Origin of the sequence: Aurantiacibacter xanthus, from assembly GCF_003584015.1 — a bacterium.
GTDB classification, from domain to species: domain Bacteria; phylum Pseudomonadota; class Alphaproteobacteria; order Sphingomonadales; family Sphingomonadaceae; genus Alteraurantiacibacter; species Alteraurantiacibacter xanthus.
Map to the genome: position 1 here is coordinate 1 of NZ_QXFM01000057.1, position 54966 is coordinate 54966.

58 protein-coding genes (1 of these 58 only partly in view) are annotated in these 54966 nt (G+C 65.7%); 25 read left to right on the top strand and 33 right to left on the bottom strand.

What is annotated here, in order from left to right:
- Positions 1 to 116: 116 nt before the first annotated feature.
- Positions 117 to 410 (bottom strand): YggT family protein, encoded by a 294-nt coding sequence (locus tag D2V17_RS05380; RefSeq protein WP_119592069.1) that lies wholly within the window; start codon positions 408 to 410, stop codon positions 117 to 119.
- Between the two features lie 101 nt (positions 411 to 511).
- Positions 512 to 1411 carry an acetylglutamate kinase gene (gene argB, locus D2V17_RS05385; RefSeq protein WP_119592070.1) on the bottom strand — a complete coding sequence of 300 codons (900 nt, stop codon included), beginning with the start codon at positions 1409 to 1411 and terminating at the stop codon, positions 512 to 514.
- A gap of 92 nt (positions 1412 to 1503) precedes the next feature.
- On the opposite strand from argB, the gene D2V17_RS05390 reads away from it, so the two are divergent.
- On the top strand, positions 1504 to 2055 hold the full coding sequence (locus D2V17_RS05390) for a thermonuclease family protein (protein ID WP_245978554.1): 552 nt from the start codon (positions 1504 to 1506) through the stop codon (positions 2053 to 2055).
- 7 nt (positions 2056 to 2062) lie between these two features.
- Here the strand turns inward: D2V17_RS05390 and D2V17_RS05395 are convergent, their stop codons facing one another.
- From D2V17_RS05395 to D2V17_RS05405, 4 genes are all read right to left on the bottom strand, one after another.
- Entirely contained in the window at positions 2063 to 2299 is a 237-nt protein-coding gene (locus tag D2V17_RS05395) for a hypothetical protein (RefSeq protein ID WP_119592071.1), read from the bottom strand.
- Between the two features lie 100 nt (positions 2300 to 2399).
- Positions 2400 to 2546, bottom strand: coding sequence for a hypothetical protein (locus D2V17_RS21235; RefSeq protein ID WP_191229084.1), 147 nt, complete (start codon positions 2544 to 2546; stop codon positions 2400 to 2402).
- A 202-nt stretch (positions 2547 to 2748) separates the two neighbouring features.
- Positions 2749 to 2997 carry a hypothetical protein gene (locus D2V17_RS05400; RefSeq protein ID WP_119592072.1) on the bottom strand — a complete coding sequence of 83 codons (249 nt, stop codon included), beginning with the start codon at positions 2995 to 2997 and terminating at the stop codon, positions 2749 to 2751.
- A 93-nt stretch (positions 2998 to 3090) separates the two neighbouring features.
- Positions 3091 to 3345: a YjhX family toxin gene (locus D2V17_RS05405; protein ID WP_119592073.1), complete on the bottom strand. Its 255-nt coding sequence runs from the start codon at positions 3343 to 3345 to the stop codon at positions 3091 to 3093.
- 254 nt (positions 3346 to 3599) lie between these two features.
- Here D2V17_RS05405 and D2V17_RS05410 point away from each other — a divergent pair, with 254 nt between their 5' ends.
- On the top strand, positions 3600 to 3959 hold the full coding sequence (locus D2V17_RS05410) for an endonuclease domain-containing protein (protein ID WP_119592074.1): 360 nt from the start codon (positions 3600 to 3602) through the stop codon (positions 3957 to 3959).
- A gap of 154 nt (positions 3960 to 4113) precedes the next feature.
- On the opposite strand, the gene D2V17_RS05415 is transcribed toward D2V17_RS05410, so the two are convergent.
- The 3 genes from D2V17_RS05415 to D2V17_RS05425 form a co-directional block, all read right to left on the bottom strand.
- On the bottom strand, positions 4114 to 5178 hold the full coding sequence (locus D2V17_RS05415; protein WP_119592075.1) for a ribonucleotide-diphosphate reductase subunit beta: 1065 nt from the start codon (positions 5176 to 5178) through the stop codon (positions 4114 to 4116).
- A gap of 132 nt (positions 5179 to 5310) precedes the next feature.
- A complete protein-coding gene (locus tag D2V17_RS05420; RefSeq protein WP_119592076.1) occupies positions 5311 to 5610 on the bottom strand; it encodes a hypothetical protein in 300 nt (99 codons plus the stop codon).
- 260 nt (positions 5611 to 5870) lie between these two features.
- Positions 5871 to 7910 carry a ribonucleoside-diphosphate reductase subunit alpha gene (locus D2V17_RS05425; RefSeq protein ID WP_119592077.1) on the bottom strand — a complete coding sequence of 680 codons (2040 nt, stop codon included), beginning with the start codon at positions 7908 to 7910 and terminating at the stop codon, positions 5871 to 5873.
- Between the two features lie 492 nt (positions 7911 to 8402).
- Between D2V17_RS05425 and D2V17_RS05430 the strand changes: the two genes are divergently transcribed.
- Positions 8403 to 8681 carry a hypothetical protein gene (locus D2V17_RS05430; RefSeq protein WP_119592078.1) on the top strand — a complete coding sequence of 93 codons (279 nt, stop codon included), beginning with the start codon at positions 8403 to 8405 and terminating at the stop codon, positions 8679 to 8681.
- Between the two features lie 8 nt (positions 8682 to 8689).
- Here the strand turns inward: D2V17_RS05430 and nadB are convergent, their stop codons facing one another.
- From nadB to D2V17_RS05445, 3 genes are all read right to left on the bottom strand, one after another.
- Positions 8690 to 10270 (bottom strand): L-aspartate oxidase, encoded by a 1581-nt coding sequence (nadB, locus tag D2V17_RS05435; protein WP_119592079.1) that lies wholly within the window; start codon positions 10268 to 10270, stop codon positions 8690 to 8692.
- Positions 10271 to 10357: 87 nt separating this feature from the next.
- Complete coding sequence (locus tag D2V17_RS05440) at positions 10358 to 12217, bottom strand: GGDEF domain-containing protein (protein WP_119592080.1); 1860 nt, start codon at positions 12215 to 12217, stop codon at positions 10358 to 10360.
- 145 nt (positions 12218 to 12362) lie between these two features.
- Positions 12363 to 13298 carry an ABC transporter ATP-binding protein gene (locus D2V17_RS05445; protein WP_119592081.1) on the bottom strand — a complete coding sequence of 312 codons (936 nt, stop codon included), beginning with the start codon at positions 13296 to 13298 and terminating at the stop codon, positions 12363 to 12365.
- Positions 13299 to 13390: 92 nt separating this feature from the next.
- Here D2V17_RS05445 and D2V17_RS05450 point away from each other — a divergent pair, with 92 nt between their 5' ends.
- Together D2V17_RS05450 and D2V17_RS05455 are read left to right on the top strand one after the other, a co-directional pair.
- Entirely contained in the window at positions 13391 to 13618 is a 228-nt protein-coding gene (locus D2V17_RS05450; RefSeq protein WP_119592082.1) for a zinc-finger domain-containing protein, read from the top strand.
- A gap of 118 nt (positions 13619 to 13736) precedes the next feature.
- Positions 13737 to 14135 carry a hypothetical protein gene (locus D2V17_RS05455; protein ID WP_119592083.1) on the top strand — a complete coding sequence of 133 codons (399 nt, stop codon included), beginning with the start codon at positions 13737 to 13739 and terminating at the stop codon, positions 14133 to 14135.
- A 79-nt stretch (positions 14136 to 14214) separates the two neighbouring features.
- On the opposite strand, the gene D2V17_RS05460 is transcribed toward D2V17_RS05455, so the two are convergent.
- From D2V17_RS05460 to D2V17_RS05495, 8 genes are all read right to left on the bottom strand, one after another.
- Positions 14215 to 15150: a formylglycine-generating enzyme family protein gene (locus tag D2V17_RS05460; RefSeq protein WP_425453620.1), complete on the bottom strand. Its 936-nt coding sequence runs from the start codon at positions 15148 to 15150 to the stop codon at positions 14215 to 14217.
- A gap of 48 nt (positions 15151 to 15198) precedes the next feature.
- The gene (gene pdxR, locus D2V17_RS05465) at positions 15199 to 16671 is read right to left on the bottom strand and encodes a MocR-like pyridoxine biosynthesis transcription factor PdxR (RefSeq protein WP_119592085.1); all 1473 of its coding nucleotides are present in this window, start codon (positions 16669 to 16671) and stop codon (positions 15199 to 15201) included.
- Positions 16668 to 17276 (bottom strand): FMN-dependent NADH-azoreductase, encoded by a 609-nt coding sequence (locus tag D2V17_RS05470; protein WP_119592086.1) that lies wholly within the window; start codon positions 17274 to 17276, stop codon positions 16668 to 16670. Before D2V17_RS05470 ends, pdxR begins: the two co-directional genes overlap by 4 nt.
- Positions 17273 to 17749, bottom strand: coding sequence for a GNAT family N-acetyltransferase (locus D2V17_RS05475; protein WP_119592087.1), 477 nt, complete (start codon positions 17747 to 17749; stop codon positions 17273 to 17275). The genes D2V17_RS05470 and D2V17_RS05475 overlap by 4 nt, the downstream gene beginning before the upstream one ends.
- A 111-nt stretch (positions 17750 to 17860) precedes the next feature.
- Complete coding sequence (gene hmpA, locus D2V17_RS05480; protein WP_119592088.1) at positions 17861 to 19075, bottom strand: NO-inducible flavohemoprotein; 1215 nt, start codon at positions 19073 to 19075, stop codon at positions 17861 to 17863.
- Between the two features lie 113 nt (positions 19076 to 19188).
- Positions 19189 to 19464, bottom strand: a complete 276-nt coding sequence (locus D2V17_RS05485; RefSeq protein ID WP_119592089.1) for a TehB family protein — start codon at positions 19462 to 19464, stop codon at positions 19189 to 19191.
- Between the two features lies 1 nt (position 19465).
- Positions 19466 to 20152, bottom strand: coding sequence for an alternative oxidase (locus tag D2V17_RS05490; RefSeq protein ID WP_119592090.1), 687 nt, complete (start codon positions 20150 to 20152; stop codon positions 19466 to 19468).
- Positions 20149 to 20601 carry a group III truncated hemoglobin gene (locus D2V17_RS05495; RefSeq protein ID WP_245978555.1) on the bottom strand — a complete coding sequence of 151 codons (453 nt, stop codon included), beginning with the start codon at positions 20599 to 20601 and terminating at the stop codon, positions 20149 to 20151. The genes D2V17_RS05490 and D2V17_RS05495 overlap by 4 nt, the downstream gene beginning before the upstream one ends.
- Before the next feature lie 71 nt (positions 20602 to 20672).
- Between D2V17_RS05495 and D2V17_RS05500 the strand changes: the two genes are divergently transcribed.
- Both D2V17_RS05500 and D2V17_RS05505 read left to right on the top strand, forming a co-directional pair.
- The gene (locus tag D2V17_RS05500) at positions 20673 to 21125 is read left to right on the top strand and encodes an RrF2 family transcriptional regulator (RefSeq protein ID WP_119592091.1); all 453 of its coding nucleotides are present in this window, start codon (positions 20673 to 20675) and stop codon (positions 21123 to 21125) included.
- A 99-nt stretch (positions 21126 to 21224) separates the two neighbouring features.
- Complete coding sequence (locus D2V17_RS05505; RefSeq protein ID WP_119592092.1) at positions 21225 to 21686, top strand: carboxymuconolactone decarboxylase family protein; 462 nt, start codon at positions 21225 to 21227, stop codon at positions 21684 to 21686.
- Positions 21687 to 21756: 70 nt separating this feature from the next.
- Here the strand turns inward: D2V17_RS05505 and D2V17_RS05510 are convergent, their stop codons facing one another.
- Positions 21757 to 22488: an endonuclease III domain-containing protein gene (locus tag D2V17_RS05510; RefSeq protein ID WP_119592093.1), complete on the bottom strand. Its 732-nt coding sequence runs from the start codon at positions 22486 to 22488 to the stop codon at positions 21757 to 21759.
- A 25-nt stretch (positions 22489 to 22513) separates the two neighbouring features.
- A complete protein-coding gene (gene guaA, locus D2V17_RS05515; RefSeq protein WP_119592141.1) occupies positions 22514 to 24088 on the bottom strand; it encodes a glutamine-hydrolyzing GMP synthase in 1575 nt (524 codons plus the stop codon).
- A gap of 189 nt (positions 24089 to 24277) precedes the next feature.
- On the opposite strand from guaA, the gene D2V17_RS05520 reads away from it, so the two are divergent.
- Both D2V17_RS05520 and D2V17_RS21520 read left to right on the top strand, forming a co-directional pair.
- A complete protein-coding gene (locus D2V17_RS05520) occupies positions 24278 to 24580 on the top strand; it encodes a UrcA family protein (protein ID WP_119592094.1) in 303 nt (100 codons plus the stop codon).
- 67 nt (positions 24581 to 24647) lie between these two features.
- On the top strand, positions 24648 to 24965 hold the full coding sequence (locus D2V17_RS21520) for a hypothetical protein (RefSeq protein WP_147367243.1): 318 nt from the start codon (positions 24648 to 24650) through the stop codon (positions 24963 to 24965).
- Between the two features lie 101 nt (positions 24966 to 25066).
- Here D2V17_RS21520 and D2V17_RS05525 read toward each other — a convergent pair whose 3' ends face one another.
- Positions 25067 to 25765, bottom strand: a complete 699-nt coding sequence (locus tag D2V17_RS05525; protein ID WP_119592095.1) for a ZIP family metal transporter — start codon at positions 25763 to 25765, stop codon at positions 25067 to 25069.
- 109 nt (positions 25766 to 25874) lie between these two features.
- On the opposite strand from D2V17_RS05525, the gene gyrB reads away from it, so the two are divergent.
- Positions 25875 to 28397: a DNA topoisomerase (ATP-hydrolyzing) subunit B gene (gyrB, locus tag D2V17_RS05530; RefSeq protein ID WP_119592142.1), complete on the top strand. Its 2523-nt coding sequence runs from the start codon at positions 25875 to 25877 to the stop codon at positions 28395 to 28397.
- A gap of 40 nt (positions 28398 to 28437) precedes the next feature.
- Here gyrB and D2V17_RS05535 read toward each other — a convergent pair whose 3' ends face one another.
- The 3 genes from D2V17_RS05535 to D2V17_RS05545 form a co-directional block, all read right to left on the bottom strand.
- A complete protein-coding gene (locus D2V17_RS05535) occupies positions 28438 to 29103 on the bottom strand; it encodes a TetR/AcrR family transcriptional regulator (RefSeq protein ID WP_119592096.1) in 666 nt (221 codons plus the stop codon).
- A 90-nt stretch (positions 29104 to 29193) separates the two neighbouring features.
- Positions 29194 to 29712, bottom strand: a complete 519-nt coding sequence (locus tag D2V17_RS05540; protein WP_119592097.1) for a hypothetical protein — start codon at positions 29710 to 29712, stop codon at positions 29194 to 29196.
- A gap of 86 nt (positions 29713 to 29798) precedes the next feature.
- Positions 29799 to 30848 (bottom strand): alpha/beta hydrolase, encoded by a 1050-nt coding sequence (locus D2V17_RS05545; RefSeq protein WP_119592098.1) that lies wholly within the window; start codon positions 30846 to 30848, stop codon positions 29799 to 29801.
- 157 nt (positions 30849 to 31005) lie between these two features.
- Here D2V17_RS05545 and D2V17_RS05550 point away from each other — a divergent pair, with 157 nt between their 5' ends.
- Positions 31006 to 32538: a sensor histidine kinase gene (locus tag D2V17_RS05550; RefSeq protein ID WP_119592099.1), complete on the top strand. Its 1533-nt coding sequence runs from the start codon at positions 31006 to 31008 to the stop codon at positions 32536 to 32538.
- A 21-nt stretch (positions 32539 to 32559) separates the two neighbouring features.
- Here D2V17_RS05550 and D2V17_RS05555 read toward each other — a convergent pair whose 3' ends face one another.
- Positions 32560 to 33624: a class I SAM-dependent methyltransferase gene (locus tag D2V17_RS05555; protein WP_245978556.1), complete on the bottom strand. Its 1065-nt coding sequence runs from the start codon at positions 33622 to 33624 to the stop codon at positions 32560 to 32562.
- Positions 33621 to 34517: a prolipoprotein diacylglyceryl transferase gene (gene lgt, locus D2V17_RS05560; RefSeq protein WP_119592100.1), complete on the bottom strand. Its 897-nt coding sequence runs from the start codon at positions 34515 to 34517 to the stop codon at positions 33621 to 33623. Before lgt ends, D2V17_RS05555 begins: the two co-directional genes overlap by 4 nt.
- 130 nt (positions 34518 to 34647) lie before the next feature.
- Here lgt and D2V17_RS05565 point away from each other — a divergent pair, with 130 nt between their 5' ends.
- Both D2V17_RS05565 and D2V17_RS05570 read left to right on the top strand, forming a co-directional pair.
- Entirely contained in the window at positions 34648 to 37425 is a 2778-nt protein-coding gene (locus tag D2V17_RS05565) for a [protein-PII] uridylyltransferase (RefSeq protein ID WP_119592101.1), read from the top strand.
- Between the two features lie 339 nt (positions 37426 to 37764).
- A complete protein-coding gene (locus D2V17_RS05570) occupies positions 37765 to 38373 on the top strand; it encodes a response regulator transcription factor (protein WP_220474067.1) in 609 nt (202 codons plus the stop codon).
- Positions 38374 to 38380: 7 nt separating this feature from the next.
- Here the strand turns inward: D2V17_RS05570 and D2V17_RS05575 are convergent, their stop codons facing one another.
- Entirely contained in the window at positions 38381 to 39049 is a 669-nt protein-coding gene (locus D2V17_RS05575) for a YggS family pyridoxal phosphate-dependent enzyme (RefSeq protein WP_119592103.1), read from the bottom strand.
- Positions 39050 to 39069: 20 nt separating this feature from the next.
- On the opposite strand from D2V17_RS05575, the gene D2V17_RS05580 reads away from it, so the two are divergent.
- The 4 genes from D2V17_RS05580 (at position 39070) to rimK (ending at position 43467) form a co-directional block, all read left to right on the top strand.
- Positions 39070 to 39612: a thiamine phosphate synthase gene (locus tag D2V17_RS05580; protein ID WP_119592104.1), complete on the top strand. Its 543-nt coding sequence runs from the start codon at positions 39070 to 39072 to the stop codon at positions 39610 to 39612.
- Between the two features lie 68 nt (positions 39613 to 39680).
- Positions 39681 to 42053 (top strand): DNA translocase FtsK, encoded by a 2373-nt coding sequence (locus D2V17_RS05585; RefSeq protein WP_119592105.1) that lies wholly within the window; start codon positions 39681 to 39683, stop codon positions 42051 to 42053.
- A gap of 11 nt (positions 42054 to 42064) precedes the next feature.
- On the top strand, positions 42065 to 42559 hold the full coding sequence (locus D2V17_RS05590) for an ATP-dependent zinc protease family protein (protein ID WP_119592106.1): 495 nt from the start codon (positions 42065 to 42067) through the stop codon (positions 42557 to 42559).
- On the top strand, positions 42556 to 43467 hold the full coding sequence (gene rimK / locus D2V17_RS05595; protein WP_119592107.1) for a 30S ribosomal protein S6--L-glutamate ligase: 912 nt from the start codon (positions 42556 to 42558) through the stop codon (positions 43465 to 43467). Before D2V17_RS05590 ends, rimK begins: the two co-directional genes overlap by 4 nt.
- Positions 43468 to 43608: 141 nt before the next feature.
- Here rimK and D2V17_RS05600 read toward each other — a convergent pair whose 3' ends face one another.
- Complete coding sequence (locus D2V17_RS05600; RefSeq protein ID WP_119592108.1) at positions 43609 to 45183, bottom strand: DUF6351 family protein; 1575 nt, start codon at positions 45181 to 45183, stop codon at positions 43609 to 43611.
- Between the two features lie 118 nt (positions 45184 to 45301).
- Between D2V17_RS05600 and D2V17_RS05605 the strand changes: the two genes are divergently transcribed.
- The 5 genes from D2V17_RS05605 to D2V17_RS05620 all read left to right on the top strand — a co-directional run bounded on the left by D2V17_RS05605 (position 45302) and on the right by D2V17_RS05620 (position 49816).
- The gene (locus D2V17_RS05605; protein ID WP_119592109.1) at positions 45302 to 46543 is read left to right on the top strand and encodes an SGNH/GDSL hydrolase family protein; all 1242 of its coding nucleotides are present in this window, start codon (positions 45302 to 45304) and stop codon (positions 46541 to 46543) included.
- 7 nt (positions 46544 to 46550) lie between these two features.
- Entirely contained in the window at positions 46551 to 46871 is a 321-nt protein-coding gene (locus tag D2V17_RS05610) for a DUF2946 family protein (RefSeq protein ID WP_119592110.1), read from the top strand.
- A 42-nt stretch (positions 46872 to 46913) separates the two neighbouring features.
- Positions 46914 to 47327 carry a hypothetical protein gene (locus D2V17_RS21895; protein WP_281270546.1) on the top strand — a complete coding sequence of 138 codons (414 nt, stop codon included), beginning with the start codon at positions 46914 to 46916 and terminating at the stop codon, positions 47325 to 47327.
- Complete coding sequence (locus tag D2V17_RS05615) at positions 47327 to 48277, top strand: hypothetical protein (protein ID WP_245978557.1); 951 nt, start codon at positions 47327 to 47329, stop codon at positions 48275 to 48277. Before D2V17_RS21895 ends, D2V17_RS05615 begins: the two co-directional genes overlap by 1 nt.
- 69 nt (positions 48278 to 48346) lie before the next feature.
- Positions 48347 to 49816, top strand: coding sequence for a helicase HerA domain-containing protein (locus D2V17_RS05620; protein ID WP_119592111.1), 1470 nt, complete (start codon positions 48347 to 48349; stop codon positions 49814 to 49816).
- Here the strand turns inward: D2V17_RS05620 and D2V17_RS05625 are convergent.
- The gene (locus D2V17_RS05625) at positions 49813 to 50454 is read right to left on the bottom strand and encodes a flavin reductase family protein (protein WP_119592112.1); all 642 of its coding nucleotides are present in this window, start codon (positions 50452 to 50454) and stop codon (positions 49813 to 49815) included. The two genes, D2V17_RS05620 and D2V17_RS05625, sit on opposite strands and share 4 nt — an antisense overlap.
- 96 nt (positions 50455 to 50550) lie before the next feature.
- On the opposite strand from D2V17_RS05625, the gene ald reads away from it, so the two are divergent.
- The 3 genes from ald to D2V17_RS05640 all read left to right on the top strand — a co-directional run bounded on the left by ald (position 50551) and on the right by D2V17_RS05640 (position 53912).
- On the top strand, positions 50551 to 51666 hold the full coding sequence (ald, locus tag D2V17_RS05630) for an alanine dehydrogenase (RefSeq protein ID WP_119592113.1): 1116 nt from the start codon (positions 50551 to 50553) through the stop codon (positions 51664 to 51666).
- 152 nt (positions 51667 to 51818) lie between these two features.
- The gene (locus tag D2V17_RS05635) at positions 51819 to 52913 is read left to right on the top strand and encodes an FUSC family protein (RefSeq protein ID WP_119592114.1); all 1095 of its coding nucleotides are present in this window, start codon (positions 51819 to 51821) and stop codon (positions 52911 to 52913) included.
- Positions 52914 to 53243: 330 nt separating this feature from the next.
- Positions 53244 to 53912, top strand: a complete 669-nt coding sequence (locus D2V17_RS05640; protein ID WP_119592115.1) for a class I SAM-dependent methyltransferase — start codon at positions 53244 to 53246, stop codon at positions 53910 to 53912.
- Here D2V17_RS05640 and D2V17_RS05645 read toward each other — a convergent pair.
- A complete protein-coding gene (locus tag D2V17_RS05645; RefSeq protein ID WP_119592116.1) occupies positions 53899 to 54315 on the bottom strand; it encodes an acyl-CoA thioesterase in 417 nt (138 codons plus the stop codon). The two genes, D2V17_RS05640 and D2V17_RS05645, sit on opposite strands and share 14 nt — an antisense overlap.
- Positions 54312 to 54966: the 3' portion of a S9 family peptidase gene (locus tag D2V17_RS05650; protein ID WP_281270547.1), read on the bottom strand. It continues 1409 nt past the right edge of the window; 655 of the gene's 2064 nt are visible here — the last part of the coding sequence; the start codon falls outside the window, past its right edge — the gene reads right to left on this strand; its stop codon occupies positions 54312 to 54314. Before D2V17_RS05650 ends, D2V17_RS05645 begins: the two co-directional genes overlap by 4 nt.

Sequence of the window (54966 nt, forward strand, 5' to 3'; positions counted from 1 at the left end):
CCAGCACCCGCTCGGCCAGTTTCGCCTGGGCGGTGCGCCGCTGCTGCCCCTCGCTCGCGCAGCCCGCCAGCATGGCGAGGCATCCGGCGGCAAGAACGGCGCGCATCAGCATGATGTCAGAGCGTCGCCATGGCCGCGTTGGTGAGCACGATGTCGAGCACCCGCAGCCCCACGATCAGCACCAGCGGCGAGAAGTCGATCGCGCCCGTGTTCGGCATGATCTTGCGGATCGGCCCGAGCAGCGGATCGAGCAGCGCGTTCACCGCGCGATAGATCGCCACCACGAAATCGTTCGAGGTGTTGACCACGTTGAAGGCCATCAGCAGACTGAGAACGAACTGTACGATCACCAGAAAGATGACGATCGAAATCAGATAGCCGACGATCTGCGACAAGGTCAGAAGCAACACTGGCGAATACCCTTTATGTTTGCGTCCCGCCGCGCAATCTAGGCGTTCGGGCGAGGTGTATCAACTGAGTAACACGGGATGCGCGTGGCGCAACCCCGCCCTCAGCCCTTGCTGACCAGCGTGCCCGCCCCGCGGCTGGTGAAAAATTCGAGCAGCATCGCATGCGGCACCCGCCCGTCGAGGATCACCGCCGCCTCGCAGCCCGATTCGACCGCCTGCACGCAGGTCTCCAGCTTCGGGATCATGCCGCCGGTGATGATGCCCTGATCCTCCAGCCGCGCAATGTCGGAGGGGCGCAGGTCGGTGAGCAGCTTGCCCTCCTTGTCGAGCACGCCGGGAACGTCGGTCAGCAGGAACAGCCGCGCCGCGCCCAGCGCCGCCGCGATCGCGCCCGCCATGGTGTCGGCGTTGATGTTGTAGGTCTGGCCGTGGCCGTCGGTGGCGATGGGGGCGATGATCGGGATCATCCCCGCCGCGCTCAGCGTGTTGAGCACCGTGGTGTCGACATCCTTGGGCTCGCCCACGAAACCGAGGTCGACCGCCTGTTCGATCTGGCTGTCGGGGTCTTTCACCGTGCGGCTGACCTTTTCGGCCCGCACCATCTTGCCGTCCTTGCCGGAGAGGCCAATGGCGGTGCCGCCGGCGCGGTTGATCCAGCTCACCAGCTCCTTGTTGATCGCGCCCGAGAGGACCATTTCGGCCACCGAAGCGGTCTGCTGATCGGTGACGCGCAGGCCGCCGACGAACTCGCTTTCCACACCGAGTTTCTTGAGCATGGCGCCGATCTGCGGGCCGCCGCCGTGGACCACCACCGGGTTGATGCCCACGGCTTTGAGCAGCACGATGTCCTCGGCGAAATCGCGCGCGGCCTCGGGGTTGCCCATCGCGTGGCCGCCATATTTCACCACGAAGCTGCGCCCGGCATAGCGCTGGAAGTAGGGCAGCGCCTCGATCAGCGTCTCGGCCTTGGCGAGCATCTGTTTTTCGGTGGTCTGGTTCATGGCGCGGGCCTTAGCCGGTCCGAAGGGCAAAGCCTAGACCGATCGGACTGTCGTCGCACGCCCTGATGGCTCCGTTAGGGACTTGTTGACCCGTGCTCCGCCATCGTGGCGCGATGGGCAATGTGCATTTCATGCGGAACGGCAAACCGGCGCGCGGCAAGCGATCCCGCCAAGGCTGGTTCCCCTTCGTGCTGGTGGGGCTGCCGCTCGCGGCCTTTTGCGCCGTGCTGACGATACCGCTTGAAGACAGTATCGCCACAGAGATCCTTGTCCCCGCCTCCCTGTCTCCCGGCATCGATGCGCAGTTCGCGCGTTGCTCGGGCCGGGTCCGCTACACCTGCGTCGTCGATGGCGATACCTTGTGGGTCGAGGGCACGAAGATACGCCTCGCCGACATCAATACGCCCGAGATCAGCAAACCCGGCTGCGCTTTTGAAAGCGAACTCGGCGAAAGGGCGACCGCACGGCTGGTTACCCTGCTCAACAGCGGCCCCTTCGTGCTCGAACGCGACGGCCCCGACGAGGACCGATATGGCCGCAAGCTGCGCATCGCCGTGCGCAACGGGAAAAGCCTCGGCGACACGCTCGTCGCCGAGGGATTGGCTGAAGAGTGGACCGGGCGCCGCCGGAACTGGTGCGCCTGACCCTGACTTATTCGGCAGGTGCCGATGTTTCCACCGCGCTGTCGACCGGGGTCATCGGCGTTTCGGGCAGGTCGACACCGACCGCTTCCTCATCCGCCGGGGTGGCGATCAGTTCGCCGCCGCTCAGGTCCACGGTTTCGACTTCGGTGGTCGGCTCGGCGGCCTCTTCCTTCTGGCAAGCGGCGAGCGCGAAGGCCCCGGCAAGCGCAAGAACGGCGGCGGTGCGGGCGGGAATAGGGCGCATGGTAGTCTCCTTGAAACGTTCACGGGGCACTGCGCCTATGATGCCCGCCCGGCGCGCGACTGGCCAGTGCAATGTGCAACCGACGAGCGGGCACGGTGGCTCAGGCGGTGAGCACCTGCTTGAGCACGGCGATGCGCTCGCGTTCGGCGGTCAGGTCGTGCTCGGGATGGGCGGCGACCTTGTCGAGCAGGACTTTGAGTTCCTTGCGGCGATCTTCTTCGGTGGTTTCGTGCTTGGCGTCAGTCATCGGTTTACTCCTTTCCTGACCTTTCAATTCGTCAGGCGGGCAGAGGTTCCAGCGGAGCGCGAATTGCAGGGACTTACCATCCGTTCGTCCTGAGCCTGCCTGAGGACTGCTTTCCCTTGCGACCGCGCGGGAGGCGGGAAGAGAAGGACGGCCCTTCGACAAGCTCAGGGCGAACGGGGGTTGGGTTCGTGCGGCGCGGGGCTCAGCGCTGCTCGGAGGCGGGCTGTTTGGCCCAGGGATTGACGTGTTTTGTGGGCTTGTCCTGCGCCGGGCCGCCCGCCGCCTCGACCAGCGCGGCGACCGCCTGCTGCTCGGCCTGAGCGTCGGCGTCGTTTTTCGCGGAGGGGTCGCCCGCATGGGGGACGGTGCAATAGGCGGTCAGGCAGACCCCACCCGCCCAGAGCAGGGCCCGCCAGCGGCTGCGAAAGACTGCCTGGTACTTGCCGAACATGGCGGCGGGTATGGCATGCGGAGGGTTAAGGTTTGGTGGGTGTCGGGAAGGCGGAGGCAGCTGAATTGCAAACCTCCGCCCCTTTTGGTCAACTCACCGATTGTCGAGTTGTGCGCGGACAGCAGCGAGCCCGGACCTTGTGATCCGGTAAGGCTTGCCACCGTTGCTCACAATAAACCCCCGGCGACGAAGCCGATTGAATGTTTCGAGCTCGCAATCAACGAGGTGAAAGCCGTCGCGCGTATAGCATTCCGCTACGACGATCTTGCTACCTTGCTTGAGGACAGTGATCTTGCCCCCTTGCGCCAACGCATGGAGCGTGCGCTGTTCTTTCTTGGATATATTCATGGAAGTGATCCGTGTTCGCGAACAAGCGCGCGCAAGCATCGCTGCGCGCGCGTTCAGGCGAGCAATTTGCCCACCCGGCGAATGGGACGCTTCACCAGCCGATCAGGCTGGCACCGTCCGTTAGCGGATCACAATCTCTGTCATAAATTCCTGTGAAGCGGCTTTTGGCACAGGAGCGGGGCCGTGTCTCTAGCGATTTGACGAGGGGCCTTGGCGCCTTGCCAAGCGCAGGAGGCAGCTCCATTCTCCCCCATGTGCCTGATTGGAAACGCCGCAACACTGATCGAGCCCGGACGTTACGGCGCGAGGCCACGCCTGCCGAACGCTTGTTGTGGCAACATTTGGCGCGCAGTCAGGCCGGAGCGAAGTTCAGTCGGCAGATGCCGGTCGGACCGTTCTTCGCCGACTTCCTGTGCCGTGAATTAAAGCTGGTGGTGGAACTTGACGGGTTCAGCCACGATTTCCGGCCCGAGGCAGATGCGGGGCGCGATGCATGGATGGCAGCGGAAGGCTACCGGGTGCTGCGGTTCACAAATCGGGACGTGCTGGAGAATGCCGAAGGGGTGGTCATGGCGATCAGGAAAGAAGTGCAAGGCCTGAAAAAACAGGGCTGACACTCCCTCCCGCCTGCGGGAGGGAAGCGAGACTTGCGAGCTTGCTCGCTAGTCGCAGCTGGGTGGGCTGGGGCGACGCCTGTTTAAGGTCGCGGTGGAGCCTTGCGGCTCCATGCCCACCCCCGGCCCCTCCCGCAAGCGGGAGGGGAGGCGACTACTCCGCCGCCACGCTCCCGCCGGAAACCTCACCGAACATATCCGGCCCGGCGTCTTCCTCGCCCTCGTTCGCAGCGACGGCCTTCGCGTTCTGGCGCTTGTCGAAGCTCGCCCAGACGTCCTGCCAGTTGCCCTTGGTCGCGCCCTTCGAATATTCGGTCGCGCGGGTTTCGAAGAAGTTCGCGTGCTCCACCCCGTTCAGCAGCGGGGTCAGCCACGGCAGCGGGTGCTCGTCGATCATGTAGATCGCGGGCAGGCCCAGCTGGCCCAGACGCCAGTCGGCGATGTAGCGGATATATTTCTTGATCTCCTTCGCCGTCATGCCGGGCACCGGGCCCTGCTCGAAGGCGAGGTCGATGAAGGCGTCTTCCAGCCTCACCGTCTTCTGGCACATGTCCATGATGTCTTCCTTCACCGCCTTGGTCAGGCAGTCGCGCTCGGCGCAGAAGGCGTGGAACAGGCGGGTGATGCCCTCGCAGTGCAGGCTCTCGTCGCGCACCGACCAGCTCACGATCTGCCCCATGCCCTTCATCTTGTTGAAGCGCGGGAAGTTCATCAGCATCGCGAAGGAGGCGAACAGCTGCAACCCCTCGGTGAAGCCGCCGAACATCGCCAGCGTGCGCGCGATGTCCTCGTCCGAATCGACGCCGAATTCCTGCAGATAGTCGTGCTTGGCCTTCATCTCCTCGTATTCGAGGAACATGCCATATTCGCTTTCGGGCATGCCGATGGTGTCAAGCAGGTGCGAATAGGCGGCAATGTGGATCGTCTCCATATTCGAGAAGGAGGCCAGCATCATCTTGACCTCGGTCGGCTTGAACACGCGGCCGTATTTCTCGTGGTAGCAATCCTGCACCTCGACGTCGGCCTGGGTGAAGAAACGGAAGATCTGCGTGAGCAGGTTGCGCTCGTGCTCGGTGAGGTTCTGCGCCCAGTCGCGGCAGTCCTCGCCGAGCGGCACTTCCTCGGGCATCCAGTGGACCTGCTGCTGTCGCTTCCAGAACTCGTAGGCCCAGGGGTATTCGAACGGCTTGTAGGTCTTGCGGGCTTCGAGCAACGACATCTGGTATCTCCGGTGATCAGCGCGAACAGCCGATATAGCGATTGTGCACCCATTTTCGAAGCACCGCGAGGGCATTTCGGCGGGGATAAGAGTCGCCTCGGCGCAGGTGCCCGAGGGCGGCGGGCAGCGCGGCTAGATTTTCGGGCGGCCCAGCCGGCGCGACAGTTCGAGCACGGTCATGATCGGGGTGCCCCACAGCCACGTGAGCAGGGCCGCTTCGCGCCAATGGCCGCTCTCGGGCAGGTGCATCGAGCAGGCATAGACCTCGAACAGATCGTCGGGCGTGCAGGCCGAGGGCCAGAGGGCCGTGGAGCAGAGATAGACCCCGAGCGCGCTCCATCCGAGCAGCACGAGAAACAGCGCCAAGTAGCGCGAGACCTTCACCTCGCCATAGCCGTGATGCGTCGGAAATCGTTTCGCGCGCGGTGTCATGGTGATCCCAGCATAACCGGCGGGCGGTTAACACCGGCTTGCGTGGCCCCGGCGGTAGATGGCCTAAAGCGGGATGACATAGCATCGACCCACAAAGCCCTTCCCCTGCGGGGAAGGGTTGGGATGGGGGTTCGACACCAGCGTTGAGCCCCCACCCCCAACCCCTCCCCAAGGGGAGGGGAGCGAGGTGGAGCAGATACGAAAACGGCGGCGCGTCCCACTGGACCCGCCGCCGCCTGATTTTCCGCTTCGGTCTCGCCTTACTGGCAGGCGAGGCATTCCTCGTAGTCGGTCTGGCCGCCACCCTGCGCGCTGAGTTCGAACTTCTGCGCATCGGGCGTGTTGTCGGCCTCGACCCCGCCCGCGAACCCGGCGCGCTGCACCGACTTCGAGCGCAGATAGTACAGCGACTTGATGCCCTTCTCCCAGGCCTGGAAGTGCAGCATCATCAGATCCCACTTGTCGACATCGGCGGGGATGAACAGGTTCAGCGACTGCGCCTGATCGATGAACGGCGCGCGGTCGGCCGCGAATTCGAGCAGCCAGCGCTGGTCGATCTCGAAGCTGGTCTTGAAGGTGTTCTTCTCTTCCGCCGTGAGGAAGTCGAGGTGCTGGACCGAGCCGTTCTTCTCAAGGATCGAGTTCCACACGTTGGTGGAGTTCTTGCTCTTCTTGTCGAGCACCTTTTCAAGGTACGGGTTCTTCACCACGAAGCTGCCCGAGAGCGTCTTGTGGGTGTAGATGTTGGCGGGGATCGGCTCGATACAGGCCGAGGTGCCGCCGCAGATGATGCTGATCGAGGCCGTCGGCGCGATCGCCATCTTGCAGCTGAACCGCTCCATCGCGCCCACTTCGGCCGCGTCGGGGCAAGGCCCACGCTCCTGCGCCAGCATCAGCGAGGCCTCGTTGGCCTTGGCGTTGATGTGCTTGAACATCTTGAGGTTCCACGCCTTGGCCATGGCGCTTTCCATGCCAATGCCCTTCATCTGCAGGAACGAGTGGAAACCCATCACGCCCATGCCGACCGACCGCTCGCGCGCCGCCGAATACTTGGCGCGGGCCATCTCGTCGGGCGCGCGGTCGATGTAGTCCTGCAGCACGTTGTCGAGGAAGCGCATCACGTCCTCGATGAAGCGCTTGTCGCCGTTCCACTCGTCCCACTTCTCAAGGTTGAGCGAGGACAGGCAGCAGACCGCCGTGCGGTCGTTGCCGAGGTGGTCGATCCCGGTGGGCAGCGTGATTTCCGAGCACAGGTTCGAGGTCGAAACCTTGAGCCCCAGCTCGCGGTGATGCTTGGGCATCATCCGGTTCACCGTGTCGGAGAAGACGATGTAAGGCTCACCCGTGGCCAGCCGCACCTCGACCAGCTTCTGGAACAGCGAGCGGGCATTGACCTTGCCGCGCACCGAGCCGTCCTTCGGGCTCAGCAGTTCAAAGTCCTCGCCCGCGCGCACGGCTTCCATGAACTTATCGGTGAGGAGCACGCCGTGGTGCAGGTTCAAGGCCTTGCGGTTGAAGTCGCCGCTGGTCTTGCGGATTTCGAGGAACTCCTCGATTTCCGGGTGGTGCACGTCGATGTAGCAGGCCGCCGAGCCGCGCCGCAGCGAGCCCTGCGAGATCGCCAGCGTGAGCGAGTCCATCACGCGCACGAAGGGGATGATGCCGCTGGTCTTACCGTTGAGGCCGACCGGCTCACCGATGCCGCGCACATTGCCCCAATAGGTGCCGATGCCGCCGCCCTTCGAGGCCAGCCACACGTTCTCATTCCAGGTGTTGACGATGCCTTCGAGGCTGTCCGACACCGAGTTCAGATAGCACGAAATGGGCAAGCCGCGCCCGGTGCCGCCGTTCGAGAGCACGGGGGTGGCGGGCATGAACCACAGGTTCGAGATATAGTCGTAGATGCGCTGGGCGTGGTCCTGATCGTCCGAATAGGCATCGGCCACGCGCGCGAACAGATCCTGATAGGTCTCGTTCGGGAGGAGATAGCGATCCTTCAGCGTTTCCTTGCCGAAATCGGTCAGGTTCGCGTCGCGCGCCGCGTCGGTGGCAATCGTGAACCGGCGCGGATTGACGGTCTTGGAATCGGGCTTGGCCGCCTCGGCTGCGGCCACGGCCGCACCGGCCATCGCACCGGCCACTGCGCCGGAAACGGCCTCGGCGTCCACCAGCTGTTCGCTGCCCTGGTCCTTGCGGTCCATCGTCACTGCCTTTTTGCCCTTTTCCTTGGGCGCGCCAGCGGCTGCGCCCGTCGTCTCATCAAGTGCCAAGTTCGCCTCGTCGGTGTTGCGAAATTCCATTTGCGTCTTGCTCCCGGCCCCTGCGTTGCAACACCGGACGAGGCCGCTGCCGCATATGATATGTTCCACACATGTTCCGGACAAGCAGCAATCGTCATGCCGCCCGTTTCCGTCACCCGTGCCCTGCGATCCTGCCAGCCAGCGCCCACCTCCTGCCATCGAATCGCCCCTCGTCTGCCAAGTGGGGCTGCGCAGGGGGAAAACTAGGTCTAGTAGGTGTCACTGGCCCTTCGACCACAACCCTTAGTGAATCGGTGCGCGCAAAGGCGCAATAGGGCAAACCCGGTTTTGAGCCGAACTGACCAGATCTCCACAAGGTGTTTTATATGACCAACACACTGCGACGCGTGGTCCCTCCTCGGGTCGCGTCCTGTGCAAGACCTAAAACGCAGTTGAGGAAAAATATCTGCGCCGTTTCGGCCTTGCATTTCTTTCGAATCGAGCCCCGCAACAAAGCTGCGCAGGTAGGGATTCCTTAACCGTGTTTGCACTATGCGCGAGCCCTGTCAGCCGCGCAAGCGCCGTGCCGCACCGCAGGAGAACGAGACGATGATTGCCTTGTTCAAGGCCATACCCTTCGGCATTTTCCTGAGCCTGATCGTGGCCCTGTTCATGGGCTCGGGCGGGGCCACCGGCGGCATGCTCGCCGTCGAGCCGTTTCATGTCAACATCCCCGAGCTGGGGATCGCCATGAAGCTCTACTGGAGCTGGTATCTGTTCCTCGGCGGCACCCTGCTCAGCTGGTTCCTGCTGCTGATGATGGGCGACTGATCGCCCGCCTAGGGCACCAGTACCGTATCGACCGGCAAGGGCGCGGTCTCGGGATAGTCGAGGATATAGTGCAAGCCCCGGCTTTCATGCCGCTTCAGGGCGCTTTGCACGATCAGGTCCGCGCATTGCAGCAGGTTGCGCAGTTCGACGAGATCGGTGGTGACCGTGAAGTGGCCGTAATAGTCCTCCACCTCGGTGTGCAGCAGCTTGATCCGGTGCGCCGCGCGTTCGAGCCGCTTGGTGGTGCGCACGATGCCGACGTAGTTCCACATGAAGCGGCGGATCTCGGTCCAGTTCTGCTTGATCACCACCTCTTCATCCGAATCGGTAACGCGGCTTTCGTCCCAGCCGCTGATCGGCGGGACGGCCTCGAAGCTGTCCCACCGCGCAAGGATGTCGCGCGCGGCGGCATCGCCGAACACGAAGCATTCGAGCAGGGAGTTCGACGCCAGCCGGTTCGCCCCGTGCAGCCCGCTCTCGGTGCATTCGCCCGCAGCATAGAGCCCCGGCAGATCGGTGCGGCCATCGAGGTCGATCACGATCCCGCCGCAGGTATAGTGCTGCGCGGGCACCACCGGGATCGGCTCTTTGGTCATGTCGATGCCGAGCGTTTCGAGCTTGTCGTAGATGGTGGGGAAATGCTCCATCACGAATTCGGGCGGCTGGTGGCTGATGTCGAGATGGACATAGTCGAGCCCGTAGCGCTTGATCTGATCGTCGATGGCCCTTGCCACGACGTCACGAGGCGCCAGTTCCATCCGCTCGGGGTCGTAGTCGACCATGAAGCGGTGGCCGGTCTCGGGGTGGAGCAGATGCCCGCCCTCGCCGCGCACGGCCTCGGTGATGAGGAAGTTCTTGATTTCGAGGTTGTAGAGGCAGGTCGGGTGGAACTGCATCATCTCCATGTTGGAGACGCGCGCGCCCGCCCGCCAGGCCATGGCGATGCCGTCGCCGGTGGCGCCGCGCGGGGCGGTCGAAAACTGGTAGACGCGCCCCGCCCCACCGCTCGCCAGCACCGTTGCGCGGGCGGTATGGGCGACGACCTTGCCCGTCGTGGTGTCGAGCGCATAGGCACCCCAGACCCGGCCCGAGCCCGAATAGCGCTCCTCGTGCCGCCCGGTGATCAGCTCGACGCAGGTCTGGTTGGGCAGCAGGGTGATGTTGGGATTTTCCTCCGCCGCCTTGAGCAGTGCAGCCTGCACCGCCCAGCCGGTGGCGTCGTCGACATGGACGATCCGGCGGTGCGAGTGCCCGCCCTCGCGGGTGAGGTGAAGGTGGTCGCTCTCACGGTTGAACGGCACGCCCAGCTCGCACAGCCGGTCGATCGCCTCGGGCGCGTGCGAGATCACGAATTCGACCGTCTCGCGGTCGTTGAGGCCCGCGCCCGCCACCATGGTGTCGCGGATATGGTCCTCGAAGGTATCGCCCGCATCGAGCACGGCGGCGATCCCGCCCTGCGCCCAGGCGGTGGAGCCGCTGGTGAGCTTGCCCTTGGCCAGCACCAGCACCTTGAGCTTCGTTGCAAGCGTGAGCGCGGCAGTAAGGCCGGCGGCGCCCGAGCCGATGATGAGGACGTCGTGCGATGTCATCGTGGCGTCATGGCCCGAGCTTTGAAGCTCGGCAAGTGAGGTCAGGCAAGTTTTTCGTCGCTGGGCAGCCCCGCACGCCGCATCGGCTCAGGCCGGATCGAAGATTTCGTCGGCGACGGCCACCGAGCCTTCTTCCTCGCCGGCCATGCAGGTCTGATTGCGACCGCGTTCCTTCGCGCGATAGAGCCGCCGGTCGGCGAGCGTGATACATTCGTCCATCCGCTCCGCCTCGTCCAGCCGGGCGACCCCCGCGCTGAACCGGAGCCGGTAGTCGGCGGAGAAATCGAACCGCTCCTGCTCGGCAGCCTCGCGAATCCGCTCGACGATGCGCGCCGCCTCGTGCGCCTTCGCGCCCGGCGCGATCAGGAGAAACTCCTCCCCGCCCCAGCGACCGACCACATCGCCGGGCCGCACATTGCCTTCGACAATGCGCGCAAACACGCTCAGCACCTGATCGCCCGCATCGTGACCGAACCTGTCGTTGCAGGCCTTGAAGTGGTCGATGTCGATCAGCGCCAGCGAGGCGCGCGGCGCGGCAAGGCTGGAATGGCGCAGCGCCTCGTCGGCCATTTCCAGCGTGGCCCGGCGATTGCACAGACCGGTCAGCGGGTCGGTCATGGCGAGATGGCGGAACCGGCGCCGATGGCGCAGCAGGATGAAGACGATCGCGCCCAGCAACGAAAAGATGATGACCGCCCCGGCAATGACCACGCTGGCCAGCCATAGCCGCGCTTCGCTCCTGCGTTGCTCTTCGGCGAGGTTGCCTTGCAGTTCCTCCGTTTGGAAACGCGCCCGCATAGCGGTTATCCCGCTTTGCAGCTCCGACTTGTAAAAAGCGTCCGCCACTTGGCGGGCCCTGCGCAAATCGGCATAGGCCTCGCCATTCCGGTTCAGCGCGGCGAGGGCCTGGGCACGCGTGTCCAGAGCCATGACCAGGTCGTCCTGCTGTGCGGTTGCGGATTCGTTGGCAATCAGCGGATCGAGCAAGCGCAGCACACCGGCGGCATCACCCCGTTCGCCGAGCAATCTGGCCATCAGGGCAGTGACCGAAAACCGCATGGGTTCCCCTTCCTCGGTCAGGGCCGCGTAAGCCTGTTCGCAAGCCGGAATGGCTTGCGCGAGAGCCTCGCCCTCCAGCGCAGCGCGACAGGTGCCAAGCTGCGCATAGGCGACCGCATAGGCATTGCCGACATGGCGCGCCTGATCCGCCGAAGCGCTGAAATCGCGCAGCGCGCGATCCCAGTCGCCGGCAGAAAGTTCGACCGAACCACGCAGGAACAGATCGTTCGCGGCAAGATCGCTCATCCCCAGCGCCAGCTCGATCTTGAGCGCTTCGGAATGGAGCTGCTCGGCATAGGCGAAGTCGTAGCCCTGCGAGACGAAATAGCCGAGCATCGAGGCCGCCTGTGCTCTGGGGGCAGACATCCGCTTGCCGGCGCTGTTGCGATAGGCCTGCGCGGCAAAGGCAAATGCCTCACGCGGCCGGTCCAGCTCGGAAAAGTAATAGGCAAAATCGATGGCGCGACAGATTTTGGCAGTGCTGCCCGATGGCAAGGCATGGAACTCGCGCTCCAGCGCTTCGAGCATCTGCAAGGCTTCGCCCCGATCCTCCATCTCGCCGACCCCATCGAGGCGCAGAAACAGCCGCAGCTGCTCGGAAGATGCGAGAGATGCGGCGGCACGGCGCGCCTGTTCTCTGGCGTCCGAGACAGTTTTTCCGGTCATCGCAAGGGCAATGGTTTGCGCCGCATAGAGCTCGGCGATGCGGAGCTTGCTGGCCGGATCGGTTTCGGCGATTTCCCTGGCGATATAGCTTACCGCAGCCACAGGATCGCGCCCGATCTCGATCTCCACCCGGGTGATCGCAGGATCCTCGCTGCCGACACAGCGGGCCGCCGCCTCAGCGCTTTGCAAAGTGCAGGCCACCGCGATCCCGGCGGCGAACACGCGGAGGCCTCGCCGAAGCGGCGCAGGACAAGAAGGGGCCTGTTCTCGCACATGGTGGGCGTACGAGACAGGCCTTTACCAATCGTTATTCCCGTTATGGGTACCGCGACCTCGTGCCTTCGCGTGGTCTGGACTGACTCTCCCGTCAGGCCCCGGCGCTGGTCAACTGGACGAACACGTCTTCCAGATCGGCCTCGCGCGTGGTCACATCTTCGATTGCGAAGCCTGCCTCCTGCAACCGCGCCAGCACCTTGCCCGCATTGCTCTCGCGTTTGTCGTAAGTGACCTCGATCAGCCGCTCGCCCGCTTTCTCGACCTTGCGGAAATGCGGATCGGACGGCAGTTCGGTCACTTCCTTGTCGACCGTGACGGCGACGATCTTTTCGCCCATCTGGCCGATCAGCTCAGCGGTGGGCTTGTTCGCCACCAGCTCGCCGTGGTTGATGATGGCGATGCGGTCGCACAGCTGCTCGGCCTCTTCGAGATAGTGCGTGGTCAGCACCACGGTCACGCCTTGCGCGTTCAGCTCCTGCACCAGCTCCCACAATTGCCGCCGCAGCTCCACGTCGACGCCCGCGGTCGGCTCGTCGAGCACGAGGATCGGCGGCGAGTGGACCATGGCCTTGGCGATCAGCAGCCGCCGCTTCATCCCGCCCGACAGCGTGCGGGCATAGGCATCGCGCTTGTCCTCCAGCCGCACCGCGCGCAGCAGCTCTTCGGAACGGCGCAGCGCCCTGGCGATACCGTACATCCCGCCCTGATTCTCCAGCACCTCGAACGGGGTGAAGAACGGGTCGAACACGATCTCCTGCGGCACGATCCCGATCGAGAGCTTCGCATTACGCGGATGCGCGTCGATATCGTGGCCCCAGATGCTTATCGAGCCCGAGGTCTTGTTGACCAGCCCGGCCATGATGTTGATCAGGGTCGACTTGCCCGCGCCATTGGGGCCGAGCAGGCCGAACACGCCGCCCTGCGGCACGTCGAAGGAAAGGCCTTTCAGCGCCAGCTTCGGCTCGGCCTTGCCCGACCCTGCATAACGCTTCACCACATCGCGGATTTCAATCGCTGCCTCGCTCATGGCGCATCCAATGCGCGCTCGCCCGGCCCGAGGCAAGGGGCAGGGCGCCAACCATATTGCGAATCCGCCCGCTCCGCAGTAGGGCTGGCGGCATGGATACGGCACCTGAAACCACCATCGTCGACACCCACCGCGTCTGGTGCGACGGCGCCGGCGATATTCGCGGCGGAGAGAACTATCGCCCCGCCTCGCTCGGCCATCCGCGCGTGTGGATGGAAATCGACGAAAAGGGCTATGTCGACTGCGGCTATTGCGACCGGCGCTTCGTGCTGGCCGGCGGTGCTGCGGACGAGGGAACCGTTACCGGCGCTGCCGCCTGAGCGCGCAGCTGCCCCCCCCGGTGGGGACAGAACGAAAAAACTCTCCTTCCCGTTCTGAGGTCATGGCAGGTTCATTCCGTCTATGAGATGGTACTGCCATAAGAACAGGAGAGCATCCATGAAGCCTCTAATTGCACTTGCCGCCATCTCCGTGCTGGCACTTGGTGTGGCACCGGCCTCCGCAGAAACGCCGGCAGAACGGGCCGAAGCCCGCCTTGCCGAACGCCTCGAAGGCCGCACTGCGGGCGAACCCCGCAACTGCATCACGGTGATGAACAACAACAAGCTCGAAGTGGTCGAGCGGGTTGGCCTCGTTTACGAGCAGGGCGACACCATCTGGGTCGCGCGCACCACCAGCCCGAATCAGCTGCGGTATGACGACATTCCGATCATCGAGCGGATGGGCAGCCAGCTGTGCCGCCAGGACGTGATGCGCACCGTGGACCGGTCGACCGGCTCGTTCACCGGCGCGCTGTTCCTCGATCAGTTCGTGCCCTACACCCGCGCCGCCGACTGATCGTTTCCGCCCGCCGCGGCAAGACGAAACCCGCCCGCGCCCCGGCGCGAGGCGGGTTTTGTTTATCCGGCGCCGGGCGCTATTCGCGGATCACGCAGCGGAAGCCGATATGGCTGGTCGAGCTGTCGATCGCCTGCCCCTGCCGCGCCGCGGGGCGGTAGCGCTGGCAGTAGTTTTCCGCGCACAGGTGCGATCCGCCCTTGGTCACGCGCCGCCCCATCTTCGGGCTGGCGCTCTGGCGGTCGAAGCTTTCGGATTTGCGCCCCCCGCGCGGATTGTCGATCACGCAGCAGGCATCGGGCTTGCGCTTCTCCACCGCCTGCGGCTGGGAATACCAGTCGGCGGTCCACTCCCACACGTTGCCGATCATGTCGTAGAGCCCGAAGTCGTTGGGCGGGAAGCTGCGCACCGGGCTGGTGCGCTCCCAGCCGTCTTCCATGGTGTTGGCGAAGGGGAACAGGCCCTGCCAGTAGTTCGCCAGCATCGCCCCGCCCGGTGCCAGTTCATCGCCCCAGGCATAGGCGCGGCCATCGGTGTGGCCACCAAGCGCGGCATATTCGAACTCGGCCTCGGTCGGCAGCGCCTTGCCCGCCCACTGCGCATAGGCCAGCGCATCGCCATGGGTGACATGGACCACAGGGTGATCCTCCAGCCCCTCGAGCGAACTGTCCGGCCCGGTCGGATGGCGCCAGTCCGCACCCGCCATGAAGGTCCACCACTGGCCATAATCGTCGAGCCGCACCGGTGTTGCCGTGCGCTGGAACACCAGCGATCCGGGCACCACCATGGACAGGTCGAGATCGGGATAGTCCTTCGGGTCGGGCGCGATCTCGGCGAAGGTGGTGAACCCGGTCTCCTCCACGAAGCGGGCGAACTCGCGGTTGGTCACCGGTGCCTCGTCGATCAGGAACGGCCCGACCTGCACCTGCCGGACCGGTCGCTCCTCGGGGTAGAAGCTCTCCGACCCCATCGGGAAGACACCGCCATCGAGGCGCACCATTCTGTCAGTTTTCATCTCGGCCATCTCGCACAATGCGGCGCGCCGGAAGCACGCCGTCAAACGTCAGCCCGGCTTTTGACGACCCACAGCCACTTCGTAAAGCCGGCCGTCTTGCCGCAGCGCTCCGTCGATCATTCCGAGCAACCGGCGGCAGTCCTGCTCCACCTGCCGTTCGCGCACATTCGCCACGGCCAGCATCAACCCCGAACGCGGCTGCGAAGCCCCGGCGAACCACGGCGACAGCGGCGCGGGGCCGAGGCCATGGGCGCGTGCCGCGCGCGCCAGATGCTGATCGTCGAAACCATCGGGCAAGGGCAGCAACACCGACAGCGCCGCCGGAGCCGCCTGCTCCACGCCCAGCCCGGCGAGCGTTTGCAGCAACCGCTCGCGCCGCTGCCCATAGAGCCGCCGCATCCGCCGCAGATGGCGCAGGTAGTGCCCCTCGCGCAGGAAGCTGACCAGAGCGCACTGCGCGGCGGGATTGGGCGGGGCCGTCAGCCAGGTCGCCACGTCGATCAGCCGCCGCGCCAGTGGCAGCGGCGCGACGAGAAATCCGATCCCCACCATCGGCGCAATCGTCTTGCTGAATGTGCCGATATGGATGACCCGCTCGGCCCCCTCGTCCGCCGCCATCGCATCGGGCGAACGTCCGGCAAGATGCAGCTCGGCCAGATAGTCGTCTTCGATGATCCAGCTGCGATTACGGGCGGCCCATGCGATCAGCGCCTGCCGCCGATGCGGCGCCAGCAACACGCCGCGCGGGGCCTGCTGGCCGGGCGTGACGATGGCCAGCGCCGCGTGCGGGGCCAGTTCGCACCCACGCTCCACCACCAGCCCTGCGTCATCGACCGGCACCGCAACCGGATGAATACCCGACAGCTCCAGCGCGAAGCGGGTCACAGGATAGCCGGGGTCTTCGATCCAGGCCTGCTTGCCGCCCGCACCGATGGCCCGCAGCGCAATGCCGAGCCCGTCGCGATAGCCGCTGGTGACGATCACCTGCTCCGGTGAGCAGGTGATCCCGCGCGCGATGGCAAGGTGCGAGGCGATCGCCGCGCGCAGCTCGGGCAGGCCGCGCGGATCGCTGTAGGCGGATTGCAACGATGTCGCCTGCACCGCCTGCCGGTGCAGCCGCGCCCACAGCGTGGCGGGGAAGGCATCATGCGCCGGAACGCCCATCTGGAACACCAGCGCGCTGCCCGAGCGAAAATGATAGTCCTCGGGCAGCAGCCCGGCGCCGTCTGCGGCAACCGCATGGAGGCCCGCCGGCAACCGGGCGACCACACGGGTGCCAGCCGATCCGGCGGCATGGAGCAGGCCCCGGTCGATCAGTTTCTCATAGGCCGCCCTGACCGTGCCGCGCGCAACGCCCAGCTGAGAGGCAAGATCACGCCATGATGGCAGCCGCGCGCCCGGCGGCAACACACGCTGCGCGATAGCCGCCTCGATATGGCCCGCGATCTGATCGACCAGCGTCGCCGGGCCTGCCCGGTCAAGCGTCAGTTCGCAGGTCTGCCAGGGCACCTGTGTCGTCATGCAACTCCTGTCAGATCCAGAGCCGCCAGCGTTCTGTTCCGCGCCGCGGCGACCTCGTCTGCTTCGAGGAAAGCCGTAGCCTGTAGCGGCAGGAATTGCAGGGACTTCAGCCCCACGCAAGCGAAGGCGGCGGTGAGATAGGGCGTCAGGAAATCCGGCTGGTTGGCGCCTTCCCCTGTGAACACCCCGCCGGCGGCAATCCCGATAAACACCGGACGATCGGCCAGCATGCCTGTCTTGCCCTCGGGCGTTGGCATGATCGTGCGGCCCACACGCAGCAACTGGTCGAGCCACGCCTTCAGCACCGAGGGGACGGTGAAATTGTGCATCGGGGTGCCGATCACGATGGCATCGGCGACCTCGACCTCGCCGATCAGTTGCTCGGACAGGTCCAGCGCCGCGCTTGCCGCCGCCCGCATCGCCGCCGGAGACGACAGCGCGACCGCATAGTCGGGGCTGGCATGTGGCAGCGGCGCAGTACCGAGGTCGCGCCTGCTGACAGCCGCGCCGGGGGCCGCCTCGACAAGTTTGTCGACGATGGCCGCCGAAAGCCAGCGGCTGTGCGAAGCGAGCCTCGGGCTGCAATCGATATGAAGAATGGTCATGCCAGCTCCCGCAGGGGTTTCACAAAGCCGATAGCGATATCGACCAGACCTTCGCGCTTGTAAAAGCGGCGCGCGCTTTCGTTCTCGGCAGCCGTATCGAGCACCAGCCGCGCACAGAACTCATCGCCGCCAATCACGCTCAGCTCCGCCAGCAGCGCGGCGCCAAGGCCGTTACCGCGCTCGCTCTCCGCCGTCACGAGGTCGTCGACATAGAGGAAGTCGTCGTGGATCAGGTTTTCCATCACCCGGTATCCGGCGATGGCGAGCACCCGGTCCCGGTCCCATGCGGCAAGCACACGGTAGCCTTCGGCCGCCATTTCCACCGCCCGCTCGACCCATTCCTCGACCCCCTTCAGGCGCGGACGCAGTTGCGAGATTACCGGAAAGCAGGCGGCCAGCTCCTCGGGGCTGCGCGCGTGGCGCAGAACAATCCCGTTGGGCAGGATAACAGGCGAATAGATCTGAGCGTGCATGACAAGGTCTCACGAAGTGGCGGAATTCGCCACGAAGTAATGGCACCGGGGCGGCCTGATCAGCACCAGGAATGGCCAATGCGACTGGACCAAACCGCCCCTTTCCAACGCCTACGCCGCCAGCAGTTCGTCGGCCGGACCGAAGAACTCGTAGTGGATGCGATTGGCCGCCACCCCCGCCAGCGACAGCCCGCCGACCAGCGCGCGCAGGAACGGCTTGGGACCGCACAGGAAGATGTCTGCCTCGTGCAGCGGGGTATTGGCCTTCAGCCAGTCGACCGTGATGACGCCGGGCACATCGTAAGTCTCGCCCACGACATCGAGCGGCCCCGGGTCGTCGTAGAAGGTCGAGACCGAAATCGCGCCATGGCGCGCCGCCAGCGTGCGGACATGGTCGTCAAGCGCATGGGTGTCGCTGTTGAGCGTGCCGTGGACATAGTGGGTCGCAAGGCCCGGACAGTGCGCGGCGATGGTCTCGACCATGCTCACCATCGGCGTGAGGCCGACCCCGCCCGACAGCAGCACGACGGGCCGCTGCGGCTCTGCCTCAAGGAAGAAATCGCCCGCCGGAGGGGTGATCTCCAGCACGTCCCCCACCAACACCTGATCGTGCAGGAAGCGCGAACCGCCCTGCCCCCTGGCCTCGCGCTTGACCGAGATCCGGTAGTGATCGTCGTTCGGCGCGCAGGAAATCGAATAGTTGCGCTTCATCACCGGTTTGCCCGGCGCGCCCAGACGGAAGGTGAGATACTGCCCCGGCTTGTGGCGCATGACCGGCCCGCCATCCCTGGGCCGCAGCACGAACGAGGTGATGACCGCGCTCTCACGCAGCTTCTCGGCGACCACGAATTCGCGCCAGCCGGTCCAGCCGCCGGAAGCCGCCTCGATCTGCTCGCGCATCACCGCCTCCCGGCCCTTGAGGATATCGGCCAGGAACCAGTAGGCCTCGCCCCAGGCGGCCAGCACCTCGTCGGTGGCGGCATCGCCCAGCACCTCCTTGATCGCCCCCAGCAGAGCCGTGCCGACATAGGGATAGTGCTCGGGCAGGATGTGATAGCCGATATGCTTGTTGGCGATCCGTTCGACCATCGGCGCAAGCGCGCCGAGGTTATCGATGTTCTGCGCATAGCTGAGGATGGAGGCGGCCAGCGCATGAAGCTGCGCGCCGTCATCGCCCTGATTGCTGTGGTTGAACAGCTCGCGGATATGCGCATCCTCGAACAGGCGGGCATACATGGTCTTCGTGATCCGCGGGCCGTGGTCGGCCAGTGCGGGCACGGTGGCCTTCACGGTTGCGATGGTCTGCGGGGAAAGGGGCTCGGTCATATAGTCTGCCTTTGCTGGAAAGCTGGCGCGCGGTGACCGGCCGCGCGGGGGGATGTCCGCGCGGCCTTTGTCATGTCGCCACTGTCTGTTTGTGTCGTGGGTTGGCGGCGGCCTTAGCCGCCGGGAGGCCGGTCGTAGAAATCGACCTGCATCTGCATCTCGCCCATGGGGGTGACGAAATGCGGCTGCTGCGGGAGCACGAGGCCGGGCTCGCCGGGGCGCAGCACCGTCTCCGACTCGGGATCGAGATGGGTGAGCTTCAGCTCACCCGCGATCACGCGGATCACGCCCCAGACCCCGGCCTTGGTCTGGTGTCGGCCACGCAGCGCAGCCGGCAGCGTGTCGTGGTCGAAGACCGGGGTCGAACGATAGGGAACCGGGCTCTCCATCTCAGCGCACCATGCGGATGTCGCTGGCATGCTCGGGATAGGGCGCCGGCTTTGCCGCAGGCGCGATTCCCGCCAGTTCGCTGGCGAACCCGTGGTTCACATCGCGGTGATGTGCCTCGTCGGCACGGACCACCACGACCACATCGCGCAGGGTCGCGTCGTCGGGCATCTTCCAGTAGTGGCGCGCGATGGCGGGCGCCGGCAGGTTGGGGCTGCGGCCCTCGTCGATTTCCTTGAGGTAATAGGTGTAGCTCAGCACGGCCTCTTCCTCGAAATAGCCGACCACGCGGTGCGCGGTGCGCGCGCTCACGAGGTAGAGCACGAAGAAAGCCACGTAGAACACCCACTGCACGGCCAGAATGACCAGCCGCTCGAACAGCGTCGGCCTGGCCACCTCGATGAAGGTCATCAGGTGCATCCGTTCGTTCTCGGCTTCCTCCATCAGGGTGCGGATCCAGCCGTTGTCGTCGCACATCCGGCGCAGGCACTTGAGATGGTTGATCGTCGCCCCGACCATGCCCGGCACGGCGGCCACGGTTTCGAGCACGATCGCGCGGTGGCCATAGCGCTTGGCGAAGAAGGTGTCGGCGCAGAAGCGCAGCGTCTTGGTAAAACCGAACGCGATATGATCGCGCAGGCCGCGCGGCTGGTGATGGGCGTTGATATCGACGTAAGGAAGGTCACTCATCGCATTGCACTCCGTTGGAGGTGGCCTGCCGCCGGGGCGGGCCGGGGAACCGGCTGCGGTTCGAGCCGGAAGAACATCGCCAGCTGGAGGCTTTGCGCGATCCGTCTGGCCTTGGCCTGCAGAGCTGCGGCATCGTCGCGCGCCATCAGCTCGTCGGTGGTCTGCGCCCAGAGCGCGAGCCAGCGCTCGAACAGCTCGGGCGTGATGCGGTCCTTGTGCTTCACGTGGACGGGCACCGGCTGACCCTTGTAGCGCCCGCTGGTCAGCATGATCGACGACCAGAAATCGGTGAGCCGGGCGAGGTGGTCGGGCCAGTCGTCGATGGCATCGTTGAAGATCGGCCCGAGCGCCTCGTCCGCACGGACGCGGGCGTAGAACGCATCGACCAGCTGTTGCAGTCCTGCGTCGTTCAGCGGGAGGGGCATCGTCTCGACTCCATAATCATGCATTTGATATGCATCTATACGGCGAGCCAGAAATGATGCAATAGATATACATCTTTATTTTGGAGGATGGGCCGATGCGCCTCACGCGCTACACGGACTATGCGATGCGGGTGCTGCTCTACCTTGGGCGGCAGCCCGACCAGCTCAGCTCAATCGCCGAGATCGCGCGCGCCTATGGCGTGTCGCAGAACCATCTGATGAAGGTGGTGAGCGATCTGGTGAGCGCAGGCTATGTCGAAAGCGTGCGCGGGCGCGGCGGCGGCATCCGGCTGGGCCGGCCTCCCTCCGAGATCAATGTCGGCGCACTGATCCGTCATACCGAGGACGACTTCGATCTGGTCGGCTGCGGCGCGTGCATCATCGCCCCGGCCTGCGGGCTGACCAGTGTGCTCGACGAAGCCATGGCGGCGTTCCTGGCGGTGCTGGAACGCTATACGCTCGCCGATGTGCTGGCGCGCAAGGGAGACTTTTCGCACCTCCTGCACGGTTTCGACGCGGCCGCCAGCCGTGCTGCCGGCCGCGCCTGACGGCATGGTCCACTGCAATTGGCCGTTCCTGGTGCTGTGATCGGCACCCCAGGGCCACGATATCCGCAGCGCATGGGCAGATGACAGCAAGGAGCATCCATGAGCATTCGCATCGACTACGAAAAGGTCGCCCCCGCCGGGTACAAGGCTCTGGGCGGGGTCTATAGCTATGTCAGCCAGTCCGACCTCGACGAGGTGCTGGTCGATCTGGTCTATCTGCGCGTCTCGCAGATCAACGGCTGTGCCTATTGCCTCGATCTGCACACGCGCGATCTGGTCCGCCATGGGGTCGCCCCGGAAAAGCTGGCGCTGGTGCAGGTGTGGGACGAAGCCGGCCCGGTGTTCACCGAGCGCGAGCGCGCCGCGCTGCGCTGGGCCGAGACCGTTACGCTGGTGGCGCAGACGGCCATTCCCGACAGCGATTTTCAGGCGGTGGCCGCCGTCTTCACCGAGAAGGAAATCGCCGATCTCACCATCGCCATCGGCATCATGAACGCGTTCAACCGTCTCTCGGTCGGCTTCCGCCGTCCACCGCGCGCCGCCCTCGCCGCTGCGGAGTGACAGGGCTGTAGTGACAGGGCTGTCTGGCCTGCCGATGTCACCCGGTTGAGCGCGGAGAGACAGCGGCAGGTCAGCGGGCGGGAGCACTCCCGATTCGGCTCCCGCCCCTTCCCGTCTCGCACAGCGCTTGCGCCACGCAGTTAGCGCAGTCGGGGCGGGCCGGACGGCACCATGTCTGGCCCACCTTCTTCATCAGCAGATGATGCTCGTCATAGTCGGCGGCGTGCCATTCGGGCGGCATGACAGGCATGATCGCGGCATAGGCGCGCGCGGTATCGGCCCTGGCCGGAACCAGCCCCATGCGCTGCAGAATCCGGCGGTGATGGCTGTCGAGCACCAGCACCGGGCGATCGAGCGTCGAGGCGTTCATCACCCCGGCGGCGATCTTGCGCCCGACACCGGGCAACTGTTCGAGCCAGTCCATCGCCTCCGGCGTGGCCATGCCTTCAAGGTGTGACAGATCGACCGCTCCGCGCCGCGCGATCAGATCGGTGAGCGAGGCCTTCAGCCGCTCCGCCGCGATGTTGGGGTAGGTCTGGGTGGACAGCGCATCCTGCAACTGCGCCAGCGGCGCATCGGCAACGCGCTCCCAACTGCCGTAGCGTTCGAGCAAACGGTCAGTCGCGATGTTGGAAACCCCGGACTTCGTCCGCGCGCCGATCACGCCCTGCACCAGCACCCATTCGGGCGCGCGCCACTCGGCGGCGGCGCGCCGGATATGCCCGAACCGCTGCACCAGCAGCGGCTGGAGGCGGCGCAACGTTTCGGTGCGCGGATCGGGGCCGAGGGGGAGTTCGCTCATTCGGCGACGAGGCGCACCCGCCCGCTTACTCCCACTCGATCGTGCCGGGCGGCTTCGAGGTATAGTCGTAAACCACGCGGTTGATGCCCTGCACCTCGTTGACGATGCGGGTGGCGCAACTGGTGAGGAAAGCGGCGTCGAACGGATAAACATCCGCCGTCATGCCGTCGGTGCTGGTGACAGCGCGCAGGCCACAGACGCTGTCGTAGGTGCGGTGATCGCCCATCACGCCCACCGTCTTCACCGGCAGCAACACCGCGAAAGCCTGCCAGATCGCGTCGTAAAGCCCCGCCTTGCGGATCTCGTCGAGATAGATCGCGTCGGCCTTCCGCAGAATGTCGCAGCGTTCCTTGGTCACCTCGCCGGGGATGCGGATCGCAAGGCCCGGTCCGGGGAACGGATGGCGGCCCACGAACTGGTCGTTAAGGCCCAGCTCGCGGCCCAGTTCGCGCACCTCGTCCTTGAACAGTTCGCGCAAGGGCTCGACCAGCTTCATGTTCATCCGCTCGGGCAGGCCGCCGACATTGTGGTGGCTCTTGATCGTCACCGAGGGGCCGCCGGTGAAGCTGACGCTTTCGATCACGTCGGGATAGAGCGTGCCCTGCGCGAGGAAGTCCGCCCCGCCGAGCTTGTTCGCCTCTTCCTCGAACACGGCGATGAATTCCGCGCCGATGAACTTGCGCTTCTTTTCCGGGTCGGTGACGCCGTCGAGCCCGGCCATGAACCGCTCCTCGGCATCCACGACCACGAGCGGGATATTGTAATGGTCGCGGAACAGGGTCTCGACCTGCTCGCGCTCGTTCAGCCGCAACAAGCCATGGTCGACGAAGACGCAGGTGAGCTGGTCGCCGATCGCCTCGTGGATGAGGATCGCCGCCACCGACGAATCGACCCCGCCCGACAGGCCGCAGATCACCCGGCCCTCGCCCACCTGCTGGCGGATTTCGGCGACCTTGGTCTCGCGGTAGGCGGCCATGGTCCAGTCGCCCGCAAGGCCGCAGACCTTGTGTACGAAGTTCGCCAGCAGCTTGCCGCCGTCGGGGGTGTGGACCACCTCGGGGTGGAACTGCGTGCCGTAGAACTTGCGCGCCTCGTCGGCGATCACCGCGAAGGGCGCGCCGTCGGATACGGCGACGATCTCGAAGCCGGGGGCGAAGCGGGTGACCGTGTCGCCATGGCTCATCCACACCTGATGCCGCTCGCCCTCGGCCCAGAGGCCATCGAACAGCGCGCAGTCCTTCGTCACGGTGAGATAGGCCCGACCGAACTCGCCGCCATCGCCCACCTCGTGGCCGGGGCGCACTTCGCCCCCGAGCTGCTTGCTCATCACCTGCTGGCCATAGCAGATGCCGAGGATCGGCACGCCGGCCTCGAACAGCGCCATCGGCGCGCGCGGGCTGCCCTCTTCGGGCACGCCGGCAGGGCTGCCCGAGAGGATAATGCCCTTGGGCTGCATCCGGGCAAAGGCCTCTTCGGCCAGCGTGAAGGGCGCGATCTCGCAATAGACCCCGGCTTCGCGCACGCGGCGCGCGATCAGCTGGGTCACCTGGCTGCCGAAATCGACGATAAGGATGGAATCGGGGAGGATATGTGCCGTCATGATGTGCCGATAGGAAGCCCGCGCGCCGCTGTCCAGCATGCGCGCGCCTCAGGACGGCCCGCGCGCTTTGCGCAACAGACGTCCGGCTTTTTGCAATTGCGCTGCCTTGTTCGCACCCACACACTGGGCGGACAGTCTAAGGGATGGACCTGTCAAAGGCGTTTGCAACCTTATCAAGGAGATAACGCCATGAAGAAGCTGACCACTCTCGCCCTGCTTTCGACGCTTGCCTTTTCGTCCGCCGCGCAGGCCCAATCGGCCTTCGTCATGGTCATCGGCAAACGCACTTACGAACAGAGCCGCCCCGCGCCCGCTCCGCTGACCGACGAACGGCGGATCGAAATCGCTGCCGAGCGGGCCTGCGAAAAACCCTTCATCCGCGACCTCAAGGGCCAGCAGCTTTATGGCGAATGCCTGACCGAAGCGCGCGCGCAGGCCGTGGCGCAACTGGCAGCCCATCAATCGCGACTGGCGCAGCTCTCGCTTCGGTAATCCTTTCGTAAAAACGGTTTACCGCTTCTGCACAGGCTCGCACCATGTGTTGCATAATACGCAACACATGCCGAAGTTTTCGCATTTGCACAATAATGTTGCGACGCACATATGCGGCTCAAGCCAAGGGGCGATCAACAAGACCCCGGCAATGCAGGAGCAACACAATGCGCAATTTCGCCCAGATCATGTTCACCACGCTCGCCGCGGTGGCGATCAGCGGCACGCTGTTCACCAGCGTCCTCGCCTGATCCCATTCCGCGCCGCGCCAAGCCAACCCCTCTTCATTCGGAGACCCACGATGAAAGCTCTGCTGATCCGCATTTTCAACGCCTACTTCGATAGCCTGGCGCGCAGCCCCTATCCCGCCGCCTGGATGTTCTGATCTCTCCTCTCCCTAAGGAGCATCAGGCTGGCGATTGGCCGCCTTCCCATCTGGGGAAGGCGGCCATTTACGTTTCTGGCCCCCGCCATCCGGCACGGCGATCAGGCCAGTTGGCCCAGCGCCAGCGCCAGCAGCAGGCCCAGCATCGTGGCCACCCCGGCCCAGTGATGGTCTTCGCGGAAGGCCTGCGGGAACACTTCGGTCGCAAGGCTCGCCACCACCGCGCCTGCCGCCACGCAGCGGATGAAGGCGAGATGGTGCTCGCTCGCGCCGCCGAGCAGCAGGTTGCCCGCAATCGCTGCCGCCGACAGCAGCGCCGCCGTCCCCGCCCACAGCCATAGCGCCTGCCCGCGAGCGATGCCGCCCTCGCGCATCTGGCGCGCGCCGCCCGCCGCCTCGGGCAGGTTGGAAAGCAGGATCGAGCCTGCGAGCGCCGCCACCTCCATGGGTGTCGCCCCGATCAGCGCCACGCCCAGCGCGAGGTTTTCCGGAATGCCATCGAGTGTGATGGCCGCCAGCAGGCCGCCGCCCTTGCTCGGGCCCCAGTGTTCGTCGATCAGGTAGTCCACGCCCGAGAACACGATGGCCCCGAGCGCCACGCCCAGCGAACTGACCAGCAGGGTCGAACGCTCGATCGACGGCTCGATCAGCTCGGTGACGACAGAGAGCAGCAGCGCCCCGCCTGCCAGCGCCACGAGAAAGCCCTGCAGCTTGTCGGGCAGCGGCCAGTACAGCCCCCAGAGCGCGCCCAGAACCAGCGCCCCCGACACGACCAGCACCACGATCAGCGTCATTGTCATGCCGCCTCAACGCGCGATAGGCGCAATCGGTGCCACCGGCGGTGGAAAAGCGGCCCGTCAAAGGGTGGTTACGCTTGGGAAACCCGGCGCCTGCGCCTATATAATGGCCATGAGCGAGAACAATGGGAACGCCCCCCGCCAGGGCGAATACGGTGCCGATTCAATCAAGGTCCTCAAAGGGCTCGATGCCGTGCGCAAGCGGCCGGGCATGTATATCGGCGACACCGACGACGGGTCGGGCCTGCACCACATGGTGTTCGAAGTCTCCGACAACGCCATCGACGAGGCTCTGGCCGGGCACTGCGATCTCGTTCTGATCGAGCTCAACCCCGATGGCTCGGTGTCGGTGGAAGACAACGGCCGCGGCATTCCGGTCGACCTGCACAAGGAAGAGGGCGTGTCCGCCGCCGAGGTCATTATGACCCAGCTGCACGCGGGCGGAAAGTTCGAGAACACCTCGGACGACAACGCCTACAAGGTGTCGGGCGGCCTCCACGGTGTGGGCGTTTCGGTGGTCAACGCGCTCAGCGAATGGCTCGAACTGACGATCTGGCGCGACGGCAAGGAGCACTGGATGCGCTTCGAGCATGGCGATGCGGTCGAATCGCTGCGCGTGGTGGGCGATGCCCCCAAGGTCGAGGGCAATGCCGACGCCAACGGCTTCAAGAAGGGCACCCGCGTCACCTTCCTCGCCAGCACCGACACCTTCAAGAATGTCACCGAGTACGACTTCGACAAGCTCGAACACCGTTATCGCGAACTGGCCTTCCTCAACTCGGGCGTGCGCATCAAGCTGCGCGACCGCCGGCCCGAAGAGGTTATCGAACATGATCTCTACTACGAAGGCGGCATCGCGGCCTTCGTGAAGTATCTCGACCGCAACAAGCAGCCGCTGGTGGGCGAGCCCATTGCCGTCTCGGCCGACAAGGACGGGATCGGGATCGAGGTCGCGCTGCAGTGGAACGACAGCTATTACGAAAACGTCCTCTGCTTCACCAACAACATCCCCCAGCGCGATGGCGGCACGCACCTTGCCGCCTTCCGCGCCGCGCTGACCCGCACGCTGAACAACTATGCCTCGGCAGCGGGGCTGATGAAGAAGGAAAAGGTCTCGCTCACCGGCGAAGACATGCGCGAAGGGCTGAGCGCGATCGTCAGCGTGAAGCTGCCCGATCCCAAGTTCTCCAGCCAGACCAAGGACAAGCTCGTCTCTTCCGAAGTGCGCCAGCCTCTGGAAGGCCTGATGAGCGAGAAGATGACCGAGTGGCTGGAGGAAAACCCCGCCGACGCCAAGCAGATCATCCAGAAGATCATCGACGCCGCCGCCGCCCGCGAAGCCGCCAAGCGCGCCCGCGAGATGAGCCGCAAGGGCGCGATGAGCGTCGCCAGCCTGCCCGGCAAGCTCTCCGACTGCCGCGAGCGCGATGCGACCAAGGCCGAACTGTTCCTGGTCGAGGGTGATTCGGCGGGCGGCTCGGCCAAGTCGGGCCGCGATTCGAAATATCAGGCGATCCTCCCGCTGCGCGGCAAGATCCTGAATGTGGAGCGCGCCCGGTTCGACCGGATCATCTCGTCGAAGGAAGTCGGCACGCTGATTCAGGCCATGGGCACGGGCCTGCGCGACGAGTTCAATCTCGAAAAGCTGCGCTATCACAAGATCGTGATCATGACCGACGCCGACGTCGACGGTGCGCATATCCGCACGCTGCTGCTCACCTTCTTCCACCGCCAGATGCCCGAGATCATCAAGGCCGGGCACCTGTTCATCGCCCAGCCGCCGCTGTTCAAGGTCAGCAAGGGCCGCAGCGAGGTCTACCTCAAGGATCAGCCTGCGCTCGACCGCTATCTGGTGGAGAACGGGTTGCAGGACCGCGTGCTCGAAACCACCGGCGGTGCGCGCTCGGGCGGGGACCTTGCCGACCTCGTCGAGCAGGCGCTGCACCTGAAGAACCTGATGGCCTTCGCCCCGCGCAAGTACAACTCCTCGGTGATCGAGGTGATGGCGCTGGCCGGCGCGCTGGAGCCGGGCCTTGCGCCCTCCGTGCGCGAGGAAGCGCTGGCACGGGCCGCCGCCCGCTTGCAGAGCGGCGATCCCGAAGCCGAATGGAGCGCGCGCGTGACCGACAACGGCGACGTGCGGTTCGACCGCCTCTGGCGCGGTGTCACCGACGTGCACATGATCGAGGCGCGCTTCCTCGACAGCGCCGAAGCGCGCAAGCTGAACACGCGCGGTGTGGCGCAGGCCGAAGCCTATGCCACCCCCTCGCGGCTGGTGCGCGCCGGACAGGTGGCCGAGCCCGAACCGGTCGAGGACGACACCGGCGAGGAGAGCGAAGCGCCTGCCGCTTCCGCCGATGGCCTGATCACACGCCCGTCGCAGTTGCTCGATGCGGTGCTGGCCTCGGGCCGCAAGGGCCTCTCGATCAGCCGCTACAAGGGTCTTGGCGAGATGAACGCCGAACAGCTGTGGGAGACCACGCTGGACCCGGAAAACCGCGAGCTGTTGCAGGTGAAGGTTGAGGACGCCGACGTCACCGACGAGATCTTCACCCGCCTGATGGGCGACGTGGTCGAACCGCGCCGCGAGTTCATTCAGGACAATGCGCTGAACGTCGCCAACCTCGACGTTTAAGCGCGATTCCCAGGGCTGAGACTGGCGGGCAGCGGGGCGATCAGTCGTCCTGCGGCCCGTCGATCGGCAGCGGCGGCAGCGGCATGCGCGCGAAGCGAAAGGCCTCCTCGCGCTCCACCCCGAGGCCGCACAGCGCGAAGCCGGCAATTTCTTCGGGGAAGTCCTCGGGCAGCTCGCTGCGCAACACCGAACCCATCGCCGCTATCGTCGTCCCCAGCAGGATGTCGCGCCCGATCTCGCTCGACGGGACGGGCCACACCCCTTCCTTCATCCCTCGCGCAACGGTCCGTTCGGCCCGGCGATAGGTCTCGCGTCCGAACAGCAGGCCCGATGCGCTCATATTGAGCATCGACCAGCCCCAGCGCGGATCGCGGCGCGCGCGGCGCACGTAGAAGCGCACGCCCGCCGCCGCCCGCTGGCGCGCATCGGGCACGCTGTTGAGCACCTCCGTCACCGCCCTGAGGAAATCGTGCGTGACCTCGTGCACGAGCGCTGCGCGCAGATCAGCCATGCCAGCGAAGTGGTTGTAGAAGGTCGCCCGGGTCACGCCCGCAGCCTCGACGATTTCCTCGATGCTGACGAACAGACCGTTCTCGTCGCCAAACTTCTCGAAGGCGGCAGCAATGATCGCTGCGCGTGTCTTTGCGCGCCGCTGTTGGCCGACCCTTGCCCGCCCGTCGACAGTGCCGCTCCCGCTTTGTGTCATGGCATGACCTATAAGCGAGCCCCACGTATTGCCAAGAGGTACTACGCGATTTCGCTAGCTATTCCGCCAAAAACGGGCCGTCGTCGCCCGCTAACGATTGCTCGCAGCAGGAGCAGTTGCTGCGGTGGCAATTGACGGCGCGACCGCGCCGGGCCCATCTTCTGCGACATAGTCTGAGCGCCGGTACATTCGGCCCGGATCTATTTCACTGAAGGGACTGTTTTTCTCGGCCAGACGATAGAGCGCGCCCGGAGCAATGGAGAAATAGGCCTCGCCGCCCTCGAAGCCCGCCAGCGCAATGCGCGCTCCATCGAGTTTGCGATAACGGCCCGAAGTGGTGCCGTCGGGGCTGACATATTCGTAGGTGCCCGCATTCTTGTCGATGGTGAGGGTCGATTGCGAGCCGTCTAGTCTCGTGAAGGTATAGCTTCCCGAATAGTCGACCGAATCAGCGCCGTCGGCGCTCGGGGTGGGCATCTGGGCGGGGGTTGGCTTCCTGACAGCCAGTTCGCTGGGCTCGTCCATCATGGGCGCGTCCTCGCCCGGCTGATCGCCACCACAGGCAGCGAGCAGCGCAAGAGGAGCCAGGACGAGAGCGAATCTGATCATCTGTTTCTCCTTTCTGACGCTGAAGAAACGGACGGTCACACGGCTGGGTTCCACGCCTTGGCGAAAACCCTTATGCGGGTGAAAAATCAGTCGCGGGTCATCGCGATATGGCTGGCCACCCAGGGCAACACCACGGTGCTGAACCGCGGCCCGATCCTGTCGACATGCGTGCCTTCATAAACCGCCCAGTCGTGCGCGATGCCAAACTTGTTCAGCTCCTCGTGCATCAGCAGATCGTCAGCCATCAGGCTGTCCTGATCGCCGACATCGGCCCCGATGGCAGTGAAGCTTGCAAGCTGTGTGACGTGGCTGGCGACCTGCGCCAGCGGGGAATTGTTCGCCCACTTGGCCATCACCAGCTCGTCGACCTTGCCCGCCGCATCCACCGGCCAGTCGACGAAGTATGGCGGATTGGCGGGGTTGGGCGCCCAGGCGACCGCACTCGCCAGCCCCGCGCGCATACCGAAGCCCGAAGCGTCCGCCCCATCGCGCGGCACGGCGGCCATCGCCGCTCCCGTCTCAGGCGTCTCCCGGCGCGGCGATACGCAGCACGCGCTTTGCGCCCAGATCACGGCGAACTGCTCGGGATGGGCCATGCCGACCATCCAGGTGCCATAGCCGCCCATCGAATGGCCGACGAGCGCGCGCGAGCCGCGCTCGGGAATCGTGCGATAGGTCGCGTCGATATAGGCGACGAGATCGGTCGCCACGAAATCGCGGAAGTTCCCGGTGGTGACCGAGTTGGCATACATCGAGCCGCCCATCGCGGTCAGCGTATCGGGCACCACGACGATGAACTCGCGCCCGGCGGCGGCGTTGTCGGCCACGGCGGTGGGCACCTGCATGAAATCGTAGAAGTCGCGGCCAGAGATGGCGAAACCGTGCAGGTAGTAGACCACCGGATAATGCCGGTTGGGATTGCTGGCGTAGCTCGGCGGGAGGACCACCATCACCTCGCGATCCGCGCTGTTGCCTTCAAGGTTGCCTTCCAGCGACGCACCGTGAACCATCACGCTTTCGACCGTGATCCCCGCCGGCACCACGGCGTCGGGCGCGGTGATGTTCTGGGCCAGCACCGGGCTGGCAAGGGCAAGCGCCAGAGCGGCGCAAGCGGAAGAAGCGAGATGCCTGATCATCTAACAATTCCTGTTTATAAGCACTGTGTGCTGCGTTACAGCGAGGGAGGCCTCCGGGGCAATCCCATTCGTCCGCTCGTCCGCCATTTGGCCGCAAGCCACACGCGCGCTTGGCCTGCGGTGCCGCACAGTCTAGACTGCCGCCCGGAATACGATGATGACACGCGAGACCACGCTGCACGGCGGCACCCACCACGCCCTCGAAGGCACCGCCACAGATCATGCCGCTGAAGGCGCGCGCCGCGCGGCGGTGCTCTCCAGCTTCGCGCTCGACGGTCTCGAAGACGATCCCGAATTGCAGGCGATCACCCGCTTTGCCTCCAGCCTGTGCAAGGTGCCGGTGGCGCTCGTTTCGATTGTCGAAGACAGTCGCCAGTGGTTCCTCGCGCGCGAAGGCCTGCAAGAGCGCGAGACACCACGCGATGTCTCGTTCTGCGCCCACGCCATGGCCGGTGAGGGGGCCATGGTGGTGCCCGACGCCACCCGTGACCCGCGCTTTGCCGATAACGCGCTGGTAACCGGGCCGCACCACATCCGCTTTTACGCGGGCCAGCCGCTGGTCTCGCGGGAGGGCACGCCACTCGGTGCGCTGTGCGTGATCGACGTGCAGGAACGCCCCGCCAGCCTCGACGAGTTCCAGCGCGAAGGGCTGGCCGTGCTCGCACAGGCGGTGATGCGATTGCTCGAAGCCCGCCGCGAGGATCTGCGCGCGCGGCGGGCGATTGCCGACCGCGAAGACCAACTGCTGCGGATGATCGATGGCGTACCGCAGATCGCGTGGTCGCTGACGACCCTCGGCCAGTTCGACTATGTCAATTCGCGCTGGAAGGAAGTGACCGGGGCCGAGCCGCCCAAGTGCGCCGAGGACTGGCGCGCCTTCATCCACCCCGACGATGCCAACGCCACGCTCGACAACTGGCGCAAGTCTCTGGCCGAGGACGAGCCGTTCGAATCGGAATTCCGCCTGCGCAAGGCCGACGGATCGTGGAGCTGGATGCTCGCTCAGGCCTCGCCCGTCGCGCGGGTGGAGGGTGAGCAACACCGCTGGTTCGGCACCCTTACCGATATCGACGAGGTCCATCGGGCGATCGAGGCGCGCGATCTGCTCGCCGGAGAGCTGTCGCACCGGATCAAGAACATCTTTGCCGTGGTGATCGGGCTCGCCCGTCTCAAGGCCGCCAATGCGCCCGAACACAAACCCTTTGCCGAGGATCTGGCCGAAGCTCTGTTTGCGCTCAGCCGCGCGCATGAGTTCGTGCGCCCCGCAGGCGAGGCCGGGCAGGAGCGGCTGCACGGCCTGCTCAGCGCGCTGTTCGCCCCCTATCGCGACCGGATGGGCCAGCCGCGCGTGACCATCAGCGGCACCGACAGCACCGTGGTGGCGCGCGCCGCCACGCCGCTGGCGCTGGTGTTCCACGAACTGGCCACCAACTCGGCCAAGTACGGTGCCCTTTCCTGTGCCGATGGCACGGTCGAACTGACGATCACCGACAAGGGCGACGATCTCCTGCTCGAATGGCGCGAGCGAGGCGGCCCGAGGCTCACCGATGCGCCGAGCAAAAGCGGCTTCGGCTCGCGCCTGATCGAAATGAGCGTGACCGGGCAGTTGCGCGGAAGCTGGGAACGCCGCTTCGAACCCGAGGGGCTGGTGGCCGAGCTGACCGTGTCCAAGGCCGCCATCGCGCCTTAGCTCCGCCTGCGCCAGACTCCGCTAGAACCCGGCGCCATCCGGCCAGTCGGGCGCGGCCAGCGCCATCACCTTGAACAGGCTGCCCATCTCGGAGGGCAAGGTCAGCCGGTCGCGCGCGGCCATCAGCGCCTCACGGTGCTGCGGGGCCTTGCCGGCCAGCGTTTCCGCGCGCGCGTCGATGCCGAGCGCCTTGAGGAACGCGCCTTGCTCCACCGTTCCCAGCCAGCGCGCCCCGCGTGACTGTGCCACCGCCGCGCATTGCGCGAAGTCGACGTGGGCGGAGATGTCGGCCACGCCCGGCTCGGCCAGCCAGTCCACCTTGCGATGCGCGCGCACCGCCTGCACCGAAGAGCCGCTGCGGCTGGTGGCATAGCCATAGTCGATGAACAGCGCCGCTCCGCCCTGTTTGCCGAGCCTGCCCGCCACTTCGAACAGCGTCGCCGCCGCACCGGGGCAGGTCTCGATCACGGTTCCGGGCGGGGCATCGCGGCGTGCTTCGGGCACGGCGGCGTCCATCGGCACCTGCCCCGGCACCTCGATGAAGCGGTCTTCAGCGTCGAGCCCGATCATGACCTCGCGCCAGCCTTGCTCGGTCATCACCAGCTGGCGCACCGGCAGCGCATCGAGAAACTCGTTCGCCACCAGCAGCACCGGCCCTTCCATCGGCACGCTCGACAGGTCATCGTGAAACTGCGCCTCGGGCACCTGCTGCAATTGTTCGCTGCGCAAGGCCAGCGAGCCCTCGACCAGATGCAGGCGCGGTTCGCAGCCATAGCGCTTCATCGCCCGCACCGCATCGCGCGCGAGCGTGCCGCGCCCCGGCCCCAGCTCGACATAGTGGGCGGGCCCGGTGCGCCCGGCACGGATCCACATGTCGGCCAGCCACAGGCCGATCAGCTCGCCGAACATCTGGCTGATTTCGGGCGCGGTGATGAAGTCGCCCGCCTCGCCGAACGGCTCGCGTCGGGAATAGTAGTGGGCGTTCGATTCGCCCATGAACTGCATCAGGCTGATCGGCCCATGCGCCCGGATCAGGCGGCGGAAGCTATCGGCCAGCGCCGCAGGGGGCTCGCTCGGCTTGCTCAATCCTTGCGCTCTTCCGGCGGCGTGAGCGGAGCCGGGCGGCTGAGCGACCACACCACCAGCCCGATCGCCGCCACGATCAGCGGAATCGTCAGCCACTGGCCCATGCTGAGGCCGGTCCGCGCGGCGAATTCGGCCAGCTGCGCATCGGGCTCGCGGAAGAACTCGACCGTGAAGCGCGCCACCGAGATCACGGCGGCAAAGGTGCCCACCATCACGCCGGGGCGATAGCGCGCACGGGTCAGCCAGAACAGGCTCAGCATCACCACGATCACCACGAAGCCCTCGCCAAAGGCCTGATAGAGCTGGCTCGGGTGACGCGGCTCCGGCCCGGCGCCGGGGAACACCATGGCCCAGGGAATGTCGGAGCGGACCGCGCGGCCCCACAGCTCGCCGTTGATGAAGTTGGCCAGCCGTCCGAACATCATGCCGAAGCCAACGTTGACCGAGATATAGTCGCACACCCGGATGAACGAGAGCCCGTTCTTCCACGAGACCCAGGCAATCGCGATCACCACACCGATCAGCCCGCCGTGGAAGCTCATGCCCCCGTCCCACAGCCGCAGCACGCCCCACGAGACGAAGGTATCGGGGACGAAGGTGGTCCACAGCTCGGGCTGGTAGAAGGTGGCATAGCCGAGCCGCCCGCCGATGATGACGCCGAGCGTGCAATAGAAGAACAGGTCGTCGGCATGGCGCTGCGCCATCGGCGCGCCGGGCTGCCGGATCATCTTCGACAGGTGCCAGTAGGCGAGCAGGATGCCCGCCAGATAGGCCAGCGAATAATATTTGATGGTGAAGAACCCGAGGTCGATCCCCTCGACCAGTCCAAGGTCCGCCCAGTGCAGCGGCTGACTCGCCACCGCGCCCGCCGCACTTGCCGCAATCTCCAGCATATTCGCCCTTTGTCTTGCCTGTGCTGCGGCATTCCGGCCGCGACCGGTCTGCGCTTTGGCACAGGCGGATGACGCTTGGAAGGCCCAGCGGCTTTGCAATTCGCCCATCCGCCCTCTATTTGCTCTGGTCGTGAGCCTTCCGACGATCCCCAAGCAACGCGCGGTCATCGACCGGCGCGCCCTCGCCCAGAAGATAACCCGCGTGGTCGAGGACAAGGGGGCCGAGGCCGGGCGAGGCGAAATCGTCGAACTGCTGCGCGCCGCGCTCGCCGCCGGTCGCGCCGAGATGGCGCGCCGCCTGACCGAACGGCCCAGCGCCGGTCACGAAATCGCCCATGGCCACGCCTTCCTCGCCGATCAGCTGATCCGCGTGGTCCACGATCATGTGATCGACAACGTCTATCCCTCGCACAACCGCAGCACCGGCGAGCGGCTGACGCTGGTCGCGGTCGGCGGCTATGGCCGTTACGAGATGGCGCCACATTCGGATATCGACATCGCCTTCCTCACCCCCGGCAAGCCGACCGCCTGGTGCGAACAGGCGATCGAGGCGATGCTATACTTCCTGTGGGATCTGAACCTCACCGTCGGCCATTCGAGCCGCTCCCTCGACGAGATGGTGCGCATGGCGAAGGAAGACCTGACGATCCGCACCGCGCTGCTCGAAGGGCGGTTCCTGTGGGGCGATCAGGCGCTGTACGACGAGGCCACCGCGCGCTTCTTCGCCGATGTGGTGAGCGGGAGCGAGAAGAAGTTCGTCGCCGAGAAGCTGGCCGAGCGCGAGGCCCGTCACAAGCGGATGGGCGATTCGCGCTATGTCGTCGAGCCCAATGTGAAAGACGGCAAGGGCGCGCTGCGCGACCTGCAGACGCTCTACTGGATCGGCAAATACGTTTACCGCGTGCGCAACGCCGCCGAGCTGGTCGACAAGGGCCTGTTCACGCAGCGCGAATATGGCACCTTCCGGCGGGCGGAATCGTTCCTGCTGGCGGTGCGCGCCCACCTCCACACCATCGCCAAGCGCGGCGAGGACCGGCTGACCTTCGACCTCCAGCGCGAGGTCGCAAGGCGGATGAACTATGCCGACCGCCCCGGCAAAAGCGCGGTCGAGCGGTTCATGCAGTTCTATTTCCTGCAAGTGCAGCACGTCGGCCACCTCACCGGCGTGTTCCTCGCCCACTTCGAGGAAGAGGCGGTCGAGAAAGGCCGGGTTGCCGGGTTCTTCTCCTCACTGCGCAACAAGAAGACCGAGACGGTCTCGGGCTATCTGCTCGACGGCGGGCGGCTGGCCGCGCCTGAGGATGACTGGTTTCAGGCCGATCCGGTCCGCCTGATCGAGGTGTTCAAGGTCGCCGAGGCGCAAGGGGTGGAGATTCACCCCGCCACCCTGCGCATGCTGCGCCGCGATTCCGGCCTGATCGACCGCGCGCTGCGGCGCGATCCGCGCGCCAATGCGCTGTTCCTCGATGTGCTGTGTGGGCACAGGGACCCCGAGACCATTTTGCGCGCAATGAACGAGGCAGGCGTGTTCGGCCGCTTCGTGCCCGATTTCGGCAAGGTCGGCGGGCAGATGCAGTTCGACATGTATCACCACTATACGGTCGACGAGCATACGATCCGCGCGATCGGCCTGCTGGCCAGGATTGAGCGCGGCGAGTTTGCCGAGGATCACCCGCTCGCCACCCAGATCCTGCCCAAAATCGCCAACCGGCGAGTGCTCTATGTCGCGACGCTCTTGCACGATATCGCCAAGGGGCGCGGCGGCGACCATTCGGTGCTCGGCGCGGAAGTGGCGCTCAAGCTGTGCCCGCGGCTGGGGCTCGACGAGGACGAGACCGAACTGGTCAGCTGGCTGGTCGCCAAGCACCTGTTGATGAGCGCGACCTCGTTCAAGCGCGACCTCACCGACTACAAGACCATCACCGATTTTGCCGGTGAGGTCAGTTCGATGGAGCGGCTGCGGCTGCTGACGGTGCTCACCATCGTCGATATCCGCGCGGTCGGCCCCGGCATCTGGAACAGCTGGAAACGCCAGTTGCTGACCGAGCTGTACGAGCTGACCGAGGAGCGGCTGCGGCTCGGGCACAAGGCGCACGGGCGCGAGGCGCGGGTGGCCGACAAGAAGGCACGGGTGGCCGACATTCTCGGGTCGCAGGCAGAGCTTATCGAGCAGCTGGAAGACCGCTTCGACGATTCCTACTGGATCGCCGAGCCCGAGGACATCATCGCCATCAACCTGCCGCATTACGAGGCGGCGCGGCTGCTCGATCACAAGCTGTCGATCCACACCGAGTTCTACCCTGCGCTCGGAGCCACGCTCGTCACCGTGATCGGCAACGACCATCCTGGCCTGTTCTTCCGCATCGCCGGCGCGATCCATCTGGCGGGCGGCAACATCATCGATGCGCGCATCCACACCAACCGCATCGGCAAGGCGGTCGACAATTTCCTGGTGCAGGACCCGCTCGGCAAGCCGTTCGACGAACCCGCGCAGTTGCAACGGCTGAAGACCGCAATCGAGGATGCGCTGGCCAACCGGATCGATATCGTGCCCCGGCTGGAGAAACGCCCGCTCAAGAGCCGCCGGGCCGAGAACTTCCACGTCAAACCGATGATCCTGTTCGACAACGAGGCCTCCAACCGCTTCACCGTGATCGAGGTAAACGCCACCGACCGGCCCGCGCTGCTCAACCGGCTGACACGGGCGATGTTCGAAACCAGCCTGCTGATCAACTCGGCCCACATCACCCAATATGGCGAACGCGCGGTCGATACCTTCTATGTGACCGACCTGCTCGGCACCAAGATCACCAGCAAGGAGCGGCTCGACAAGGTCAGGCAGGCCCTGCTCGAAGCGATTGCCGCGGGCGAACCCGAGTTCGAAGCCGAGGCGGCCACAGCGCAGTAGCGCAAAGCCAACAGGCGCATGCGCACCAAGGCCCGCTGCCTCGCGCGGGCGGTGGCGAGGGCGCCGCAGTTCCTTGCCCGAGCCTTAATCCGGGCTCCGGTCTGGTTGACCGTACAAGACGCGATGACTGCGGTCAGAGAACTGACAAATGCCCCATTTGCATGTTTTACAATCGCTTTTTTCCGCCAACCGCACGCCAGCCGGTTAACCGCAACTTCAGAAATAAGTGTATTTACTTATGCGATCCGTTGTGAAAACTTGATTACCGTGTTCGGATAAGGGAAGTCACGTAGTTAGGTGACATGAAGGAAAGCAAGAATGGTTGCACAAGCCCAGGGAATGGCACCTCTTGACCGCATTTATGTCATCGATTCTGACAGCCGCCGCCGCGCGCAAATCGCAAAAATGAGCTACGAGGTCGGCCTCCATGCCGAGCCGTGCCAGGATCTCGACGAGTTTGCGAAACTCGTGCGGCGCGATGGCTATGTCCTGTCCGCCGATAACGACGGCACGGCTACGATCGCCGAGGTCATGCGCACGACGCAGGCCGTCGAATTCAGCCTGCCGGCATCGGTTTATTCGGAAGATCCCTCGCCGCAGCGGATCGTTTCGGCGATGCTTAACGGCGCGCTCAACTATCACGTCTGGCCGCTGACCAAGGAAGATCTGAAGCGCGCCGTCACCATGACACCCGAACAGCTTTCGCTGGCGCGCCTGCGTTCGAAGCAATCGGCGGCCAATTCCGCCATTTCGCAGCTTTCCCCGCGCGAAGTCGACGTGCTGCGTCAGATGACGCGCGGCCATTGCAACAAGGTGATCGCGCTCAACCTCGGGATCAGCCCGCGCACGGTGGAGATTCACCGCGCCAACCTGCTCAAGAAGCTGCCGATGCAGTCGACCTCCGATGCCATCCGCATCGGCATCTATGCCGGGCTCGACGAAGACTGAGGACTAGCTAGCCCTCGCGCGCACCGAACAGCGCGCTGCCCACGCGCAGGTGCGTTGCGCCCAGCTTCACCGCGGTGGCAAAGTCGCCGCTCATGCCCATGCTGCGACCGGGCAGGCCGTGATCGTCGGCGAGCTTGGCCAGCAGCGCGAAGAACGGGGCCGCCTCGATCCCTGCCGGCGGCACGCACATCAGCCCGACCACCGGCAGCTCAGCCGCGCGCGCCTGATCGAGCAGGCCCGGCAGATCGGCAATCGCACAGCCGCCCTTCTGCTCCTCGGCACCGATGTTCACCTGCACGAACAGGTCGACCCGTTTATCGCGCTTGTCCATCGCCTTGGCCAGCGCCCCCACCAGCGAGGGCCGGTCAAGCGAGTGAATGCAATCGAACAGCGCCACCGCGTCCTCGGCCTTGTTCGACTGCAACTGGCCCACGAGGTGCAGCGCGATGTCGCTGTGGCGCTCGATCAGTTCGGGCCACTTGCCCTGCGCTTCCTGCACCCGGTTTTCGCCGAACACGCGCTGGCCCGCTGCGATCAGCGGGGTGATCGCCTCAGCCGGGTGCGTCTTGCTGATCGCGATCAGCGTGACATCTTCCGGCTTGCGGCGGGCGATCTTGCAGGCCTGCGCCACTTCGGCGCGGATCTCTGCCAAACGGGAACTCGCATTCTCAGTCATGCGAGCGCTATAGCGATGCCATGCCCCAAAGCCAGTCCCTCCCGCACCTTTGGCTGATCTCGGACGCCCGCAACGACAGCGTGCTCGAAACGGCCCTCATGCGCCTGCCGCGCGGCAGTGGCTTCGTTTACCGGCACTACCACCTCCCTCCGCACGAGCGCATCGCCCGCTGGTGGACCTTGCGCGACCTGTGCCTTGCCCGCGGCCACCTTCTGGTGCTCTCCGACAGCGCCCTGACCGCCCGCGAGTGGGGCGCTGCGGGCACCTATGGTGCACCGCTCGCGCTCTACCCGCAGCGCAAGGGGCTGGTGCAGATCGCCACCGCGCACTCACTGCGTGAGATCGCGCAGGCCAACCGCAAGCGCGCCGATGCGGTGATGCTCTCGCCCGCCTTCGCCACCCGCTCGCACCCCGGCGCGCCGCACCTGGGGCCGGTGCGCTGGCGCCTGCTTGCCGCCCATGCGCAAATGCCCGTCATCGCGCTCGGCGGGATGACCGCGCTGACGGCCCGCCAGCTCGGCGCACAGCGCTGGGCGGCCATCGACGGGCTAAGCGCGCTCTAGCCAGCGAACTTGACCCCGCCGCCGCCGTCTGCGATTCTCGCAGCGGGACGCTTATCGAGGACACCCACATGGCAAGCCGCTCTGCCCCTTCGGCGGGGACCAATGACAGCGCGGACTGGCGCGCCGTCTTCCGCTATTCGCTGACCCGCAGCCTGCAGCTGACCGGGGGCGCGCTGCTGTTCGCCTTCACGCTGTTCCTCGCCTTCGCCCTCATCAGCTACACCCAGACCGACGCCTCGCTCTCCACCGCAGCGGGCGACACCATCGGCAACTGGATGGGCGCGCCCGGCGCGATAGTGGCCGATCTGGCGCTGACCGGCTTCGGCTTCGTCTCGGCGCTGCTGCTCCCGCTCACCTTCGTGTTCGGTCGCAAGCTGTGGCGCGACGCCGACGAGGACGAGCACTGGGACGGGCGCTGGTGGCGCACGGTCGGGCTGCTGCTGGTGGCGATGGCGCTGCTCGCCAGCGTGCTGTCGCTGGTTTCGACCCCGCGCGACTGGAGCCTGCCCGCCTCGACCGGCGGCCTCGTCGGCCTGCTCGGCGAGCGGCTGATTACCGCGCTCGCCTCGCTGCTGCCCGCTGGTGTCCAGCCCTGGGCGATTGGCGCAGCGGGCGTTGCCTGCCTTGTCGGCGGAGCGATTTTGGCCGGACGGGTCTTCGCGCTCGACTGGAGCCGTTTCCTCACCCTGCCCGAGCTGCTGCGCAATCCGCCCCGGCTGTCGCAGCCCGCCAACCCGTTCCGCGAGGAAGCCCGCCAGCGCCAGCGCAAGGCCGACACCCTGCCCGAGGCCGACGACGAGAGCGATGCAGGCGACGAGCCAGCCACCTCCCCCGCCGCCGCGCGTCGCCAGACCACGATTGTCGACCCCGCCGCCGCTCCGCGCCGCGCCACCCCGTCGAAGGCCAAGGACCAGACCGACCTCTTCGCCGACTACCAGCTCCCCGGCCTCGACATCCTCGCCGACCCGCCCGAGAACGCGGCTCCCAAGCTCGACAAGCTGGCGCTTGAGCGCAATGCCCGCCTGCTCGAAACCGTGCTCGACGACTTTAACGTCAAGGGCGAGATCACCGCCGTGCGCACCGGCCCGGTGGTCACGATGTACGAGCTGGAGCCCGCCCCCGGCATCAAGGCCAGCCGGGTGATCGGCCTTGCCGAAGACATCGCCCGCAACATGAGCGCGATCTCCGCGCGCGTGGCCCCGATTCCCGGCAAGACCGTGATGGGCATCGAACTGCCCAATGCCCAGCGGCAGATGGTCAACTTCAAGGAGATGGTCGCCTCGGCCGCCTTTGCCGACCACGGCGGATCGCTGCCGATCATCCTCGGCAAGGATATCGCGGGCGAACCGATCGTCGCCGACCTTGCCGCCATGCCCCACCTGCTGGTGGCGGGCACCACCGGCTCGGGCAAGTCGGTCGGGCTTAACACCATTCTGCTATCGCTGCTTTACCGCTTCGGGCCGGACCAGTGCCGGATGATCCTGATCGATCCCAAGGTGCTCGAACTGAAAAGCTACGAGCATATCCCGCACCTGCTGGCCGAGGTCGTGACCGAGCCGCCCAAGGCCGTGCGCGCGCTGAAGTGGGCGGTCGAGGAAATGGAGCGGCGCTACCGGATGATGAGCGATGTCGGCGCGCGCAACCTTGCCGGGTTCAACGAGCGGGTGCGTGCCGCCGCCGCCAAGGGCAAGCCGCTCCAGCGCACGGTGCAGACCGGGTTCGACCCCGACACCGGCGAACCGCTGATCGAGGAAGAGCTGCTCGAATATTCGGTGATGCCGCAGATCGTGGTCATCGTCGACGAGCTGGCCGACCTCATGCTGGTGGTCGGCAAGGAGATCGAGGGGCTGATCCAGCGCCTGTGCCAGAAGAGCCGCGCCGCCGGCATCCACGTGATCACCGCCACCCAGCGCCCCTCGGTCGACGTCATCACCGGCGTCATCAAGGCCAACCTGCCGACCCGCATCAGCTTCGCCGTCTCCAGCCGCATCGACAGCCGCACGATTATTGGCGAACAGGGCGCCGAGCAGCTGCTGGGCAAGGGCGACATGCTCTATAAACCGCTCTCGGGCGCGATCATGCGCGTGCACGGGCCCTTCGTCTCCGACGAGGAGGTCGAGCGGGTGGCCGAGCACTGGCGCAAACAGGGCACGCCGCAATATGTCGATTCGGTCACCGAGGAACCGGCTGACGGCGGCTTCGACTTCGAGGACGAGTTCACCGCTTCGGACAATCCCGAAGAGCGCAAGTACCGTCAGGCCTGCCAGATCGTGATCGAGAACCAGAAGGCGAGCGGCTCCTGGCTCCAGCGGCAGATGGGCGTGGGCTACAACACCGCCGCCAAGTGGATCGAGCGGATGGAGGAGGACGGCCTCGTCGGCCCGGCCAACCATGTCGGCCGCCGCGACATTTATCGCGACAAGGACGGCAATCCGCTCTAACGGCGCGCGCCATGCCCAAACGCGCTTCCGCCAAGCCTGCCCCTGTCGCCAAGAAGGTCGGCTGGCTGGAGCATGTCGATCTGCCCGAACTCGGCCTTGTGCGCGAGAAGGCCAAGATCGACACCGGCGCGCGGACCTCCTCGCTCCATGTCGACCGCATCGCGCCCTATGTCGATGCGAACGGACAGCACCGGGCGAGGATCACCAAATATGTCCGCCCTCCCGGCGAGCGGCGCAAGACCGTGCACTGGGACGTCGAAATCCGCGATTTCCGGGCTGTGAAAAGCAGCAATGGCGCGGTCGAGGAGCGGGCCGTGATCGTGACCATGCTCAAACTCGGAAACGTAACACGAAAGCGCGAGTTTACGCTGACGAATCGCAAGGAGATGCGCTATCAGATTCTCGTCGGTCGCAAGGGACTGGGTAAGCTGTTCCTTGTCGATCCTTCCGCAAAATTCCTGCTCGACCACGATGTGCCTGCCAAGGCCAAGGACCTCTCTGCATGAAACTGGCGATGCTCGCCCGCAATCCCAATCTCTACACCCACCGCCGGCTGGTCGAGGCGGCGGAGGAGCGCGGTCATACGATCGAGATCCTGAACACGCTGCGCTGCTTCATGGACATCACCTCGCACCGGCCCACGGTGCACTATGATGGCCGCGTGATCGGCCCCAAGGATTTCGACGCGGTGATCCCGCGCATCGGCGCCTCGGTCACGTTCTATGGCACCGCCGTGCTGCGCCAGTTCGAGATGATGGACGTCTACCCGCTGAACGAGAGCGTCTCGATCGGGCGCAGCCGCGACAAGCTGCGCTCGATGCAGCTGCTGGCGCGGCGCGGGATCGGCCTGCCGGTCACCGCCTTTGCCCACTCCGCCAAGCAGGCCGAGCAGGTGCTGGCCATCGCGGGCGGTGCACCGGTGGTGATCAAGCTTCTGGAGGGCACGCAGGGGATCGGCGTGGTACTGGCCGACACGCCGCGTTCGGCCAAGTCGGTGTTCGAAGCCTTCCGCAGCGCCAACGTGCATATCCTCGCGCAGGAGTTCATCAAGGAAGCGAACGGCACCGATATCCGCGCGCTGGTGGTGGGCGGCAAGGTGGTCGCCGCGATGCAGCGCACCGGGGCGGCAGACGATTTCCGCAGCAACATCCACCGCGGCGGCCATGCCGAGAAGATCCGCATTACGGCGGAAGAACGCTCGACCGCCGTCCGCTCGGCCAAGATCATGGGGCTGAACGTGTGCGGCGTGGACATGCTGCGCTCGAACCATGGGCCGGTGGTGATGGAGGTCAATTCCTCGCCCGGTCTGGAGGGACTGGAGAAGGCGACCAACACCGACGTGGCGGGCAAGATCATCGCCTTCCTTGAGGAAAACGCCGCCAAGGGCCGCACCAAGACGCGCGGCAAGGGCTGAGCCCGGCCTTCCCAGAGCGGAGCGTTGCTAAGCCCTTCCCCATGGGGAAGGGTTGGGATGGGGGTTCCACGCCAACCAGCGTCGAGCCCCCACCCCCAGCCCCTCCCCAAGGGGAGGGGAGCAAGGCATATGGGGGGCGTCCTAGGAAGAGGGCATCCGGCAGGTGTAACTGCCCGCGCGCAAGGCCTCGCCGCTTTCGTAGTGCGCGTAGGACGGGTGCGGGCATAGTTTCATACTCTCCGGCCCGCCGCTCATGCGGAACGCGTCAACCGCGCCCGGCGCCTTGCCCTGCTCGACCCAGTCGACCATCGGCCCAAGCAGGTCGAACTGGTCGAAGGTGTCGCCGCCCGCGCAGTGCGACATTCCCGGCACCATGTAGAAGCGCGCGGCGTTGTCCCATTGGTCCACGCCATTGGCCTCGCGCGCACGCTGGAAATAGTCCCAGGTGTCGAAGGCCGAGAACCACGGGTCGGACACGCCGTGGAAGAACATCAGCTTCGAACCGCGTCCGAGGTAGGTGGAAAGGTTCGTCCAGTAGGGGGTATCGGTGAGGCGGCCCACCGCATCCCAGCGCACCGCGTGCAGCCGCGCATCGACATCCATCTCGCGCGCGGTGCTGGCGGGGCCGAACACACCCGGCTGGCCCATCGGCACGAAACCGGGGAGGCCCGCTCCGTCGAAGGCGATGCCCGTATCCCACGGATAGGCGACGTAGCTGGCCCGCCCGCTGCCGTCGCGCGGCCCGGCAAGGCCAGCGGCCAGCGCATCGGCCTGCGACTGGCTGAGACAGCTGCCGCTCTCGCCCGGCTTGCACACGAGGCCCTGCGGATCGAAGGCGCGGCAGGCCTCGACGTTCATAATCATCCCATCGGCCTTGCCGTCGAGTGCGTCGCACTGGCGCAGCACCTCGCGGCGGATGGCAGCGCGCTGCTCGCCCACGATCCCCGCCGGGCCTTCCTCGCCCGCAGCCAAAGTGCGGTTGAGCATCACCTGCGCATATTCGATACTGAGGTTCGAATGGCCCGGCCGCATCGCGGGTGCGCCGATCACGATCCCGTCGAACAGCTCGGGATAGCGCTGGCTCGCCAGCATCCCTTCGCGCCCGCCCGTCGAGCAACCCGCCATATAGGAATGATGCGGCGCTTGCCCGTAATAGCGGCCGGTCAGCGCGCGGGTCACTTCGGTTACGCGCGGCACCGCCGCTTCGGCAAAGTCGAGCGCGGCGCGCTGATCGGCCATGAAGCTCTGGTCGAACACCTCACCCTTGTGCCCGCTGTCGTGGCTGGCGACGGCGAACCCCCGGCTGAGCGCGTTGTCCTTGCCCGCTGCGACCGGGCCGACCGCCGGGCGCACCACGCCGTTCAATCCGCCCCCGCCTTGCAACAGATAGCGCCCGTTCCACTCCACCGGCAGCGCCAGCTCGAAGCCGATCCCATATTCGACCCCGCCCGCGCCCACGCGGCGGTTGATCACACCCTCGACCAGGCAATGCGGCGGCTTGGTGATGGGGGGCGAGCCGGGCGTCGCGGGAAGCGTGCTGCCCTCGGGATGGAAGCTGGCCGAGGTGATCTCCACCCCATCCGCCACCATGCCGGCGAGCGCCGTGCAACGGGCGGCGGCGTCATTGGCCGCGAGGCTCGCCTGCTGGGCAGGAGCGCTTGCCAGCGGCAGCGTAGCGGAGGCCAGCAGGCTGGCGATAACGATGGACTTGCGCATGGTGGTCTCTCCCGGCCCCTGTTTTGCGCGAAGATTAGCAAGCGCAGCGCCGAGCGACAATTGTTCCGATTGCCTCTCAAGCAGGCAAGGCTAGTCTGTCTCGAAACAGGAGAGGGAAATGATGATGATGCGGCATGTTCTCGCAACGGCGGCGCTGACCGCGATGCTCTGGACCGGCGCGGCCCATGCGCAGGAAGGCCGCTGGGTCGGCAGCTGGACCGCCAGCCCCCACGCCCCGCTCACCACCGAAGGACCGTTCGCCGCCCCCGGCTTCGAGGACGTTACCCTCGCGCAGACCATCCGCCTGTCCGAAGGCGGCTCGGCGCTGCGGGTGCGCTTCACCAACCGCTATGGCCCCGCCCCCTTGCGCATCGACGAAGCGCGCATCGTGCTGCTCGACGACAGCGGCGCGGAGGTTCCGGGCACCAGCCGTCCGCTCACCTTCGGCGGGGCGGAAGAGGCGGTGATCCCGCGCGGCGCGCCTTTCGTCAGCGATGTGGTGGAGCTGGCCAGCGAGGACTTCCAGAAGGCCAGGGTCGTGATCTATCTGCCCGAAGCGACCGGTCCCTGCTCCTGCCACCTGACCGGCCTTGATGATCTCACCGTGTCGGCTCCGGGCAACCATGTGGACGAGGACTTCGCCCCGGTCACAACCGCGCAGTATCGCGCCTTCCTGCAAACGGTCGAGGTGCTCTCGCCCGATGCGATGGGCACCATCGTGGCCTTTGGCGATTCGATCACCGACGGGGTCGGCTCGACACCGGGCGCGGACCGGCGCTGGCCCGATGTGCTGGCCGAGCGGCTCGAAGCGGCGGGGATGGAATATGCGGTGGCCAATGCCGCGATCTCGGGCAACCGCGTGCTCAGCCCCGGCATGGGCGAAAGCGCGCTCGCCCGGTTCGACGAGGATGTGCTCTCGCTGCCCAATGTCACCCACATGATCGTGTTCGAAGGCGTGAACGACATCGGCAACCGCTATGGCCCCCAGCGGGGAGGCATGCCCGGTCTCACGTTTGACCAGCCGGAAATCGACGTGGCGCAGATGATCGCGGGCTTCCGCCAGCTGATCGCCCGCGCGCACGAGAAGGGCATCACGGTGATTGCCTCGCCGATCGGGCCATACAAGGGCGCGGCCTATTGGAGCGAGGAAGGCGAAGCCGCGCGGCAGGCGATCAACGACTGGATCCTCACCTCGGGCGAGTTCGACGCAGTGGTTCGCTTCGACGAAGCCTTTGCCGATCCCGCCGATCCGCAGCAGATGCGCGAGGGCTATCACATGGGCGATCACCTGCACGGCTCCGACGCAGGCCTGCGCGCGGTTGGCGAGAGCATTGATCTGACGCTGTTCTCCGCCGACTGAACGCGCTATGGGGCGCTTCATGCGCCTCATGGTGATCCTTGCTGTCCTGCTGGCCGCACTGGCGATGGGCCAGCCACGCCCGGCGCAGGCTGCCAATGCGCCGGCCATGGCCGATTGCCACACCATGCCCGCGCCCGATCACCAGCAGCATCCCGAGGGCGACCAACGCCAGCTCGCGCACAGCTGCCCCGGTTGCGCCCTGCCCTTCGCAAGCGCGCTGCCAGACCGCGCGCCCACGACCTATCGCCTGCCGAAAGACCGCCCGCTCGCCCGCCCGCTTGCTTCGCTGGCGAGCGCCCCGATCCCGCCCCCTCCGCGAGCCGCCTGACCGCAAACGAAGCCCTCGTTTCGATCAGTCAGGATTAGTTCGATGAAAATTGCATTGCTTGCCGGCGCCGCTGTGGCGCTGGTGCCCCTGCCCGTGCTGGCGCAGGATCACTCCACCATGGACCATTCGGCCATGGATCACTCGTCCATGGACCACACGGCCATGGACCACACGGCCATGGACCACTCCGCCATGGGTCACGGCCCAATGGACCACAGTGCCATGGATCATCCCGCCATGGGCCACTCCGCCATGATGTCTCCCAACCCCAGCGGCGCCGCCGGCGGCTCGGGCACCGCGCTGCTGCCGGCTGCCGAGGGCATGATGCCCGGCATCCACATCGACCTCGGCGGCGAGTGGCAGGCCATGGCGCACGGCTATGGCTGGCTCGTCCACTCCGAGCAGACCGGCCCGCGCGGTGACGACCCACCTATGTCCAGTCGATGGCCATGCTGATGGCCGAGCGGCCCTTCGCGGGTGGCCGGGTGCAACTGCGCACCATGCTCAGCGCCGAGCCGCTGATGTCGGCGCGCGGCTATCCCAACCTCTTCGCCACCGGCGAGACCGCCAACGGCGAACCGCTGGTCGACCGCCAGCACCCGCACGATCTGTTCATGGAGCTGGCCGCGCGTGTCGACCTCGATCTGGCCGACAATCTCACCGGCTTCGTCTACGGCGGCCCGGTTGGCGAGCCTGCGCTCGGCCCCTCGGCCTTCATGCACCGCGCTTCGGCCCGGCTCAATCCCGAGGCCCCGATCACCCATCACTGGTTCGATTCCACCCACATCACCTATGGCGTGGTCACGGCTGGCCTCGCCGGGCGCGGCTGGCAGCTCGAAGGAAGCGCCTTCCGCGGCGCCGAACCCGACGAGGAGCGCTGGGGCATCGAAACCCCCAAGCTCGATAGCTGGTCGGTGCGCGCCAGTCTTGCCCCGTCCGACAACTGGCTGGTGCAGGCAAGCTACGGCCGGATCAAGGAACCCGAAGCGCTCCACCCCGGCGAGGACGAGGCGCGCACCACCGCCAGCGTGCAGTACAATTCGGGCAAGGGCCTGTCGGCGCTCGCCGCTTTCTCGGCCAAGAACCGCGTTCCGGGCGACACGCTAACCGCCTGGCTGGGCGAGGTGAACTGGGACATAACCAAGCGCCACAGCCTGTTCGGCCGGGTCGAAAACGTGCTCAACGATGAGCTTTTCCACGATCATGACGATCCGCTGCACGATCAGGCCTTCCGCATCACCAAGCTGCAGGCAGGCTATGCCTATACCCTGCCGCTGGGCGATGCGTTCAGCCTTGCGCTGGGCGGCAGTGCGGCGAAGTTCCTCAAACCCTCGGTGCTCGATGCGGCCTATGGGGATAACCCGATGGGCTACACCCTGTTCGCCAAGCTTTCGCTTGGGCGATAGGGTGCAAGCACTGGATAAATGACACAGGCGGCCTTTCCGCCCGCAGTCCCATCGCCTAAGTCTGCCCCGATGCGGGCGCAGATCGAAATAGGACAGGATTCGGGTGGCGGGGCCGTCCACGTCGATGTCGAGGAACTGCTCGCCACGCGCCTGCTGGTGCAGGGCAATTCGGGCAGCGGCAAGTCGCACCTGCTGCGCCGCCTGCTCGAACAGAGCGCACAAATGGTGCAACAGGTGGTGATCGACCCCGAGGGCGACTTCGTCAGCCTGGCCAAAGAGTATGGTCATATCGTGATCGAGGGCGGCAGCTACACCAGCCGCGAGATCGAGGCGCTGGCCGGGCGCATCCGCCAGCACCGCGCCTCGGTCGTGCTCAGCCTCGACGATCTGGAAGTCGAACAGCAGATCCGCTGCGCCGCGCTGTTCCTCACCGCCATGTTCGACGCCCCGCGCGAACACTGGTTCCCGGCGCTCGTAGTGGTCGACGAGGCGCAGATGTTCGCGCCCGCCGCCGCCGGCGAGATGGCCGAAGACACCCGCCGGATGACGCTGACGGCGATGACCAACCTGATGTGCCGCGGGCGAAAGCGCGGCCTCGCCGGAATCGTCGCCACCCAGCGGCTGGCCAAGCTCGCCAAGAACGTCGCCGCCGAGGCCTCGAACTTCCTGATGGGGCGCACCTTCCTCGATATCGACATGCAGCGCGCCGCCGACCTGCTCGGCATGGACCGCAAGCAGGCCGAGCGTATCCGCGACCTGCAATGCGGCCACTTCCTCGGCCTCGGTCCGGCGGTGAGCCGCAAGCCGGTGGCGGTGAAGATCGGCTCGGTGACGACCGGTGGCAAGAACGCTGCTTCCGGCCTCGTGCCGCTGCCCGGCCTCTCGACCGAGGGGATGGAGGCGCTGCTCCACGATTCGCTGGCCGAGGAAGCCGCTGCCCCGCAACCCCAGCGCCCCGCCCCGCCGCCGCGCCCGGCGATGGAGGACCTCGCCGACACCATCGCCCACGCGCAGGACGACGATGCCATTCCCGCCGCTGCCGATAGGGACGGCCCGGAAACTCCCGCCGCCCCGCCGCCGCCCGATGGCTCGGTCGAGCAGGTGCTGGCCGAGATGGCGCGCGAAGAGGGCGCGACCTTCCAGTCGCTGGCGAGCCTGTTCCGCAGCTTCGCGATCCGCTGCCGCGAGCGCCGCGTGCCCAGCGCCCATATCGACATGGCGCAGTTCCGCCGCCTGTTCGCCCATGCCAGCGCCGGACTCGAACGGCTCGATCCCTCACGCCGCGCGGCGGTGGAGCAACTCGCGCAAGGGGTCGACGACGATGTCCTCGCGCCGTTCCTCGCCATTGCCGCCGCCGCCGCCGAGGGCCGCAACGCGCCCGACGAGGAAGAACTGGCCCGCGTCTATGGCAGCTCGTCGCCGGGGCGCATCCGCCGCCTGCTCGACCATCTGGAAAAGACCGGCCTGATCACGGTGCGCGAGGACTTCGGCGGAGAACGCACGATCACCGTGCCGGGACTGGAAGAATTCGCGAGCTAGTCGCGCCCAAGCTCGGACCAGCTCTTGCGGTCCAGATGCAGCGGCGCGGCATTGCGGACATATTCGCCCGCACCATAGGTGCGCCCCACCAGCTGCATCGCCGGATTGTCGATCCGCAGCCGCCCGTTTTCCTCACCAAGAAAGCGGTCCTCGATATGGGTGACGAGCACCTCGCCAAGCACGATCCCGGCGTGGGGGGCGGTCTCGATGAACTGCCACAGGCGGCATTCGAACTGCACCGGCGCGCCCTTCAACAGCGGCGCGGCAACGCGCGTGGCCGCTATCGCCTCAAGGCCCGCCAGCTCGAACTCGCTCACTTCGGGCGGGGCATTGGTCGCGCTGAGGCTCATCGCCTCGGCCTGCGGCTCGCTCACCAGCGCCACCGCGAACTCGCCGGACGCGCGGATATTGGCGAGGCTGTCCTTCTCGGCCACGCCCTCGCGCTGCCCATCGGGAGACACGCCGATCGCCAGCAGCGGCGGAGTGCCCCCCATCGCGTTGAAGAACGAATAGGGCGCAGCGTTGTGCCGCCCCTCGCCGTCCTGGCTCAGCACCCAGGCAATCGGGCGCGGGGTGATGGTGTTGACCAGCAGTTTGTAGCGGGTCGCGGGATCGAGTGCGTCCATCGTGAATTGCATTCGCATCAAGTAACTACTGGCCTGCACCAGTGCAACGTGGCGATTGCACCGATACAGTTTCATATGTAACTATATTCACCAGCCAAGGAGACGGACATGCGCATCGGTTGCCCCCGCGAGATCAAGAACCGCGAATATCGGGTGGGCCTGACCCCCGAGAGCGCAAAAGAGCTGGCCTCGCACGGCCATGAGGTGTGGATCGAAAGCGGCGCGGGGGAAGGCATCGGCGCGCACGATGCACAATACGTGGCCGCCGGGGCAAAGATCGTCGCCGGGCCGGAGCCGATCTTCGCCGAATGTGAGATGGTGGTGAAGGTGAAGGAGCCGCAGGCCGAAGAGCGCGCCCAACTGCGCGAGGGCCAGTTGCTTTACACCTACCTTCACCTCGCCCCCGACCCCGAGCAGACCGCCGATCTGGTGAAATCGGGCGCGACCTGTATCGCTTACGAGACCGTCACCGGCCCGAACCGCACCCTGCCCTTGCTCAAGCCGATGAGCCAGGTGGCCGGGCGCATGAGCATTCAGGCGGGTGCGACCGCACTGGAGAAGGCCCATGGCGGGCGCGGGGTGCTGCTGGGCGGGGTGCCGGGGGTGATGCCGGGCAAGGTCGTGGTGATCGGCGGCGGCGTGGTCGGGTTCAACGCGGCGCAGATGGCGGCGGGGCTTGGCGCGGACGTGGTGATCATGGACCGCGACCCCGAAGTGCTCGAACGGGTCGGCACCCATTTCGAGGCGCGGGCCTCGACCCGTTTCTCGAACAAGGCCAACCTTGAGGACGCGGTGAGCGAGGCGGACCTCGTGATCGGCGCGGTGCTGGTGCCCGGCGCCGCCGCGCCCAAGCTGGTGACGCGCGCGATGCTCGGCACGATGAAGCCCGGCGCAGTGCTGGTCGATGTGGCGATCGATCAGGGCGGCTGCTTCGAGACCAGCCGCGCGACCACCCATGACGATCCGACCTATGTGGTGGACGGCGTGGTGCACTACTGCGTCGCCAACATGCCCGGCGCGGTGAGCCGCACCTCGACCTATGCCCTGAACAACGTGACGCTGCCGCATGCCTTGCGGATCGCCGACTTGGGCTGGAAGGAAGCGCTGCGGAGCGATCCGCATCTGGCGCAGGGGCTGAACGTCCACGCGGGCCGCGTGACCTATCCGGCGGTGGCGGAGGAGCTTGGGTATGAGCTGCTGCCGGTGGGTGAGGTTCTGGGGTAGGCGGGGCTGCTTCTGGAGCTTCGGTCGCAGTAGCCGGCTGTCAGCAAACGCCACGAAGCGGGCACCAGGAGCTTGCGAGAGAATGTTCGCTGATCACCCGCTTGCGGACAACGAATGGACTGATCTCGGCGCGACGCTTAGACGCTTCCATTATGGCAGAAAAAGACGCGCCTCCGGCCTCCTCTTTTCGTGAATTTGTACGGCGGGAATACGTAGAGTATTTCGCCCCCAGCAAGAGCGACCGCCCTTGGCAGTTACCCTTTGCCATAGCTGTGGCCTCTGGCCTGCCGATGATGCTCGGTGCCTGGCTGGGAAACCTTGCCGCGGGCGCCATCGCCTCGATCGGGGCCATGACGATCGTCTACCTGCCGCGAACCAAGCTTGACCTGCGCATGGTGACTGTGATGGCCGTATCTTGCGCCATGATCGCCAGCTTCGCCCTTGGACACACGGCGAAACTGGTGCCGGAATTGCGCGTGCCCATAATCGCACTCGTATCCCTGCTGGTGACCATGGCTTGCCGCTATTTCAGGATTGCACCGCCCGGGCCCTTATTCTTCGTGATGGCGGCGGCCATTGGCGCATATGCTCCGGGCACAATCGGGCAGCTTCCCCGGAATCTCGGATTGTTTGCCCTGGGCAGTGTGTTCGCCGTGGCAGTTTCGTTCATCTACAGCCTGCACATATTGCGGAGACGCGATCCCTTGCCGGTCCAGAGCCCGCCAAGCGATATTCTTGACGAGGTGCTGGTCGATTCCGTGATTATCGGCGTCGTTACGGGATTGTCGCTCGCGTTTGCCGAGCTTCTGTCATTCGACAAGCCCTACTGGGTTCCCGTCAGTTGCCTCGCCGTCATACAAGGTTCGCGGCTTCGGCTGGTGTGGAACCGGCAGGTACAGCGGGTGGTCGGCACTCTGGTCGGATTGGGGCTGACCTGGCTGTTGTTTCGCTTCGCGACTTCGCCATGGCACTTTGCCATTGCGGTGCCATTGTTGCTCTTTTGCGTAGAGACGATCATCGTCCGGCACTACGCAATGGCCGCAGTGTTTATCACGCCGTTAGCGATTGCCCTGGCGGAATCGACACATACCGGCAGCGCCGATGCCACCCCTCTGCTGATCGCCAGATTTGCTGATACCGTACTCGGCTCGCTGATGGGCGTGCTTGGCGGGGTATGTATCCATCGACCATCGATCCGCAGGCACATTCTGGCCGCGCTCGAACGCTTGGCACCACGTAGGCGGTAGCATTCCCGGAATGCTGGCCTGTCGGAAATCCGGCCATATCCACCACCGCTAAGCGTGAGCCTATCGGAAGCGCATCTGGGCCGAAGGCAGAACGCCACGCGCCGTGCATGCCTCAACCTTCCTGCCGATTTTGCACCATGCGCATCGCTATGTTGTCCGGATAGCTGGCAGGGTAGCTGCCGCTATTGGAGCGCAAGTGATAGGTGAGGATTTTCAGATCTTGGCGCTAGTAGCTGGCGCTCAAGCTTTTCTCGCTGCAGAACTCGCCCTAGACAAGCATTGCATATCGCATTGCACGCCCAGAAACGCGCAAAAATAAAAAGGTGGATAATGACCGAGCCGACCAAGGACTTCGACATTGAGGGCAACGACCGCTTTGCAAACAACGAGGCGGAGAGCGCCAAGAACTACTGGTCCGGCGTTGATTTCGAATACTACAAAACGAAACAACCATGGTCCGACTTTATCGCTGATAGAATCGCCCAGCTGGATCCAGCGTCAGTTTTCGAATTTGGCTGCAACGCGGGAAAGAACCTCGCGGTAATCTCAGAGAAGCTGCCCGGCACCTTTATCTCTGGTATCGACATTAACGAGGCCGCGATTGCCTGGGGACGTGAGCAGGGGCTGAACTTGGCGGTTGCCGATGAACGCGCTTTGGAAGTGCTCCCGGACAACGCCTTCGACGTAATCTATACGGTGTCTGTCCTTGATCATCTGCCTGACCCTGAAACAGTATTTCGATCGATGATACGAGTCGCGAAGCGCGGTGTGTTCCTTCTTGAGCCTTGGCTCGGCGAAGAAGGAAAAGTCATTCGAAACCGCAACCTGGCTGACAACAGGATGGTGGATACGACACCGTTTTCCTATTCATGGGACTATGTGAGGATAGGCAAGGTGGTTGCCCCGGACTGGCACCTTGACGTCGAGCCCTTTCCTATGCGCTCGAACCTCGGACGGTTTTACCAGCTTTATCGCTTTACGCCCGTTACTCAGGGATAAAGCCGCCCTCAGGCGCAAACGGCTTCGCCACCTCGGCGGGCACGCGCATCACCCGGAACGTATCGCGCGCGACCATCGCCCAGCTTGTTCTGGCGCGGACCAGTTCGCGGCCCTCGGCGTCGGTGAAGGCGAAGTGGCGGGTGAAGCGCACACCCCTCGGCCCCTCGCGGATCTCGGTCACACCCATAACCTCCGCGCCCAGCTGCACGTTGCCGCGATAGTCGATCTCGTGCCGGGTCACGACCCAGGCATAGGCCTCGACATGCTCGGGCAGAGCATCGGCCAGCCAGTGCGCCACCGCCAGCTCCTCCATCCAGCGCACCCACACCGCGTTGTTCACATGGCCGTTGGCATCGATGTGCTCCGGCAAAGCGGTGAAGGTCTGCTGGTGGCGGTTGCTCACTGCTCGATCCCCAGCTGCCACAGGATGAAGGCAACCTCCTCGGCCACTTCCTTGAGGCCCTCGAAGCGCCCGGTCTTACCCGCGTGGCCCGCGCCCATGTTGGTCTTGAGCAGCAGCACGTTCCCGTCGGTCTTCAGCTCACGCAGTTTCGCCACCCACTTGGCGGGCTCCCAGTAGGTCACGCGCGGATCGTTCAGCCCCGCCGTCACCATCAGCGGCGGATAGCCTTGCGCGCGCACCTGATCGTAAGGCGAGTAGCTGGCGATAAGGTCGAAGGCGGCCACGTCCTCGATGGGGTTGCCCCACTCGGGCCATTCGCCGGGCGTCAGCGGCAGGCTCTCGTCGAGCATCGTGTTAAGCACATCCACGAAGGGCACATGCGCCACCACCGCGCCGAACAGTTCGGGCGCCTGATTGATCACCGCGCCCATCAGCTCGCCGCCCGCCGAGCCGCCGCTCGAACTGATCTTTCCCGGCGCGGTGTAGCCCAGTGCGATCAGACCGCGCGCGACGTCTTCGAAGTCGTTGAAGGCATTGGTGCGCTGCTCGCGCTTGCCCGCGTTGTACCATGCGCGGCCCAAATCGTCGCCGCCGCGGATATGGGCGATGGCATAGGCAAAGCCCCGGTCAACGAGGCTCAGCCGCGTGGTC

Bases quoted from the DNA above. Each gene is read 5' to 3' on its own strand.
- ald (WP_119592113.1), top strand. From the start codon at position 50,551: ATGCGCATCGGTTGCCCCCGCGAGATCAAGAACCGCGAATATCGGGTG.
- D2V17_RS05575 (WP_119592103.1), bottom strand. From the start codon at position 39,049: ATGACTGAGAATGCGAGTTCCCGTTTGGCAGAGATCCGCGCCGAAGTG.
- D2V17_RS05475 (WP_119592087.1), bottom strand. From the start codon at position 17,749: ATGCACGCTCAGATCTATTCGCCTGTTATCCTGCCCAACGGGATTGTT.
- guaA (WP_119592141.1), bottom strand. From the start codon at position 24,088: ATGACGGCACATATCCTCCCCGATTCCATCCTTATCGTCGATTTCGGC.
- D2V17_RS05450 (WP_119592082.1), top strand. From the start codon at position 13,391: ATGGATACGGCACCTGAAACCACCATCGTCGACACCCACCGCGTCTGG.
- D2V17_RS21520 (WP_147367243.1), top strand. From the start codon at position 24,648: ATGCCGAAGTTTTCGCATTTGCACAATAATGTTGCGACGCACATATGC.
- D2V17_RS05615 (WP_245978557.1), top strand. From the start codon at position 47,327: ATGGCCGAGCGGCCCTTCGCGGGTGGCCGGGTGCAACTGCGCACCATG.
- D2V17_RS05580 (WP_119592104.1), top strand. From the start codon at position 39,070: ATGCCCCAAAGCCAGTCCCTCCCGCACCTTTGGCTGATCTCGGACGCC.
- D2V17_RS05620 (WP_119592111.1), top strand. From the start codon at position 48,347: ATGCGGGCGCAGATCGAAATAGGACAGGATTCGGGTGGCGGGGCCGTC.
- D2V17_RS05400 (WP_119592072.1), bottom strand. From the start codon at position 2,997: ATGTTCGGCAAGTACCAGGCAGTCTTTCGCAGCCGCTGGCGGGCCCTG.
- pdxR (WP_119592085.1), bottom strand. From the start codon at position 16,671: ATGACGACACAGGTGCCCTGGCAGACCTGCGAACTGACGCTTGACCGG.
- D2V17_RS05640 (WP_119592115.1), top strand. From the start codon at position 53,244: ATGACCGAGCCGACCAAGGACTTCGACATTGAGGGCAACGACCGCTTT.
- D2V17_RS05540 (WP_119592097.1), bottom strand. From the start codon at position 29,712: ATGATCAGATTCGCTCTCGTCCTGGCTCCTCTTGCGCTGCTCGCTGCC.
- D2V17_RS05395 (WP_119592071.1), bottom strand. From the start codon at position 2,299: ATGCGCCCTATTCCCGCCCGCACCGCCGCCGTTCTTGCGCTTGCCGGG.
- D2V17_RS21895 (WP_281270546.1), top strand. From the start codon at position 46,914: ATGAAAATTGCATTGCTTGCCGGCGCCGCTGTGGCGCTGGTGCCCCTG.
- D2V17_RS21235 (WP_191229084.1), bottom strand. From the start codon at position 2,546: ATGACTGACGCCAAGCACGAAACCACCGAAGAAGATCGCCGCAAGGAA.
- gyrB (WP_119592142.1), top strand. From the start codon at position 25,875: ATGAGCGAGAACAATGGGAACGCCCCCCGCCAGGGCGAATACGGTGCC.
- D2V17_RS05505 (WP_119592092.1), top strand. From the start codon at position 21,225: ATGAGCATTCGCATCGACTACGAAAAGGTCGCCCCCGCCGGGTACAAG.
- D2V17_RS05545 (WP_119592098.1), bottom strand. From the start codon at position 30,848: ATGATCAGGCATCTCGCTTCTTCCGCTTGCGCCGCTCTGGCGCTTGCC.
- argB (WP_119592070.1), bottom strand. From the start codon at position 1,411: ATGAACCAGACCACCGAAAAACAGATGCTCGCCAAGGCCGAGACGCTG.
- D2V17_RS05445 (WP_119592081.1), bottom strand. From the start codon at position 13,298: ATGAGCGAGGCAGCGATTGAAATCCGCGATGTGGTGAAGCGTTATGCA.
- D2V17_RS05520 (WP_119592094.1), top strand. From the start codon at position 24,278: ATGAAGAAGCTGACCACTCTCGCCCTGCTTTCGACGCTTGCCTTTTCG.
- D2V17_RS05485 (WP_119592089.1), bottom strand. From the start codon at position 19,464: ATGGAGAGCCCGGTTCCCTATCGTTCGACCCCGGTCTTCGACCACGAC.
- D2V17_RS05635 (WP_119592114.1), top strand. From the start codon at position 51,819: ATGGCAGAAAAAGACGCGCCTCCGGCCTCCTCTTTTCGTGAATTTGTA.
- D2V17_RS05500 (WP_119592091.1), top strand. From the start codon at position 20,673: ATGCGCCTCACGCGCTACACGGACTATGCGATGCGGGTGCTGCTCTAC.
- hmpA (WP_119592088.1), bottom strand. From the start codon at position 19,075: ATGACCGAGCCCCTTTCCCCGCAGACCATCGCAACCGTGAAGGCCACC.
- D2V17_RS05600 (WP_119592108.1), bottom strand. From the start codon at position 45,183: ATGCGCAAGTCCATCGTTATCGCCAGCCTGCTGGCCTCCGCTACGCTG.
- D2V17_RS05585 (WP_119592105.1), top strand. From the start codon at position 39,681: ATGGCAAGCCGCTCTGCCCCTTCGGCGGGGACCAATGACAGCGCGGAC.
- D2V17_RS05490 (WP_119592090.1), bottom strand. From the start codon at position 20,152: ATGAGTGACCTTCCTTACGTCGATATCAACGCCCATCACCAGCCGCGC.
- D2V17_RS05525 (WP_119592095.1), bottom strand. From the start codon at position 25,765: ATGACAATGACGCTGATCGTGGTGCTGGTCGTGTCGGGGGCGCTGGTT.
- D2V17_RS05460 (WP_425453620.1), bottom strand. From the start codon at position 15,150: ATGAAAACTGACAGAATGGTGCGCCTCGATGGCGGTGTCTTCCCGATG.
- lgt (WP_119592100.1), bottom strand. From the start codon at position 34,517: ATGCTGGAGATTGCGGCAAGTGCGGCGGGCGCGGTGGCGAGTCAGCCG.
- D2V17_RS05605 (WP_119592109.1), top strand. From the start codon at position 45,302: ATGATGATGATGCGGCATGTTCTCGCAACGGCGGCGCTGACCGCGATG.
- D2V17_RS05610 (WP_119592110.1), top strand. From the start codon at position 46,551: ATGGGGCGCTTCATGCGCCTCATGGTGATCCTTGCTGTCCTGCTGGCC.
- D2V17_RS05405 (WP_119592073.1), bottom strand. From the start codon at position 3,345: ATGAATATATCCAAGAAAGAACAGCGCACGCTCCATGCGTTGGCGCAA.
- D2V17_RS05415 (WP_119592075.1), bottom strand. From the start codon at position 5,178: ATGTCGTTGCTCGAAGCCCGCAAGACCTACAAGCCGTTCGAATACCCC.
- D2V17_RS05510 (WP_119592093.1), bottom strand. From the start codon at position 22,488: ATGAGCGAACTCCCCCTCGGCCCCGATCCGCGCACCGAAACGTTGCGC.
- D2V17_RS05535 (WP_119592096.1), bottom strand. From the start codon at position 29,103: ATGACACAAAGCGGGAGCGGCACTGTCGACGGGCGGGCAAGGGTCGGC.
- D2V17_RS05570 (WP_220474067.1), top strand. From the start codon at position 37,765: ATGGCACCTCTTGACCGCATTTATGTCATCGATTCTGACAGCCGCCGC.
- D2V17_RS05495 (WP_245978555.1), bottom strand. From the start codon at position 20,601: ATGCATGATTATGGAGTCGAGACGATGCCCCTCCCGCTGAACGACGCA.
- D2V17_RS05470 (WP_119592086.1), bottom strand. From the start codon at position 17,276: ATGACCATTCTTCATATCGATTGCAGCCCGAGGCTCGCTTCGCACAGC.
- D2V17_RS05590 (WP_119592106.1), top strand. From the start codon at position 42,065: ATGCCCAAACGCGCTTCCGCCAAGCCTGCCCCTGTCGCCAAGAAGGTC.
- D2V17_RS05430 (WP_119592078.1), top strand. From the start codon at position 8,403: ATGCGCGAGCCCTGTCAGCCGCGCAAGCGCCGTGCCGCACCGCAGGAG.
- D2V17_RS05625 (WP_119592112.1), bottom strand. From the start codon at position 50,454: ATGCAATTCACGATGGACGCACTCGATCCCGCGACCCGCTACAAACTG.
- D2V17_RS05425 (WP_119592077.1), bottom strand. From the start codon at position 7,910: ATGGAATTTCGCAACACCGACGAGGCGAACTTGGCACTTGATGAGACG.
- D2V17_RS05550 (WP_119592099.1), top strand. From the start codon at position 31,006: ATGACACGCGAGACCACGCTGCACGGCGGCACCCACCACGCCCTCGAA.
- nadB (WP_119592079.1), bottom strand. From the start codon at position 10,270: ATGACATCGCACGACGTCCTCATCATCGGCTCGGGCGCCGCCGGCCTT.
- rimK (WP_119592107.1), top strand. From the start codon at position 42,556: ATGAAACTGGCGATGCTCGCCCGCAATCCCAATCTCTACACCCACCGC.
- D2V17_RS05420 (WP_119592076.1), bottom strand. From the start codon at position 5,610: ATGACACCGCGCGCGAAACGATTTCCGACGCATCACGGCTATGGCGAG.
- D2V17_RS05455 (WP_119592083.1), top strand. From the start codon at position 13,737: ATGAAGCCTCTAATTGCACTTGCCGCCATCTCCGTGCTGGCACTTGGT.